Origin of the sequence: Parachlamydia sp., assembly GCF_050255895.1 — a bacterium.
Taxonomy (GTDB): domain Bacteria; phylum Chlamydiota; class Chlamydiia; order Chlamydiales; family Parachlamydiaceae; genus Parachlamydia; species Parachlamydia acanthamoebae.
On record NZ_JBFWIR010000006.1, the window covers coordinates 1 to 57671 of the forward strand.

The 57671-nt window shown below is 38.4% G+C and carries 56 protein-coding genes (1 of these 56 running past the window's edge); 15 read left to right on the forward strand and 41 right to left on the reverse strand.

Annotation, left to right across the window (positions count from 1 at the left end; all coding sequences use genetic code 11):
* Window positions 1–798, forward strand: a 798-nt coding sequence (locus tag AB7E63_RS01865; protein ID WP_428418539.1) for a hypothetical protein, incomplete at its 5' end; no start/stop codon positions are given.
* 30 nt (window positions 799–828) lie between these two features.
* Here the strand turns inward: AB7E63_RS01865 and AB7E63_RS01870 are convergent.
* Complete coding sequence (locus tag AB7E63_RS01870; RefSeq protein WP_428418540.1) at window positions 829–2181, reverse strand: hypothetical protein; 1353 nt, start codon at window positions 2179–2181, stop codon at window positions 829–831.
* A 170-nt stretch (window positions 2182–2351) separates the two neighbouring features.
* On the opposite strand from AB7E63_RS01870, the gene AB7E63_RS01875 reads away from it, so the two are divergent.
* A complete protein-coding gene (locus AB7E63_RS01875; protein ID WP_428418542.1) occupies window positions 2352–3941 on the forward strand; it encodes a RasGEF domain-containing protein in 1590 nt (529 codons plus the stop codon).
* 7 nt (window positions 3942–3948) lie between these two features.
* On the opposite strand, the gene AB7E63_RS01880 is transcribed toward AB7E63_RS01875, so the two are convergent.
* From AB7E63_RS01880 to AB7E63_RS01890, 3 genes are all read right to left on the reverse strand, one after another.
* Window positions 3949–5262 carry a bifunctional heptose 7-phosphate kinase/heptose 1-phosphate adenyltransferase gene (locus AB7E63_RS01880; RefSeq protein WP_428418544.1) on the reverse strand — a complete coding sequence of 438 codons (1314 nt, stop codon included), beginning with the start codon at window positions 5260–5262 and terminating at the stop codon, window positions 3949–3951.
* Complete coding sequence (gene rfaD, locus AB7E63_RS01885) at window positions 5256–6239, reverse strand: ADP-glyceromanno-heptose 6-epimerase (RefSeq protein ID WP_006340827.1); 984 nt, start codon at window positions 6237–6239, stop codon at window positions 5256–5258. Before rfaD ends, AB7E63_RS01880 begins: the two co-directional genes overlap by 7 nt.
* Before the next feature lie 182 nt (window positions 6240–6421).
* Window positions 6422–7462, reverse strand: a complete 1041-nt coding sequence (locus tag AB7E63_RS01890; protein ID WP_232503270.1) for a hypothetical protein — start codon at window positions 7460–7462, stop codon at window positions 6422–6424.
* A gap of 1016 nt (window positions 7463–8478) precedes the next feature.
* Here AB7E63_RS01890 and AB7E63_RS01895 point away from each other — a divergent pair.
* Window positions 8479–9543: a hypothetical protein gene (locus AB7E63_RS01895; protein ID WP_006340830.1), complete on the forward strand. Its 1065-nt coding sequence runs from the start codon at window positions 8479–8481 to the stop codon at window positions 9541–9543.
* A gap of 68 nt (window positions 9544–9611) precedes the next feature.
* Here the strand turns inward: AB7E63_RS01895 and AB7E63_RS01900 are convergent, their stop codons facing one another.
* The 26 genes from AB7E63_RS01900 to AB7E63_RS02025 form a co-directional block, all read right to left on the reverse strand.
* A complete protein-coding gene (locus AB7E63_RS01900; protein WP_013924902.1) occupies window positions 9612–10178 on the reverse strand; it encodes a flavin reductase family protein in 567 nt (188 codons plus the stop codon).
* A gap of 153 nt (window positions 10179–10331) precedes the next feature.
* Complete coding sequence (gene bioA / locus AB7E63_RS01905; protein WP_006340832.1) at window positions 10332–11621, reverse strand: adenosylmethionine--8-amino-7-oxononanoate transaminase; 1290 nt, start codon at window positions 11619–11621, stop codon at window positions 10332–10334.
* Window positions 11622–11630: 9 nt separating this feature from the next.
* On the reverse strand, window positions 11631–12254 hold the full coding sequence (gene bioD / locus AB7E63_RS01910) for a dethiobiotin synthase (RefSeq protein WP_006340833.1): 624 nt from the start codon (window positions 12252–12254) through the stop codon (window positions 11631–11633).
* A 771-nt stretch (window positions 12255–13025) separates the two neighbouring features.
* Window positions 13026–13778 (reverse strand): methyltransferase domain-containing protein, encoded by a 753-nt coding sequence (locus AB7E63_RS01915; protein ID WP_006340835.1) that lies wholly within the window; start codon window positions 13776–13778, stop codon window positions 13026–13028.
* Window positions 13757–14920 (reverse strand): aminotransferase class I/II-fold pyridoxal phosphate-dependent enzyme, encoded by a 1164-nt coding sequence (locus AB7E63_RS01920; RefSeq protein WP_006340836.1) that lies wholly within the window; start codon window positions 14918–14920, stop codon window positions 13757–13759. The genes AB7E63_RS01915 and AB7E63_RS01920 overlap by 22 nt, the downstream gene beginning before the upstream one ends.
* Before the next feature lie 8 nt (window positions 14921–14928).
* Window positions 14929–15357 (reverse strand): bis(5'-nucleosyl)-tetraphosphatase, encoded by a 429-nt coding sequence (locus AB7E63_RS01925; protein ID WP_006340837.1) that lies wholly within the window; start codon window positions 15355–15357, stop codon window positions 14929–14931.
* Window positions 15350–16609, reverse strand: coding sequence for a beta-ketoacyl-ACP synthase II (gene fabF / locus AB7E63_RS01930; protein ID WP_006340838.1), 1260 nt, complete (start codon window positions 16607–16609; stop codon window positions 15350–15352). The genes AB7E63_RS01925 and fabF overlap by 8 nt, the downstream gene beginning before the upstream one ends.
* A 24-nt stretch (window positions 16610–16633) precedes the next feature.
* On the reverse strand, window positions 16634–17005 hold the full coding sequence (rsfS, locus tag AB7E63_RS01935; RefSeq protein WP_006340839.1) for a ribosome silencing factor: 372 nt from the start codon (window positions 17003–17005) through the stop codon (window positions 16634–16636).
* 137 nt (window positions 17006–17142) lie between these two features.
* Window positions 17143–17760 carry a nicotinate-nucleotide adenylyltransferase gene (gene nadD, locus AB7E63_RS01940; protein ID WP_428418549.1) on the reverse strand — a complete coding sequence of 206 codons (618 nt, stop codon included), beginning with the start codon at window positions 17758–17760 and terminating at the stop codon, window positions 17143–17145.
* Window positions 17761–17763: 3 nt separating this feature from the next.
* Window positions 17764–18615 (reverse strand): hypothetical protein, encoded by an 852-nt coding sequence (locus tag AB7E63_RS01945; protein ID WP_428418551.1) that lies wholly within the window; start codon window positions 18613–18615, stop codon window positions 17764–17766.
* 9 nt (window positions 18616–18624) lie between these two features.
* Window positions 18625–19950 (reverse strand): glutamine synthetase III, encoded by a 1326-nt coding sequence (locus AB7E63_RS01950; RefSeq protein ID WP_428418553.1) that lies wholly within the window; start codon window positions 19948–19950, stop codon window positions 18625–18627.
* Between the two features lie 18 nt (window positions 19951–19968).
* The gene (locus AB7E63_RS01955; RefSeq protein WP_226987370.1) at window positions 19969–20673 is read right to left on the reverse strand and encodes an HAD family hydrolase; all 705 of its coding nucleotides are present in this window, start codon (window positions 20671–20673) and stop codon (window positions 19969–19971) included.
* Between the two features lie 52 nt (window positions 20674–20725).
* On the reverse strand, window positions 20726–22444 hold the full coding sequence (locus AB7E63_RS01960; RefSeq protein WP_232503262.1) for a hypothetical protein: 1719 nt from the start codon (window positions 22442–22444) through the stop codon (window positions 20726–20728).
* 258 nt (window positions 22445–22702) lie between these two features.
* Window positions 22703–23236, reverse strand: coding sequence for an NADPH-dependent FMN reductase (locus tag AB7E63_RS01965; RefSeq protein WP_013924900.1), 534 nt, complete (start codon window positions 23234–23236; stop codon window positions 22703–22705).
* Window positions 23233–24330, reverse strand: a complete 1098-nt coding sequence (gene miaA, locus AB7E63_RS01970; RefSeq protein WP_006340845.1) for a tRNA (adenosine(37)-N6)-dimethylallyltransferase MiaA — start codon at window positions 24328–24330, stop codon at window positions 23233–23235. The genes AB7E63_RS01965 and miaA overlap by 4 nt, the downstream gene beginning before the upstream one ends.
* Before the next feature lie 59 nt (window positions 24331–24389).
* Window positions 24390–24746 (reverse strand): STAS domain-containing protein, encoded by a 357-nt coding sequence (locus AB7E63_RS01975; protein WP_013924899.1) that lies wholly within the window; start codon window positions 24744–24746, stop codon window positions 24390–24392.
* 27 nt (window positions 24747–24773) lie between these two features.
* A complete protein-coding gene (locus AB7E63_RS01980; protein WP_013924898.1) occupies window positions 24774–25157 on the reverse strand; it encodes a single-stranded DNA-binding protein in 384 nt (127 codons plus the stop codon).
* Window positions 25158–25283: 126 nt separating this feature from the next.
* On the reverse strand, window positions 25284–25514 hold the full coding sequence (locus tag AB7E63_RS01985; protein WP_006340850.1) for a KH domain-containing protein: 231 nt from the start codon (window positions 25512–25514) through the stop codon (window positions 25284–25286).
* 309 nt (window positions 25515–25823) lie between these two features.
* On the reverse strand, window positions 25824–26180 hold the full coding sequence (gene cutA, locus AB7E63_RS01990; RefSeq protein ID WP_006340851.1) for a divalent-cation tolerance protein CutA: 357 nt from the start codon (window positions 26178–26180) through the stop codon (window positions 25824–25826).
* A gap of 14 nt (window positions 26181–26194) precedes the next feature.
* Entirely contained in the window at window positions 26195–27100 is a 906-nt protein-coding gene (locus AB7E63_RS01995; protein WP_013924897.1) for a hypothetical protein, read from the reverse strand.
* The gene (locus AB7E63_RS02000; protein WP_039376703.1) at window positions 27097–27855 is read right to left on the reverse strand and encodes a glycosyltransferase family 2 protein; all 759 of its coding nucleotides are present in this window, start codon (window positions 27853–27855) and stop codon (window positions 27097–27099) included. The genes AB7E63_RS01995 and AB7E63_RS02000 overlap by 4 nt, the downstream gene beginning before the upstream one ends.
* Window positions 27856–27875: 20 nt before the next feature.
* Window positions 27876–30242 carry a UDP-N-acetylmuramate--L-alanine ligase gene (murC, locus tag AB7E63_RS02005; RefSeq protein ID WP_013924895.1) on the reverse strand — a complete coding sequence of 789 codons (2367 nt, stop codon included), beginning with the start codon at window positions 30240–30242 and terminating at the stop codon, window positions 27876–27878.
* On the reverse strand, window positions 30239–31342 hold the full coding sequence (locus AB7E63_RS02010) for a UDP-N-acetylglucosamine--N-acetylmuramyl-(pentapeptide) pyrophosphoryl-undecaprenol N-acetylglucosamine transferase (RefSeq protein WP_006340855.1): 1104 nt from the start codon (window positions 31340–31342) through the stop codon (window positions 30239–30241). The genes murC and AB7E63_RS02010 overlap by 4 nt, the downstream gene beginning before the upstream one ends.
* Before the next feature lie 277 nt (window positions 31343–31619).
* On the reverse strand, window positions 31620–32504 hold the full coding sequence (locus tag AB7E63_RS02015) for a hypothetical protein (protein ID WP_006340856.1): 885 nt from the start codon (window positions 32502–32504) through the stop codon (window positions 31620–31622).
* Between the two features lie 78 nt (window positions 32505–32582).
* Window positions 32583–32996, reverse strand: coding sequence for a hypothetical protein (locus tag AB7E63_RS02020; protein WP_036746093.1), 414 nt, complete (start codon window positions 32994–32996; stop codon window positions 32583–32585).
* 154 nt (window positions 32997–33150) lie between these two features.
* The gene (locus AB7E63_RS02025) at window positions 33151–33636 is read right to left on the reverse strand and encodes a methylated-DNA--[protein]-cysteine S-methyltransferase (RefSeq protein ID WP_006340858.1); all 486 of its coding nucleotides are present in this window, start codon (window positions 33634–33636) and stop codon (window positions 33151–33153) included.
* 479 nt (window positions 33637–34115) lie between these two features.
* On the opposite strand from AB7E63_RS02025, the gene AB7E63_RS02030 reads away from it, so the two are divergent.
* The 3 genes from AB7E63_RS02030 (at window position 34116) to AB7E63_RS02040 (ending at window position 35281) form a co-directional block, all read left to right on the forward strand.
* Window positions 34116–34316, forward strand: coding sequence for a hypothetical protein (locus AB7E63_RS02030; protein WP_050784556.1), 201 nt, complete (start codon window positions 34116–34118; stop codon window positions 34314–34316).
* The gene (locus AB7E63_RS02035) at window positions 34310–34759 is read left to right on the forward strand and encodes a transposase (RefSeq protein WP_006340859.1); all 450 of its coding nucleotides are present in this window, start codon (window positions 34310–34312) and stop codon (window positions 34757–34759) included. Before AB7E63_RS02030 ends, AB7E63_RS02035 begins: the two co-directional genes overlap by 7 nt.
* A 198-nt stretch (window positions 34760–34957) precedes the next feature.
* Complete coding sequence (locus tag AB7E63_RS02040) at window positions 34958–35281, forward strand: NUDIX hydrolase (RefSeq protein WP_144016272.1); 324 nt, start codon at window positions 34958–34960, stop codon at window positions 35279–35281.
* On the opposite strand, the gene AB7E63_RS02045 is transcribed toward AB7E63_RS02040, so the two are convergent.
* The gene (locus tag AB7E63_RS02045; protein ID WP_036746094.1) at window positions 35278–36513 is read right to left on the reverse strand and encodes a hypothetical protein; all 1236 of its coding nucleotides are present in this window, start codon (window positions 36511–36513) and stop codon (window positions 35278–35280) included. The genes AB7E63_RS02040 and AB7E63_RS02045 overlap by 4 nt on opposite strands.
* Window positions 36514–36703: 190 nt before the next feature.
* On the reverse strand, window positions 36704–37669 hold the full coding sequence (locus AB7E63_RS02050) for a hypothetical protein (RefSeq protein ID WP_006340862.1): 966 nt from the start codon (window positions 37667–37669) through the stop codon (window positions 36704–36706).
* A gap of 194 nt (window positions 37670–37863) precedes the next feature.
* Here AB7E63_RS02050 and gatC point away from each other — a divergent pair, with 194 nt between their 5' ends.
* The 4 genes from gatC (at window position 37864) to AB7E63_RS02070 (ending at window position 42203) form a co-directional block, all read left to right on the forward strand.
* Entirely contained in the window at window positions 37864–38163 is a 300-nt protein-coding gene (gene gatC / locus AB7E63_RS02055) for an Asp-tRNA(Asn)/Glu-tRNA(Gln) amidotransferase subunit GatC (protein WP_006340863.1), read from the forward strand.
* Window positions 38164–38174: 11 nt separating this feature from the next.
* Window positions 38175–39629, forward strand: coding sequence for an Asp-tRNA(Asn)/Glu-tRNA(Gln) amidotransferase subunit GatA (gene gatA / locus AB7E63_RS02060; RefSeq protein WP_013924887.1), 1455 nt, complete (start codon window positions 38175–38177; stop codon window positions 39627–39629).
* An 11-nt stretch (window positions 39630–39640) separates the two neighbouring features.
* Entirely contained in the window at window positions 39641–41098 is a 1458-nt protein-coding gene (gene gatB / locus AB7E63_RS02065; RefSeq protein ID WP_428418562.1) for an Asp-tRNA(Asn)/Glu-tRNA(Gln) amidotransferase subunit GatB, read from the forward strand.
* Window positions 41099–41210: 112 nt separating this feature from the next.
* Entirely contained in the window at window positions 41211–42203 is a 993-nt protein-coding gene (locus AB7E63_RS02070) for a hypothetical protein (RefSeq protein ID WP_006340866.1), read from the forward strand.
* On the opposite strand, the gene AB7E63_RS02075 is transcribed toward AB7E63_RS02070, so the two are convergent.
* The 7 genes from AB7E63_RS02075 to AB7E63_RS02105 all read right to left on the reverse strand — a co-directional run bounded on the left by AB7E63_RS02075 (window position 42178) and on the right by AB7E63_RS02105 (window position 51603).
* A complete protein-coding gene (locus AB7E63_RS02075; RefSeq protein WP_428418564.1) occupies window positions 42178–44127 on the reverse strand; it encodes an ABC transporter ATP-binding protein in 1950 nt (649 codons plus the stop codon). The two genes, AB7E63_RS02070 and AB7E63_RS02075, sit on opposite strands and share 26 nt — an antisense overlap.
* Window positions 44128–44165: 38 nt before the next feature.
* Window positions 44166–45113 (reverse strand): acetyl-CoA carboxylase carboxyltransferase subunit alpha, encoded by a 948-nt coding sequence (locus AB7E63_RS02080; protein ID WP_006340868.1) that lies wholly within the window; start codon window positions 45111–45113, stop codon window positions 44166–44168.
* Between the two features lie 23 nt (window positions 45114–45136).
* Window positions 45137–46126, reverse strand: a complete 990-nt coding sequence (locus tag AB7E63_RS02085; RefSeq protein ID WP_284452643.1) for a L,D-transpeptidase — start codon at window positions 46124–46126, stop codon at window positions 45137–45139.
* 326 nt (window positions 46127–46452) lie between these two features.
* Window positions 46453–47967, reverse strand: a complete 1515-nt coding sequence (locus AB7E63_RS02090; protein ID WP_284452642.1) for a hypothetical protein — start codon at window positions 47965–47967, stop codon at window positions 46453–46455.
* A 191-nt stretch (window positions 47968–48158) separates the two neighbouring features.
* A complete protein-coding gene (locus AB7E63_RS02095; RefSeq protein ID WP_006340871.1) occupies window positions 48159–48467 on the reverse strand; it encodes an HU family DNA-binding protein in 309 nt (102 codons plus the stop codon).
* 307 nt (window positions 48468–48774) lie between these two features.
* On the reverse strand, window positions 48775–50067 hold the full coding sequence (gene tyrS / locus AB7E63_RS02100) for a tyrosine--tRNA ligase (RefSeq protein ID WP_428418567.1): 1293 nt from the start codon (window positions 50065–50067) through the stop codon (window positions 48775–48777).
* 783 nt (window positions 50068–50850) lie between these two features.
* Window positions 50851–51603 carry a Nif3-like dinuclear metal center hexameric protein gene (locus AB7E63_RS02105; RefSeq protein ID WP_036746115.1) on the reverse strand — a complete coding sequence of 251 codons (753 nt, stop codon included), beginning with the start codon at window positions 51601–51603 and terminating at the stop codon, window positions 50851–50853.
* Window positions 51604–51679: 76 nt separating this feature from the next.
* Between AB7E63_RS02105 and rpiA the strand changes: the two genes are divergently transcribed.
* Both rpiA and AB7E63_RS02115 read left to right on the forward strand, forming a co-directional pair.
* The gene (gene rpiA / locus AB7E63_RS02110) at window positions 51680–52363 is read left to right on the forward strand and encodes a ribose-5-phosphate isomerase RpiA (RefSeq protein WP_006340875.1); all 684 of its coding nucleotides are present in this window, start codon (window positions 51680–51682) and stop codon (window positions 52361–52363) included.
* A gap of 56 nt (window positions 52364–52419) precedes the next feature.
* The gene (locus AB7E63_RS02115; RefSeq protein WP_006340876.1) at window positions 52420–52833 is read left to right on the forward strand and encodes a bifunctional nuclease family protein; all 414 of its coding nucleotides are present in this window, start codon (window positions 52420–52422) and stop codon (window positions 52831–52833) included.
* 53 nt (window positions 52834–52886) lie between these two features.
* Here AB7E63_RS02115 and AB7E63_RS02120 read toward each other — a convergent pair whose 3' ends face one another.
* Window positions 52887–53186 (reverse strand): HPr family phosphocarrier protein, encoded by a 300-nt coding sequence (locus AB7E63_RS02120; protein WP_013924882.1) that lies wholly within the window; start codon window positions 53184–53186, stop codon window positions 52887–52889.
* A gap of 244 nt (window positions 53187–53430) precedes the next feature.
* On the opposite strand from AB7E63_RS02120, the gene pepF reads away from it, so the two are divergent.
* From pepF to groL, 3 genes are all read left to right on the forward strand, one after another.
* Window positions 53431–55242, forward strand: coding sequence for an oligoendopeptidase F (gene pepF, locus AB7E63_RS02125; protein ID WP_013924881.1), 1812 nt, complete (start codon window positions 53431–53433; stop codon window positions 55240–55242).
* A gap of 123 nt (window positions 55243–55365) precedes the next feature.
* Window positions 55366–55695: a co-chaperone GroES gene (locus AB7E63_RS02130; RefSeq protein ID WP_006340881.1), complete on the forward strand. Its 330-nt coding sequence runs from the start codon at window positions 55366–55368 to the stop codon at window positions 55693–55695.
* A gap of 36 nt (window positions 55696–55731) precedes the next feature.
* Entirely contained in the window at window positions 55732–57354 is a 1623-nt protein-coding gene (groL, locus tag AB7E63_RS02135) for a chaperonin GroEL (RefSeq protein ID WP_013924880.1), read from the forward strand.
* Between the two features lie 38 nt (window positions 57355–57392).
* On the opposite strand, the gene AB7E63_RS02140 is transcribed toward groL, so the two are convergent.
* A protein-coding gene (locus tag AB7E63_RS02140; RefSeq protein ID WP_006340883.1) for a caspase family protein crosses the window boundary here: on the reverse strand, window positions 57393–57671 show its final stretch. 495 nt of this gene lie beyond the right edge of the window; the window shows 279 of its 774 coding nt (coding positions 496–774); the start codon falls outside the window, past its right edge; its stop codon occupies window positions 57393–57395.

The following is a 57671-nucleotide window of genomic DNA, read 5'->3' on the forward strand; positions in this document are numbered from 1 at the left end:
GAAGATCACAAACGACAACGCACAACATTGAATAATGAAAAATTCAGCAAAACAATACACGACCACCTCAATGAATTAAATGTGTTCGACAACACCCGTCAGGGTGATATTTATGAGAGGCTCAATCATCGAAATGCCTATATCTATTCTTCACTAAATACGCTTATTAAGCACTATGCCCGCAATTTGCTCACTAAGAGTGTTCTTGCCAAGCTTGAATTTGCAAATTGGCATACGAGATCTATTGGGATTCAATTATATAATCTTAAATCAATTTCTTCTTTAATAGAGGATGTAAAGTTATTCCAAACAAAAATTCATGACTATAGAACAGAAACGCTTCCTAAAGAAAAGGCTGAAAAAAAATTTGCGATCTTAGAAACGGGAAGAAAATTTATGGAAGAAGGTGAATATGCCATCAGTTACAACTATTTATTTGATCGTGTAGAAAAAATTTTCATAGATAATAACAATCTCATTAAAAAATTGAATGAAGAAATTGAGACTCCCTTTACATTAGAATTAGATGCATATGACAAGGACACTCGAGATAAAGTTCAGGAAATCTATTTAGAAGCTCATGTGACGATTAAAAAGCATAAAGAAATGTTGATTTCTGAACTGACTGAAAATTTAACCGATCTTCAGGATGCGATGAATGCTCTTCATGAAGAATTAACCTATAGCAGAATAGTTATCGTCGATCGCAAAGGTGAACCCCCTGCTTCTAAAACGTTAACACAACTTTGGTCCCAGCCAAAATATTTCAAAGCACCCGCCTTTAGCATTTCATCATAACCTAGATGAGAGCTACTTTAAAAGTAGCTCTCACAATTGAATCGTTCTAGGATCTGTCTTTTTGATAATATAACTCACATTCTTTTGATTAAAACCTTTGTAACCTTCTCGCCTTTGAAGATTTTCCAGATGACTTCCAATAGCCCCTTCTTTGGAAAACTTGTCGGCTTCTTCATGTGAAATCTTCCCTTCTTCAACAAGTCTTTGAATACGATGAGGATTAACGTGCCATCTTTCACCGGCAGTAAAAGCTTGCCTCAAATAGGGAAAGGAACTGAATGGATCCATCATCTTGATCCCTTGCGAATTTAAATCATGTGCTAACTGATCAAACATAAACTGAGCTTCTAGATGATGCATACCCGATTGTAAAATGGAATCTCCATGCAGAGCACACCATAACCCCACCGTTCCCAGATGCTTTTTAGGGAGCAAAGGATGGTGAGAAAAATCGAATTCTAACTCTTCAGCCGAAAGATCGACATCTAAAAAAAGAACAAGGCCGCAGCGAGAATTTTCCATTACTTGGGCTCCCCAGCCAGCTTCTTGACCAGCATAAAAGCGTTCTCGACAGTGAAATCCTAAGATTTCAAAAAGACGCACAAGGGAATGAAATCTTTCTCTTGAAGATCGGAATGTGTGGTGGTCGTGATTAGCCCACCCAAATCCAAGACGATCTTGCCGATTTTTTTGAATTTGCCCTGCCGTATTTTTCAGCTGCCAATACTTTCTTTCAACCTCTAAAACAATCCAAGCGGCTAAATCGCGCCCCACCAATTCGACAATTTCTTCAGCAAGCAAAAGAGCTCTCTGCATTGCTTGATTTTCATCGTCCAAAACACGCGGCCTACTTTGCCATTTTTCGACGGCATCTATGTAATTGATTTGATCAGTTTCTGGAGGATAAGTAGGTTCCATGGTCAATGTTCCCCGCCTTTCAACCACCCACAGTTTACAATGATTTTGTGTAGAAATTAGGCATCGACGAAATCCACTATAAGGACTTCCTTCAATCCAACCCGAAATTGTATGAACCATTAAAAAGTCTGCAATATTTTCAACTTTTAAGGCGATTCCAATTCCCTCTTGTTCCTGATCTTTTAAAATCACGCGAGGGAGTTGGGCTCCGGGATGGGAAAATACACGATAAGTCGGGGCGGCAAACTCTGCTGTAAATCCTGCTTCATTGAGCTGATTTTCAATTAAAGGAGAATAGCCAATCACAACATGATCAACCCAGTCAAAAAGACGTGTGCTTGTCTGCTGAAGCAAATGGAGGTTTAGTTGCTCGATAAAAGGGTTTAAATGAGTAGCATGCTCAACAATTTCAAGAACGAAGGCTTCGGCTTTGGGATGGCATTGCCAATGAAATGGCTCAGACATAATTTACCTCTTTGCTTGATTTTGGCATTTAATTTGAACATTAATTAAATAAGCTCAAAATTTCAATAGCAATTTAATTTTCCCTCTATTTGACAATATAAATTTATAGTAATAAAATAGAAAGTAGGATGTTTAACTCGGTATAATTATAAGAATCTGAGGTATCGTCTATGGAAAATATGCAAATTCCAAATCGCAGTTTGGTTCAGCCCTTTGTTCCCCCTGGTGCAGTCTCTTCTGGTAGCGATAAAGCTTCTCTTGAAAAAAAACCTGCGATGGAAGCTAAAAGTTCAGGTCGTAAATTTGTCGAATCGCAACCGGGCGATAGCTTGGCTCAAGTGACAGATAAAATTAAGGGTTTATCACAATCTTTAAAACAAATGCCAGCAGTCAAGACACCACCCCCTCTTCCAACAGCTCCAAAGCCTCCTCTTGTGGATAGGCGCCAGTCCCTTCCTTCTAGAAGCGCTCCTAGTACAGATCAATTAATCATGACTTCGCGTGAGTCGCTTGCTACAAGAAAGCCACCGCCTGCTCCCCCTAGTCAACCTTCAAGTAAAGTAACTGAACGGCAGTCTTTTCCACAAAGAAAACCTGTAGAAGCAAGTCAAACTGGTCAAGTCACTGAAAGACAGTCTTTTCCGCAGAGAAGAGCTGCATCTCCAGCTCCGTCATCCGTTCGACACTCAGCACCCGATATTTTAACTCAGCGTGCTAAACCCCTGCCTCCCACGCCAAAAATTACGCAAATTCTTGAAAGAAGCCCCATCGGAAAGGCTATTGCAAGTCATCGTATGGCTAAAGGTGAGCAACTTCAAGGCCTACATAATATGAAATTAGATAACATTGCCCCAAAAGAAGAAACTAAAAAAGCCGTGCCACCTCAATTCACCCCTAAATCGGAGATTGACGCTGTTTCATCCAAATCTGTAAGTAAATTATCTGATTTGGCAAAAAAACAGCCTGTTAATAAAGAGCTAACTAAAGAAATTGCTTCAACTTTGCGAAGGGAAGCAGATGCTTATTTTAAAAATCTAGACTTACATGGATTAGCAACAAAAAAAATTGATAAAAAAGGGGAAGTTCCTTCTTACGATGCTTTGGCTAATTTTTCACAAAATATTTCTTTTTCTGTAGGCAAAGAAATACTCGGAGAAAAAAATGTTGGCAAAAGAGCTGCTCTTCTTTCTTTTTACGCCCAAGTTGGGAAAGATGCATGTGAAATGGGCGATTTTTGCACAGGAATGGCTATCTACTCAACCTTAAGCAGCACCTCGATTGACAGGCTAAAACAGACAGCTAATGTATTGTCACAAGATGGAAAAGATGCAAATGAGTATTTGAAAAATGTTTTTGATCCAGGTGAAAATTTTAAAAACTTACGGACTGCTGAAAATAAATTTAAAGAAAAAGGACTCACCCCACTCCCTGCTCCAGGTGTTTTATCTCGAGCGATTATTATTGGTGGATCAGAAAATAAAGCAGAAAATCTTGGTGAAGTTTTTGAAAAGATTCTCAAGCCCTTGGTTGCAATAAAAGAAACTGAATCGACGCCACCAATACCTAGAAATGCGACAATTCTAAAAATGTTTTCTTTTGAAGATACGAAAGAATTTAATAGTTTCATCAAAGAAAATATTAAAAAACTGGAGGCACAGGCAAAAGAATTCGGAATGCAACAAGCCACAGTTAAAACTAGGGATGAACACATTAAAGATTATTTACAGTCACTTTCTTTAAAAAGAGAACCAAGAAAGTAATCCCTATTTAAAAGATAACTATAGGCTCGATCTTTTGCAACCCATTTGAAGCAGCTAAATAGACTTCATTGGGTTGCATGATAGAAGTCAGTTTTTCCATGCTGTCTTGCTGGGTGATAAAATCAATCGTATGCAGGGAAGCCAGCATTTGAATAAAAGCAGGAAGAGGTTCTCGGTCTAATACGTTCACCAAAACATTCCAGTTTTCTCTTTGTCTCAATTGCTGAATGGCATCAAAAAGTGCCGCACTAAACCCATCTTTACTCGATAAGCCAATGATTGCTAGAAATTTTCCTCGTAAAACTTCTTGAAGTGCGAAGAAATGATTTTCATTAAAAACTTTATTATCCACATCTAATTCTAATAATCGATGGGCTAGGTCAGATATAGTCACCCGAGCACAACCAAAACGTTCAATGGCAATACCCGCAGCTACATTGGAAAGTTGTGCTGCTTCCCCTAAGGATAAACCTGAAGCAACAGAACATGCGAGTATGGCCAAGACTGTATCCCCAGCTCCTGTCACATCTTTGACCTCCCGAACAGCCACAGGAAAATCGTCTCGTTTCCCATTGGGATAAAACAAAGAAATTCCACATTCAGAACGTGTAATCATTAAAACTTCGGCTTGTGTCAATTTAAGAACCCGTTTAGCCACTTCATCCAAAGAGGTTTCAAAGGGTAGATTCACGGCTTCATAAGCTTCTTTGAGGTTTGGTTTGATGACCGTGGAACCTTGATATTTAGTAAAATCAATTCCTTTAGGGTCTGTAATAACAGGAATGCCTCTTTTTTTCGTTTCAGCCATTAACCCACTCAGCAATGTAGGAGATAAAAAGCCTTTGCCATAATCTGAAATAGCCACAACTTTCACGTCTTCCAAAAGCGAAGAGAGTTTTTCTATCACTTGTTGTTCTAGCATCTCTGGAATAGGCAAGATACGTTCATGATCCACCCGTACAATTTGTTGATTTTCGGCAATCACGCGATTTTTAACAGGTGTTGGGTAACCGGCTTGAATCATTAGCCCCGCAGTAGAAATCCCTTCATCTTGGAGTGTCTCTGCAAGCAATTTACCTGATAAATCTTCTCCAATACGCCCAACAGCAATGACATGAGCACCAAGAGAAAGTAAATTTAACACAACGTTTCCAGCACCTCCAGGACGATGTTCTTCCCGTTCGACTTGGATCACAGCGACTGGTGCTTCGGGTGAAATCCGACGCGCTTTTCCTATTGTATACGTATCAAGGAGGAAATCTCCAATGACCATTACTTTTTGATTAGAAAGTTGGCTAATTGAGCCCGTCAGTCTTACCATCTTTTCTCCGGAAGCAAATAATTTTGAACATAATCTTTTACAGATTCTTCGAGAGGAGTACATTTTGCTAGATCGCCTAAAACACCCCATGTTCTAGACATGTCTGCACATGTATAGTTTTGATACTTGCCTAATAAATCAGGTGGCATGTCAATATACTCAATGTTTTCTGGAAGATTTAACGCTTTAAAAATAGCCTTGGCAAGATCATTCCACGTTTCAGCTATCCCTGTTCCTATATTAAAAATTCCCGTTACATCATTATCTAAAAAGGAACAGGTCATGCGAGCCACATCTTTCACATAGATAAAATCTCGTTGTTGCCCCCCGTTTGAAAAATGAGGATCATTTGATTTGAATAAACGGATTTTCCCTTCTTTCAAGGCCATAGGAACCACGTGCATTATGGCAGAAGCCATACGTCCTTTGTGCCACTCATTTGGTCCGAAAACATTAAAATATTTTAAGCCTACGATTTTATCTAAGATTTCTTGTTGAGAAGCCCATAGATCAAAAAGATGCTTAGAGTATCCATACATGTTGAGTGGGGCTAATTTTTGAAGCTCATTGTGGCTATCTTGAAATCCATCGGATCCGTCACCATACGTCGCAGCAGAGGAAGCATAGATAAACCGGTGATTATTTTTGATCGCATATTCGGCGAGATGGACAGTAAAGCGATAGTTATTCTCCAAGAGGTAGTTAGCATCTTTTTCCACCGTGCTGCTGCAAGCCCCTAAGTGAATAAAAGCGTCGATAAGATGCTCTTTTCCTTTAAGCCATTCAAAAAGATGATGTTTGGATATGATATCAATGAATTGCTTGCCGACTAGATTTTTCCATTTATCACTTGTTCCGAGATCATCCACAACGACAATATTGCGAAGTCCCTTGTCGTTTAAATGGTGTATCACCCCAGAGCCAATAAAACCAGCCCCACCAGTGACAACAATTAGTTGATCGTCATATATTTTCATTTTTCCTCAGAACTAAGCTAAAAATTGGCAAGCATTCTATTTATACGAAGTGAATGCGAATTGTATCAAAAAGCTAAATTGATCCAAATCGTTTGTTTTATGCAAGATCAATCTCCTCTACATACTTTTTGTCCAAGCCATTTAGTTAACGAAAACGGCATGATCGCCAACTTTTAGTAATCCTAAAATTTTTTTTCCATAAGACTCAAAATTTTTCTCAAAGCTCGCAATTGTGTGACTTCATTTTTTTTGAGTGATTTCATTTTTTCATCGGAAATCGAAAAAGCCAATTCTTTAATTTTTTGTAATTGATTTTTTTCTCCAATCAGTTCTTTTGCAAACATCTCAAAAAAGCTTTGATCTTCGTCGTCTGGAAACACCTTCATAAAATTCAAGGCCTTTTCAAAAAGGCCCTCATTTACAAAAATTTGACAAATTCTACGAAGTGTTGGTTTTTTAAAACCGTTGCGTGGAACTTCAAAAGCAAAATCCAGAGCCTCTTCAATTAAATTCTTATCTAAGCAAAAATTAATCGCATCATTTAAAACAATGTTTTTAAAAGCTACGTTCGAAATTGAAAGAGCACAATTTTTGGCATTTGTAAAATCCTTATTTTGCATAAAGATTTTGCAAATATCTTTTTTAGTTCTATTTTGGTCATACGGATTTGAAATTTCACATATCATTTGCATTGCATGGTCGAATTGCTGTTTTTTTGCAAATTCAACTGCTATTCTACGAAGTGTATCTGTAGGGTTTGAAATTTTTTTCAGTAGTTTCCTTACCTGATCGAATTGCTGTTTTTTTGCCAGCTTAACTGCTATATCACGAAGTATAAGTGGATCGTAAATTTTATCCATTAGTTCCACAGCCTCATCAATTCGGCCTTTTTTTATCAAGCTTTTTGATAGCATTTTAAAAACATTGCCATAACTTGCTTTAGGTATTGTATTCGCCATAGCTAAGGCAAAATCAAGCTCTTCATGACGAGTTAATTTTAAACAAATTCTTTGAAGGTTGTATGGATCATCCTTAAAAATTTCATCTAAATAATGACTTATTTCAGTGTATAAACCATTCTTAATAAAATCTTCAGTTATTGCTAGATTTTTTTCTAAAGATTCTTCTTGCTCAAAAATATCGTCAAATAAAAAAGGCATCCTCAGATTTTTAGAAGATTCTTGCAGGCTTTTTAATTCTTCTTCTGTAAAATTTTTAATCAAATACCAAATTTTTAATCTTTCTTTAAAAATGGAAATTTTTAATTGAGAAAGCGTTGTAACCTCAGAAAAATCAAAATTTTTTTTAACTTCCTGAATATAATCCTTTCTCGATTTCCCTAGCGCATCTTCTAAATTTTCTTGCGATTGAATATGCTCAACTAAAAAATCATGTAATTTGTTAATTAGTAGGGATTCATCTCTAATACGATTGTTTATTGCGATTTCTCGCAGCCGAGAATTGACCAGAGTGGCATTTCTCCAATCCTTTCCTAAATAGTCGAAAATAGGCAAAAGTACTTCGGGAGGGAAATCCGAAACATGCTTAAATGTTTGAGTGGTTTTTATTGCATTGATGCGATCAATGATTTTATTAAATGCTTTTTTATTTTTTTTCAGGCTCTTTTTTTTAAGTTTTTTGACAATTTCTACAAGTTGTAATTGATCAAGATCTGTAAAAAAAAATGCATTTTTATGAGCAAATTTTTCAATGCTTTTAGCAACCTTCAAGGAATTTGTTTGAGCTAAATGAACTTTCGGAAGAAGAGAAATAAACCATTTTAGCCAACCAACAACAATACTATCTGGTTTTGATGAAATTCCCCATTTTGTATTTAGGCAAGCTTGAGGTAGATCGCTTTTTTTCTCCAATTTGCTTAAGTGAGCTCGATAACTTGCTTCAGTTTTACATAGGGGTACGGCCACTTGCATGCTCCTTGACAAATATTCTGGCAAGACGATAGTAATTCAATGAATATAAATCAATAAAATGAATGTAAATAAATGAATGTTTAAAAAAAAAATATTGCTTATTTTTTTTTAGATCATATAGATGAAAAGCCACAACCCATTGAAATACCTACCTATCAAAGTGCTCATAAATAACCTGCAACATTCTTGTATTTACGCTAATAGATATTTTAATTAAAAAAATCATATCGCTTTATATTCAATTAAATGTATTATCATAGTTTAGTATTGAAAAGTTATTAAATTAGTAAATCCAAGAGAAGAATTTTATGTTCGTCCAAAAGCCTTCAGAAACTACTAATATTTATCAAACTTTTGAAGAACCAGCATTAGGGGTTTTTACAAACATTCCCCCTGAATTAATCATGCACACCTTATCTTTCCTTAATAGAGAAGATCTTCCGCCTATATTTCTTATAAATCGAACATGGAAGTTACTTGCTACATCAGCTTGCGAACAGAGAGAAAAGCGCAAAATTTTAGAACTAATCGATTGCATAAAATGTCAAGTACATGAGCACTACCCAGAGATTTCGCAAAAATTAACAAATTTATGCTTACAAATTGCTGAGAACTACAAAAATCGAGATTTATCCTTTAATTTGATTGCATTCATAAAAACGCAAAAATTTGAACTTCTGTCGATGTTGCAGTCCTTAAAAAAAGAAGATGCGAAACATATTGATATTAAAGATTTTAGATCGCATGAATTTAAAGATTTTTTAGCTCTCTTAGATCTAGAGATATCTTCTTTTGAATGTTTATCTATGACTAATGAGGAAGAAAAAGCTAAAATCCAACATGAGCTTATTCAAGAATATCTTAAGTTAAATCATGCAGAAAAAGCTCTAAATCTGGCTAAAATAATGTCCGAGACTATAGGGATAGTTTGTTTTAGAAAACGTTGTGCAATTTCCGAGATTATAACTAAATCTTCAGATTTAAATGTATTAGATGAAATTATAAAATCTAATTTTTTTCCTTTTGATGCGCATGAGAAAAATAATCTTAGATTAGAAGTTTCCAATAAGCTGATAGCTTTAAAAGAGTTAGATAAAGCTTTGGACTTAGTGGATTCTTTTTCAGAACTTGGAAAAGAAAAAGGGACTGCACTCGTAAATGTCATAAAAGCATCTCCTTCATTAGAGCAATTAGATAGAGTGCATCGGGCTGCCAAAAAAATTATTAACGATGAAGATAAATTCTGTGTATTACGTCCTCTTGTAACTGCATTCCGATCTTTAAAATGCTTCCAAATAGTCGATCAAATTAACCAAAGTATACCACCTGTTAAATTCAATATGGAAGAACTAAATGAATTACTAGGATTGTGATTTTTACCAAGGGAAACACTTTAAAAGTTTTTATTCAAATTCAAGCTAAATCCTCCAAGAAAATTTTATTAAAGCATTTCTGGTTTGAATTTTTTACGCAGATTAAGAGATTTTCCAGAAACCATAAACTGCCCATCTCCCCTATAATGAATGGTTGTTGGATATTTAGGTCTACGCGGCGCATAGGCCCTCACAACTTCAAAAATGAAAAGAGAATATTTCTTCACTTGGCTGGAATCTATCAGTTTACATTCGAAATTTGCATAGCATTCTTGGATAAGTGGAGCACTAACTTTTACTCCTTTTGCTGCCGTTAAACCAAATTCTTTGAACTTATCAATTTCAGCTCCTGTCGTATTTCCTATTCCCACAATCGTATCAGCCATATCAACCGTTGGAATGTTAAATACACATTCTTTACTTTTATAAATCATTTCAAAACTATGATTCTCTGTCCATATATAACAACCTATAAGAGATGGCGAAAATCCCATCACCATATGCCATCCCATCGTCATAATATTCTGCTCAGATTTCCAGGCGGAGCTAACTAAGACAATCGGGCCAGGCTCCAAAAAGCGCCTAATATCATCCACCGGAAAATCGTATTTCTTGTATTTCTTATAAATTTTCATATCCCTCCCTCATTCTAAATAGAAAATATTTGATTTATTTCATACTTTAGAGAAATCAGGCATATTTTTTACATCAAAATATATAACTTGAAACGCTTAAAATCCTCTCAAATAGGAAAATTCCATAGGAGAATTAAAAAACAGCGATCGATTTTATCTGATTTTTTTTAATTCCTCACTTATGGTCTGATAAATCTGATTGAGATGTATATGGGTTGTGCAATAAGGTGGCATTAAATAAACTGTATTTCCTAATGGTCGAATTAAAAGACCTTCACGTAAAAAAGATTCACGCAATTTTAAACCGATATCATTTAGATAGCCATCCGCCTGTTTCGTAACAACATCAAAGGCTGCGATTGTTCCACAAGTTCGAATGTTTTTAACGGTAGCATGCTGCTTTTGTAATTGCTTCAAGTGGCCTCTATGATGGCTTTCCATTTGTTGAAAAATGGCTGTTGATTCATGCAGAAGTTTTAGTGATGCACAAGCAGCTGCACATCCTAAAGGATTGGCTGTATAAGAATGTCCATGAAAGAAGGTTTTCATTCGGTCATCGCTCAGAAAGCCTGCAAAAATTTCCTCTGTACAAACGGTGAGAGAAAGAGGCAAAAATCCCCCCGTTAGTCCCTTTGCTAGGCAGATGAGATCGGGAGATGTTTTAGCTTTTTGGCAAGCAAACCACTCCCCTGTTCTTCCAAAACCCGTCATGACTTCATCGTAAATCAACAACGTCTGATAATCTTTTACTAGTTTTTGTAATTTTTCCAAAAACTGTGGCCGGCACATCCGCATACCACCAGCTCCTTGAACAAGGGGTTCAATAATCACAGCTGCGTATTGACCTGGATTTAAAAGAAAACAGTCTTCAACAGCTTTTAAAGCTTTAGCTTCCTTATCTTCGATATCTTCATCATCGATATGTGTGGTTGGATAGGGTACAAAATGAACCTTGAATAACAAATCCTGGAACGGTGATGTAAAGAGTGAACGCTCACCGACTGACATAGCACCTAAAGTGTCACCATGATAGCTTCCCTCAAAACATAAGAAAAGCCGTCTATCATTCTCCCCTTGATTGCGCCAATATTGATAGGCCAGCTTTAAAGCAACTTCTACTGCCGTCGAACCATTGTCAGAAAAAAACACTTTTGAAAAATGATTGGGCAAAACATCTAATACCATTTCAGCTACCTGCTCAGCAGGTTCATGCGTAAATCCGGCGAATATCACATGTTCCAATTGTAAAGCTTGGGCATAAATGGCTTCAGCTATGCGAGGATGTGCATGTCCGTGGATATTCACCCACCAACTAGAAATGCAGTCAAAAATCTTTTGACCTTCATCTGTTATTAAATATGGACCTTCCCCTTTAACAACTTTCAAAGGAGATAAAGTATTTTTCATTTGGGTGAAGGGATGCCAAATCGGAGAATTTTTCATAGAGAACCTTTAGCAAAAAGCTTGGTATGCGTGAAGTAAATGTTGAGGAGAGACAGATGCAAGCGGTTCGATTTCCGCTAAAATAGTGACCTTTCCATAGTGAGAAATGGCATGCGCGTTGACATCATTTTTGGGACCATTCATGACCACGCCTAAAATTGAAATACCGGCATTTCGTAAACATTCAATGGTCATTAGGGTGTGGTTAATCGTTCCAAGAGTGGTTGAAGCAACAATTAATATGGGTATATTCAAAAGACGCAATAGATCTAAAAGAGTTTGATCCGAATTGAGTGGAACGAGTATTCCCCCCGCGCCCTCTAAAATCAGGTGCGGCAGAGATGTCTGTGGAATTTTAATTAAATCTAAGTCAATTTCCACTCCTTCAAGTTTTGCAGCAGCATGTGGGGAAAGTGGTTTAGAAAAGCAATAGGCCTCTGAAAAAAAATGATGATCAGGTAATTGAGTTGCCTTTTTGACAAAAAAGGTATCCGTTCCATATTCTGAACCTGTTTGGATAGGCTTCCAATAAGCCGCTTTTAATCCATAGGTTAAAATGGCGGATACGACTGTTTTTCCAACATCCGTTCCTGTTCCAGTCACAAAAAATTGGGAAGGAAATGCATTGTGCATGAGAATTCTCCATGGTTATTTCTTCGAAATTACCCTTTGTTTAATCAAATAGGAGTTGATTTCTTGAATAATTTCGTGAATATCTTGGGGAAGTTTAAGGTCTAGCGCTATTTTTCCCAAATTTTTTAAATGAGCAACCCATAAATTTTTAAGCGATTTAAATCCTGTTTCATCAAATTGGATGGATCCTTCTATTTTTTTAATAGAGATGCCGAAGGTCAAAATTCATCTTTTACACTATTGGAAGGGGATCTCTCATTTTCCTTATGTTTACATCTTGTGCGTTTTGATAATAGACGTGTGATTGCTTTGGGTGAAGATGGTATTCGAAGGGATTATAAGGTAAAGTCATTTCATTTGAATCTGGTGGAAAAAAAATACACGATCAAAAAGCTGATTTAACGATCGGACAATATACAAAAAGTAGCATTAATGAATTTGCTTTAAGATTTTTTCGAAAACCAAGAAATCCATAATTCCGAATTTCGCCAAATTCAAAAAGATGAAAATGAGAGAAAAGCTAACATAAAGGCAGAAAAAAAATTGGGGGATAGAACTAGCGAAGAAAACGTAATGAAAAATCTTTACTTAATGCAAAAAATATATCCATTTAATAAGCCAGAATTGCAGAAGAGATGCCATGCGCTTTTGCTTCCTTAGCCGTAAAGGAAAATTTAGATAGAAGAGAATGAAGGACATCAAGGCGGGTTGGCTGTTTCATATCCTAGCCTTAATTTAATAAAAACACCCAAAATCAATTGGGTTTTTCTATTAAACTTTTATTACTCCAAAAACCACTCGATAAGAAACCGTAATTTCAGAAGGACTCTCGTGATTCCAGGCCTTAATCAATTGTTTTAAGGTTAGAGGTGCAAGTTGTTTGCCCACAGAGGTTGAGGCCCCAATATTTTGCAAATGGCGAAAAAAATGAAGGGCTGAAGGATAAAATAGAGAATAGGTTTGTATTTCGAATACTCCCTCAGGGTAAATACTTTCCAAGTCTTCAACTTTTGGTAAAGGATTCGCTGTATAAGGAAGATGATAAGCCTGACAGATGTTTTTCCACTCAGCAAAGCTCCCCTCAACGAGGGTCGAAAAAAAGAGAATGCCTTCTCGTTTTAGGGAATCTTGCAGTTTAGAGAAGCTTTCTTTGAATCGACTAAACCATTGAAAAGCCAAATTAGAAGCGATAAATGCGTAGGCCTTCTGGGGATAGTTTTCTCCATCTTGCACTGAAAAGCTTAAATTGGAATGGCAATAATTAGATTTGCACTGTTCCACCATTTGAACGGATAAATCTGTAATATCCATCGGTTTGCTTGGAAATAGTGTTAATAGCTGTTTCGTTAAAAAACCGGTTCCACATCCAATTTCGGCACCAGCTCCAGGCACAATTATGGCCTGATAATTCTTTATTATCTGAGCAAGTCGCTCCGCGCACATTTTCTGTAGAATAGCCTCTTGTTCATATTGAATGGCTGCCTTTGAAAAATTTTGAGCGATCAATTTTTTAATGTTTTCCATACGCAAAGAGCCTCTAAGAGTTTTTCAATGTGGAAAGTCGTGTGAGCCGATGATAGAGATAACCGAAGACGCGCAGTGCCCTCTGGAACTGTAGGAGGTCTTATGGGAAGTGCTAATATCCCCTGAGTTTCTAAAAATGTAGAAAGAGAGCACGCTTTTTCATCTTCCCCAATCAAGACAGGAATCACATGATTTTTAGCTATTCCAACATCATATCCTAGTTTTCTTATTTCATTACGCAAGAAAAGACTTAAATTTTGGATCACTTCTCTTTCTTTATTTAAATTAGGAATCATGTCTAAAGCCCCCGCAATAGCGCCTACCATAGCGGGCGGTAGAGCTGTGCTAAACATCACACCCGAACATTGATTAACAAGATGCTGTTTAAGAATGTGTGAGCCCGCAATAAAACCGCCAAAACATCCTGCAGCTTTTCCAAAGGCTCCCATGACTATATCGACATCCTCTCTATTAGCAGCAAGCCCCATTCCATTTGGGCCTAATACTCCAAAAGCATGGGAGTCATCCACGTATAGCAATGCCTTAAATTCTTTAGCGAGCTGGCTTAGGCCATCTAAATCAGCTTGATCGCCATCCATTCCAAAAAAAGATTCAGAGACAATTAGGACACGCTGAAAACTTGTGGTATATTGTGTTAACAAACGCTTTAAATGTTGTAAATCGTTGTGATTGTAGCGCAAGCACTTTGCATGGGATAGTTTGGCACCTTGAAGGAGACTATTGTGATTATATCTATCAGACAGGATAAGAGTTTGTCTGTCCGCTAAAGCAGGCAAAACCGTCAGATTAGCCTGAAAACCACTGCAAAAAAGAAGTGCATCTTCTTTTCCAATTGATTTTGCAAGTTTTTGTTCGGTTTCCTGATGGTAGGGCCAAGAGCCACACACGATTCTCGAAGCCATGGCGCCAGCGCCATATGTTTTCAAAAATAATTGAGATTTTTGAATCACATGAGGATGGGTGGAAAGGCCTAAATAATTATTCGAACTAAAATTGATAAGAGTTTTTGTGTCATAAGAAAGAATCGCTCCATCAGCTTTTTCAAACTTTTTTATAGATCGATTCCGATGGCTTTCTTCTCGTTTTTTTTGTTGTGCCAAAAAAAAGTCTGCCCATGCCATTTTTATTCTTATCGTTGAGACAGTAGCTGAATGATTTGCCTACAGAGAGCTTTACCTTCCGGAAAGGTAACATGCTGAATGGCTTCTGACAGCAAAACCCACTTTCCGTTCTGAATTTCTGTTGGTTGTAAAGCAACTTGTCCAGTTACTTCCGCGACAAAATAATAAACACTTTTTCGTATTCGCCATCCGGATCGCTGAAATTCGTAATGTTCTTCAAGTGGCTGAGGAAAGAGAATTTGAGAAATAGATAACCCTGTTTCTTCAAAAAGTTCTCGTTTAGCTGCTTGAATATCCGTTTCCCCTTTATCAGGATGACCTTTGGGAAAGCTCCAGTAGCCCGCGAGCATTTGAATTAAAAAAACGTGCCATTCCCCATCCTTTTTTTGGAGGGGAATCACACCATAGCTTAAATCGAGTTGAGTAGAATCAGTCATGAGTATTCGGGTTGTAGGGTGCAAAAACGAGAGTCGCATTGTGCCCTCCAAATCCAAACGAATTCGAGAGAGCGGCTTTAATTGTGAGTTCTTCAGCTGTTCGAGGAACATGAAAATCCAAGCCAGGTTCTGGATTTTCAAGATTTAACGTGGGATGTACTTTGCCTTCAGCAATTGCTTTTACAGTCACAATCGCTTCTACTCCTCCAGCAGCACCCAAGCAATGTCCAATAATAGACTTTGTTGCATTCATTACAACTTTTGAAGGGTTTGGAAGAATCAGCTTTAAGGCATTGACTTCGGCCATATCGCCAACAGGAGTTGAGGTTGCATGCGCATTCACGTAGTTGATATCTTCGGCAGAAATTCCCGCATCCTTTAAGGCTTTTTTAATACATAAAGCAACCCCTTTTCCGTCAGGTCGGGGCTCTGTAATGTGGTGAGCATCGCATGAGGATGATCCGCCTAAATACTCTGCATAAATTGTTGCGCCTCGTGCTAAAGCATGCTCAAGACTTTCTAAAACAAGAACGCCAGCGCCCTCTCCCAAAACAAAGCCGTCGCGATCTTTGTCCCAAGGGCGAGAAGCTTTTGTCGGTTCATCATTGCGTTCTGATAGTGCTTTACAAGCACTAAATCCTGCGAGTCCAATAGGAAGAACAGTTGCCTCGGCTCCCCCGCAAAGCATAATATCAGCTTCACCGCTGCGAATATGAGAAGCCGCCGCGATAATCGAATGATTACCGGTCGCACACGCTGTTGAAATGGAATAGTTTGGTCCCATGAAGCCAAGTTCTTTAGCTAAAAGGCCTCCGCCCATATTCGTAATGATGTAAGGAACGAAGAAAGGAGAAACTTTTTTGTAACCTTTTTCGATTAGATTTTGGACTCCATCGACGAAGGTTTTCATTCCACCCATGCCAGAGCCAATGATAATTCCGCAGCGCTCTTTGTCTAATTCTTCTTGCTTTTGAGCGTTTAATCCTGCCAATTCAAGGGCTTTTTTACCTGCGACAATAGTGTAAGCAATGAATTTATCAATACGTCTTGCTTGTTTTTTATCGATGTATTCACCGGGATCAAAATCTTTAATTTCACCAGCAAAACGGGTTGGATATTCTTCACAAGGAAATCCAGTAATGGGGGTGATGCCGCTTTTACCTTGCAATAAATTTTGATAAAAGAGATCGACTTCATGCCCTAAACATGAAACAAGACCCATTCCAGTTACAACAATTCGTTTTTTACTCATCGTGTCTCACCCTTTTTTAATACTTTACCCTGGTATTTTGCGACTAGAATCGATTACGAGATCCACAATTCGCGCTTTGCCGAATAAAGATTCTAGTGCATATTTTTCACGAAGTTCGGGAACAAATAAATGAATAAGGATATCGCCGAAATCGATAATAACCCATTCCCCATCTTTTCCTTCGACATGCAAAGGAGTTAACCCTAAAGGTTTGACAGCATCAAGGATGGTTGAAGCAATTGACGTCACGTGACGATCAACGGTACCCTCTGCAATGACAAAATAATCTGTCAAAGTCGATACGTCTCTCACATCTAACGCTAAAATATTACTTCCCTTTTTATCGAAAATTGCTTGTGCAATGACATTAAGAATTTTTTCATTCGAATCATTCATCTTGATATTTTAAGCCCCTAAACTCGGATTTTGTTAACTGAGTTTTTAAAAAAGTCTCTTTTTTAATTTCTCAACTGTAAAAATAAAAACAGCAGAAAACATTGTTTGATAAAAATGAGACAAACATAAAATTCAGATTAATAAGTATCCTTAGAGTATAGCTGATATTTCTCTATATAATCCAGTACTTTTTCAGGGACCCAATGGCCACAATAAAGACCCTTGGCAATTCTTGCGCGAATTTCTGTACTGGAAATCTCCATAACAGGGGTAATCGTCATTCCTTTTGAAATGGCCTGACTAATCGGATCATCCCCTCCTTCCCAACAACAGCCCTCTTGCCGGCAACCAACCAACGGTGGGGCAAACTGTACAATTTGTTCCGGTTCTTTCCATTTGAAAAAGGCGGCTAGATGATCATCCCCCATAAGTAAATGGAGCTGGCGAGGGTGAAACCTTAGCATTTCCTGTGCATGCAAAAAACGCAAAGTATCAACTGTATAAGAAGGTCCTTCTTTTTTGGTTTCAATATCTAAAAGCTTAAATTTTGAAATAGGCTCAATTGCCATAGCCACCATCGCTAGGCGGTGCTGACTATCAACTACTTGCTTATCTAATTTGTGCGGATTGATTCGAGCCGGACAAAACCACACTTCTGCTAGATCATGCTTCTCCATTAGTTGAATAGCAAGATTGAGATGCCCAAAATGGATAGGATCAAATGTCCCTCCATAAATACCGATCTTTTCAACCATTGGCTAAACCATGAACAACAATTCGCGATATTTCGGAAGTGGCCATTGGCCATCATCGACCAAAGGTTCAATTTGATCCACAATTTCCCTTAATTTTTGGCAAACAGGAATCACTTTATCGCAATAGGCGCGTGCCTTGTCTTTGAAAAAGAGTTTTTCAGCAGCATGACACTCTTCATCGAGCAAATGGGTATTTTGAAGCGCCTCTTCAACCAATCGATTTAATTTAGAAAGCCACTCTTTTTGCTGAGTGTTATCCAATCCTGAATTAATTTGTTGCAAAAGAGAAATCGTCTTAGCAATTTCTTTTTGCTGACGGATGGCAACGGGTAAAATCTGTGTTTGAAACATGTCTTTCATTAAATTCGCTTCTATCCGCACTGTATGGGCATAATTCTCTAAAAGTACTTCATATCGACTTGTTAGTTCGCTTCCAGAAAGAATCCCTTTAAATGCTTCGGTAGAACTGGGGAATTTAAAAGCTTCAAAGGCATCGATTGATTTTCTTAAGTTAGGCAGATTGCGTTTGGCGGCTTCCTTTTCCCAATTTTCACTATAGTTATCTCCTGAAAAGCGAATCGCTTGTGAAGCCAGAAGATATTTACGAATGATCGGTATCGAAGCATCTAAAAGTGTTTTATTGGAATAGGAGCGATCTTCTCCAATATTTTGCTCAATTTCATTTAAGATTTGATGCAGACTATTGGACATAATTGTATTCAAAACAGTTACAGCCATAGAAGGATTTGCAGACGCGCCCAATGCACGAAACTCAAAATTTTTCCCTGTAAAGGCAATGGGGGTGGTGCGTTTGCGATCTGTATAATCTTTGGTTTGATCTGGGTTGACTTGCAATCCATGGTCTTACTTGTGCTTTGGGGAAGAAGAGATCGTTCCTCGAGCCGTGATCGCTTCGATAATCGACTCTAACTGATCTCCCAAATAAATGGAGATAATCGCTGGAGGAGCCTCGTGAGCACCTAAACGAAAATCATTGCCGGCAGATCCAATAGCCGCACGCAACAGGCTCGAATGCTCATGAACAGCCGATAGAGTTGCCGTTAATAGAATTAGAAAATGCAGATTGTTTTCTGGTGAATCGGTAGGATCGAAAAGATTGATGCCTGTATCCGTGCTAATCGACCAATTGCAATGCTTTCCTGAACCATTCAATCCTTGGAAAGGCTTTTCGTGCAATAAACACGACAGGTCATGTTTTAGCGCTATCTGTCGCATCAATTCCATCAACAAGATATTGTGATCAACAGCCACGGAGGCTTTTTCAAATACAGGCGCCACTTCATGCTGAGCTGGAGCAACCTCGTTATGCCGTGTTTTAACAGGAATTCCCAACTTGAATGCAGCCACTTCAAATTCTCGCATATATGCCAAAATACGATCTTTGACACATCCAAAATAATGATCTTGCAGCTCCTGACCTTTTGGAGAGGGTGCTCCGAAGACTGTTCTACCAGCTAACACAAGGTCTGGCCGTAAATTGCGTAAACCCCGATCCACAACGAAATATTCTTGTTCAAGCCCTAAGGTTGAATAAGCTCGGGTTGCTTCAATCCCTGTGAGCTTTAAAAGGCGTAAAACTTCCTCATTGAGTTTTCGATCTGAGCGTAAAAGAGGAATTTTACTGTCTAAAACATCCCCTGTCCAAGAAAAGAAAATAGAAGGAATGCATAAAGTTACACCATCCCCTCCCTCCCAAATGAAGACCGGAGAGCTCGGATCCCAGCCTGTATAACCACGCGCCTCAAATGTTGTACGTAATCCCCCTGAAGGAAATGAAGAAGCATCTGGTTCGCCTTGCAAAAGTTGTTTGCCACTAAACTTTTCAATGACTTGGTCTTCAGTTTCCCAATCGATAAAGGCGTCATGCTTTTCAGCTGCAGCCCCTGTTAGGGGTTGAAACCAATGACAGTAATGAGTAGCTCCAAGCTTGGTAGCCCACTCTTTCATCGCTGAAGCAATGGGATCAGCATATTCGGGAATGATTTTTTCTCGACCCGCTATGGCTTCTTGAACATTTCGAAAGATTTCTCTTGGTAACATTTTTTGCATAACATGTTGATTGAAGACATGTGTTGCAAAAATTTCAGAGGTACTGACGGAGGTTAATTCTTTTCCGAGAGATCGATTACGCTTGCCGGTTAGTTGTAGAGCATTAAAACGAGGATTCATACTAGTCTCCATGTTTTTTTAATCTAGGATCGTCCAGTTATTTTGTAGGCACAATGTGCGTAGCTTTTTGCTTGGATTCACAGCAACCGCATTTCCAACGGCTTCAAGCAAAGGAAGATCCGCAATATGATCGGTATAAGCTGTGCATTGCTGAATCGGCAACCCTTTCTCGTTTGAGAAAGATTTGACATACTTAGCTTTATCGCTTCCCAGTAAAACAGAAGCAATTCCTACCAGCTTGTCATTATCGACAATATAGGAAGTCCCGTTCCAATAATCTACTTGAAATCGTTTAGCGACGTGTTTAACTAAGAAACAAGGAGATGTCGACAAAATCATGGTATAATGATTGGATTTTTTTGCTTCGAATAGCTTGGTGACAACTACGGGATTCATCATTTTTTCAAAATGACAATCTAAAAACTCTTCGATCCAGCTTTCCAGCTGTGAAAAGGAGATGAACTGAAAATAAATTTTTAGGCAGAGAATGTGTAATCTACGAAAAGAACAAAAGCCTATTTTGTGGAATGCATAACACGCGACGAGTAGGAGCATTTTATAGCAGGCAAGTTTTCCTGTTTGGTATAAGTAGACGCCGAATTTAAAACTGCTGTTTTGAGTGAGAAGGGTATGATCGAGATCAAAAACACTAAGATGAGTGGGTGTTTTTATCATAAAATGGGCTATCCATCCAATTAAGTATGTTGAAGTTGATAACGCCAATACTGCGCCCCCTCAAATTTTTGCCTGAGGGGGCATAGTGCCAGAAAAAGGACTAAATCTTTTTCTTTAATTCTGCAATCTTTGCTTCGATTTCTGCAATTCCCGCATTGATTTTTTCAAGACGTTCTTTTTCCGCATTTAGGCGGGAATTCACGTTCAAGGATTGTTCAATGTCGAATCCGGAAGCATTGCTTGCCTTACGTAACACTTCGAGCTGAGCTTTAATTTCTTGACGACGCTCTTGCTTTTGCTTCAAAACTTCTTTGAGCTGCTGCATCGCTTGCTTATCGTTATCGGATAAAGCAAGGAGAGCATTTTCACGGAGCTCAGCGATATAATCGCGAAGAGGTTTGAGTAAACGTTCAAGTTCTTGCTTTTCCAATTTTGATGGAGCCGCATCTGTAATTTTTTGCAAAAGAACATCTCGTTCAGCTTCGATTTCCTGTATACTTTTTGTCGCATAATTTTTCATCAAAGATTCGATCTCACCCTTCAATAAATTCAAGGCATCACGTTTTTGACGATCTTTTTCTTTTACGCGGTTTAAGCGCTCATCTTCTTCAGCTTTTTGCTTATCATGGATTTTCTTGCGAACAATCTGAAGCTCATCTCTTAATGTTTTAATTTCATGCCTTCCTAGCTCCACACCACGCATATAGTGAGTGATTTCATCTATGCCTGTTTGTGCATCTGTGAGAGACATGCCCTCTTGAAAAGCTTGATCCAATTCTTGAATCTTAGCCAAGACACTTTCTGTGTTTTGCTTAAATGCTTCTCTTTGTACCGAGCGTTCTTTCTTACGTTCTTTTTCAAGCTTTTTAATTTCATCCCAGCAAGCACTCAATCGTGTTCGGCTTGTTGTAAAGGCATAAGTGTTAAGTGTTAAAACTTTTGCAAATCCTTGTAAAAGCTTAATGTCTTCACGAAGATTGAAGAGCGAATTTTCGTGAATTTCGTCTTTAAAGTGTCCCTCAATGAACGCATTTACATCTTCAAGAAAATGATCGCTCACTTCTTTAATTAAATTTTTGCGTCTTGGAAAAACACTATCTCCCGCTTGTGATAAACGTTGGAAGAATTTATTTTTTTGCCGAACACGCATTTCTGTTTTAATCAATTCTTTTCGTAAAGCATTAATTCTCGCAGCTTGCGCATTTAGTAAATTCAGTTCTCGTTGAATTTGCTGATAGAATGTTTGCTTTTCTTGAAAAATAGAATTTTCGATTGAAAATTGAGGAAGAGGTAATTGTTGTAGGGCTTGCTCAAACTCAATAATCTCTTTTTCAATTCCTTGAATCGCTATTTCAATTTGCTCAGCTGCAAAAGCACTTTGTTCATCCAAAATGTCTTTTAAGCGACGAGCTTCTTTTGATAGCTCAGTGTATTTATTCCAAAGAAGTGGACGTAAGGGAGACGTCGAATTTTCTTTAAACAAATCTAGGCAGACTTTTCGAATATCCCAAAAAGTACGAAAATCTGGGTTCCCAGATTGCGCTAAAGCGTTTTCCATGCGAGAAATAGCATGCTGCAATTTTCCTTCTCCATCTGGGAAATTGGCAAGCTCGGCTTGAAAGGCCTCTAATGCTGGAGAAGGTTTTCTTACGCTTTCATCGTGAGAAGATTCAAGATCATGTTCTTTCGGATCACTTGATGTATGGTGTTCGTTTTTATTTAAATGTTCGGTCTCTTGATGACCATCAGTATCCTGTGATTGTTCATGACTTTTTTCTGGATCTTCTTCGCGTAAATTTGTACTTTCAAAATGGTTCATGGAGATATCTTTATTGTTGGACATTAATTATTACCACAATTTTGCGGAAACTCTCCGCTTCAAGATTGACAATTCTTTTTTAGGAATTGTCAACAATTGCCCCCTGACCCAAAAACCCTGCAAAACTACGCAGTAGGCCGGTTTCAGGCTAAATCATAGAAGATCCTCATTTTTAGGTAAAGAAAATGTCTGAACCAACTCGAGAAGAAATGAAAACTTATTCAAATAAAAAATTATTTTTTGCATAAATAAATAATTTTAGCGCAACTTATGAATGGCTTTCACTAAATTTTGGACAAGCATTTCAAGTTTTGCTTCTATTCCCTTATCCAGTAAATTTCCTTGAGAATCAAAGACTTGAAAAGAATTGGAAATCGCGAGTTGATCGGGGATTACCCAAGTATGTAAATGACGACAAACCATTCGCATTGTTTGCAGTGCGTTCGTACTCATCTCTCCTCCGAGCACACTAATTAAAGCAACCACTTTCCCCTCAATATCTTCGTTATGCAGTAAATCGAGAGCATTTTTAAGGGATCCGCTCATACTACCGTGGTATTCAGGTGTGGCTAAAATGATTCCATCGGCTGTTTTAAGCATATCGCGTAGAGTTTCGACATCGGGGTAGTTTGCGTATTCTTTCTCGCCGCTGCAAAAAGGAAGATTCAAATCGCGTAATTCGACAATGTGTGGAGTCGCTTCCCAATTTTTGACTTTTTCAAGAGCCAGTTTTAGGGCCATGCTCGTTCGAGAGTGGACACGTAGGCTTCCGCAGATTCCAATAATTTTCATAAGCCAATCTCATAGTCTCTTCGAACCATTTCAACTGCTACCTCCAAATCATGAAGATCTAAGTCCAACCATTGAAACAAGGGCTCTTGCCTAAACCAAGTAAATTGTCTTTTAGCATAGCGTCTAGATGATTTTTTAAAGTCATCCATAAATTTCTGGAAATCTTCTTTTGTTTTGGGCGTTTTAAAATATTCCAAAGCTTGGCGATATCCAATTGCTTGAGCAGCTGACGGATTTTGAAGAAGCCCTTCTTTTTCCAATTTCTCTACTTCTTCCAAAAGACCAGCTTCCACCATTTTTTCGCAGCGATGATCGATGCGACGATAGAGATGCTCTTTAGGACGGTAAAGAAACCAACAGCGAAAATCGTAATTTCTAGGTTTGCGCCTTCCTTTCCAAGAGAGACGGCTGACTTTTTTACCCGTTAAAGTGAGAATTTCCAAAGCCCGGATAATTTTTTGTTTGTCGTGTTTTGTAATACTGTGTGCATATTGAGAATCCAGCTGTTTAAGCTTTTCGTATAGAAATTCAGAACCTTTCTGCTCAAGTTCAGCTTCGAGAGCTTTGCGTAATTCGGGTAAAGAGGGAGGTCCGCTTGGCGGACCGTATAGAAGAGAATGTAAATAAAAGCCGGAGCCACCCGTTATAATGGGAACATTACCACGACTATGAATTTCTTCACAACATTGCCTTGCTTCATAGTAAAAGTCGACGACATTGTAAGCCTCGGAAACATCGCGAATATCTAAAAGATGATGGGGAATAGCTTCTCTTTCTTTTTGAGTTGCTTTCGCTGTTCCGATATCCATACCGCGGTAAATTTGCATCGAATCAGCGGAAATAATTTCGCCTCCAATTTCTTGAGCCAGCTTTAAGGAAAAAGCCGTTTTACCACATCCAGTGGGACCGGAAATGACAATCACTCTTTTACGAGGTCTTTGAAGATTTACAGGGATTTGTTTTTGAGCTTCAACCGCAAAATTAAGGACAATACGCTCAACTTCTTCTCTTTCTATAACGCCACTCACAACCAGGCCTTTTGTTCCATCTACTAGGAAATGATGCTTGATAAATACGTCTTTTGTGGAATTCACAAAATCAGCAAGAAAAATAGCATATCAGCATCGGTTGTTTTTGCCAAAGAATAGAATGATTAGTGAAAGGCAGATAGAGCGAGTTCTTTAGATGTCGTGATTTCAAGCACATGGTCAAACCCTGACATTTTCAAAACATCCATTACATTTGGTGTTACACAACATAGCACAAGCTTTCCAGAAAAAGCCTTCAATTTCTTTGAGGTTGATAAAAGCATGCGCATTCCAGCACTGCTTAAATAGCTAACCTCTGAAAAATCCATTAAAAGTTTGTAATGCCCGTCATTAATTTTTTCAAAAATTTTTTTTTCGGCTTTTGGTGATGAAATTGCATCGAGTCTTCCTTTGATGTGAAAGATGAGAATTCCGTGTTCTTGCTCTTCACTAATTTCAATCGCGCCTTCCATTAACGCCATAAAACATCCTCATTTGAAACAATCAAATTAAGAAGAAAGTCCAGCCATTTCAGATAATTTACCTTCAGAATCATGGTGGCTTTTTTTATCTAAAAATTGAACCCTTTCGGCGGCAACACGAAGTTTACAACGTTTGTCACCATCTTTGGCATGCCAGACATCGAGCTGTAAACGGCCCTCAATCAAGACAGAAGATGAGCATGATAGGGAATTGACACAATGTTCAGCCTGTTTACCCCATACGACAACATCGACAAAACAAACTTCGTGTTGCTTTTCGCCGTTAAAGCTTACAAATTCACGATTTAATGCTAATAAAAGATCTGTAACAGAAACTCCATTAGGAGTTTTTCGCAACTCGGGTTTGCGAGTGAGACGACCTGCAATTAACACTTTATTTAGTGCGACCATATCAGACTCTTCCTAATTCAAAGTATGAATAATCTGTTTTTTGCCTATTATCTTCACGATATCAAAATTAAAATTTTAGACAAGAATAAAGATCTGGGCACAACTAAATATTTTCTTAGAGGAAAATTATTCGATTAATTCTAAACGAACCTTTAATCCTAAGCGGGCGCAAACCATGGAAGCGATTGTTCTTAATGCTTTAATTGTCATTCCCTTGCGGCCAACAACTTTTCCGACGTCTCCTTGACTAACGCGGATTTCAACAATAACGCCAGGCTCACCTTCATAGCAATTTACGGAGACTGATTGGGGGTCTTCAACTAAATTTTTAACTAAATATTCTATAAATTCTTTCATGTCTTTACTCGGTCTGAGGTTTCAGAAAATGTTAATGTCAGTTTGAAGTAAGCGTGAGAAACTTTACCTTTTCAGGATTCGATAAGACGTTATACTTTTTTTTAAAGGTCCACATCTCAGCTAACCATAACAAGATTAACGAGTTCAGACACTTGAAGTCTAGTTAAAAGATATCGAAAAAAAATCCAAAAAAATAAGCTATTCGCAACATCGGGCTAATCTCATTAAAAAGGCATCCTTTTTAATGAGATTTGTTAGTCTGTGAAGCATTTCATAACATGCTTTAGATATTTGTCTCAATCATTTCCATCAGTTTTGGACCGGCTCTTTTACATAAGTAGATGAAAAATCAGGGGTACTTGTTTCCACCCATTCTAAATATTCACGATTTCCACCCTGAATCATTTGGTATGTGATTTCGGGAACTTGGTAGCTGCAATTTTGCAAGATAACTTCTTTGATTTTTTCAAATTTCTCAAGACGAGTTTTAAAAACCACTTTACTTTCTTGCGTTGTTTCCAATTGGTTATTCCACATGTAAATAGACTCTATCCATGGGGTAATTTGTGCGCAGGCAACAAATCGTTCCTGGACTAGATATCGAGAGATTTTACGCGCTTCTTCAATACTTCCACTTGTCCAATGAACTTCGATAAATGTAGTCATTTATACCTCCCAAATTATGATGTAACTGGTTGGATGTAAGCTAAATGGGGTATCCGAAGATCGACCATAACCTCATTTCCTCGCATCTGATTCATTTCTTCCGTGACCGAAAGTTGTTTCGCTTGTTTATTTAAAAATTCACGCAATGCTAAATAATTGGCTAATCCTTGATGAAAATGCTCGGTATTTAGACGAACCAGTCGTGGAAAAACACATAAAGTCCACTTTCCATTGACTTTTCTTTCTAAAAGCTCCTCAAAAACTAAAATAATTTGTCTTTGCCCATGGCTTTGCGCATAAGCTTTTGACACATCAATTTTTCTAATGTACATACTTTCAGAGCAACATTTTTTAGTCACGAGATTAAAAAGTGACAAAGCTAATTCTAAATGATCCCCTTTAAGGCAACTCCCCCAAATATTTTGAAGATCTTTTGCGCAACCTAGAAATATTTCGGGAAGTTTTTTTGGAGTAAAAAAAGGTTTGAAAGGAAACAAAAAGCCATTTTCATCCATTGCTGTATTGGTAAAATCTCCTAGAAATGCAATCGGCTGCCTAAGGGAATAATCAATTAAAATTGCACTCGGTTTGATTTTTTTGATTTCCGCTTTTTTAATCAAAGAACATGCTAGAAGTTTATGCTTTGCCTCTTCTATATTGAAACGGTAAAGATTGGTTGGGTGATCAATCGACAGATCTAATATTTCTGCTAAAAATACCGTTTTTAGGGCATCAGCATGTGCAGTGGTCTGAACGATGGCTGAAATATTGTATTGTTCATCCCGTGTGCGCAAATCACGAAGGTGTAGATAGTATAAAATTCCCATGCCAACCGAACCAGAAATCAGAACAGTTGACAGGAGAATCCAAACAATGGCTTGGCTAATGGGAATTTTATTGGGCGAGTACGACTGATTCATCTTTGGCTAAAATCTAATGTTGCATAGCGAGGGCGCTGTTTCAACAGCTGATTAACCCGCTCCACTTCTTCGATAGGAGTTGTGGCATAATCGTTCAAAGGATTTGATAGGTTATAAGTATAAAGTGTTTCATCAATGAACTTGATTTTGTTTCCCGCCATTTCTAGCATCGGATATAAAGTTGCTTTATCTTTCATGATGCGAAAATAGCCGCCATCTGCATCTCTAAGATCGATATCTTTCAGATGTCTCCATAGAAAATACTTAAAAGTTCCTGGATGCCAAAAGACAAAGGGAATATCTCGATAAAGCTTTTGCTCGATGATCATTTCAGGGATAGGTTGAGCATATTTCATTGGCGTTTTACCTGGAGGATAAATTTCACATTGTCCCCAAGTTAAATACACATCGTTATCGGTATAAATCTGATGAATTTTTTCAAAAGCACGGTCGTGGGCTAACCAATCATCTCCATCTATCACAATAATGACATCATCATCTTCGCATTGCAATCCTTTAATCGCCTCCACAAGCCCGAAAAGAGCCCCCTCATTTTTCTCGTGGAAAATGAACTTCCACTGGTTTCTCTCACAAAAGTCCCGGATGATATCTCTTTGCTTGGGCAATGTAGAGCCATCATCAATCACGCAAACGTCAAAGTTCTTATATGTTTGGGATTCAATAGAACGGAGCGTTTTTTCAATAAAATCTACGCTATTAAAAGAAGGAACAACCACTTTAAAACGTTTCATCATATGCGATACCTTGCCGTGTGTTAATAAGCTTTCTTTTCTTTTTGCCTTGAGCGCTGCAGGCCAAGGATGAGTAAGCGGTCAATCAACTCTTCATTAGAAAATCCATTAGCCTCACACATTTGCGGATAGAGGCTGAAGGGGGTAAATCCTGGAATGGGATTGATTTCGTTAAACCAAAAAGATCCCGATTGATCAAGAAAAAAATCGATACGCGCCATCCCCTTGCAAGTTGCAGCTTGGTAAGCTTTTAACGCAATTGCCTTTCCTTCTTCCATCCATTTTTCAGGTAAATCCGCTTGGGGAGTCGATGGCGTCGCATTATCGCGTGAATACTTACCTCTGTAGTCGTGAATTTTTCCCGCTGAAAAAACCTCTCCGGGCGGAAGTACAGTAATCTGATCATTTCCTAAAACGGCAAATTCAATTTCTCTTCCCGCAATCTCATTTTCGACAAGGATAACAGGATCAAACGCAAAAGCGTTGCGAATTGCTGCATCTAATTCTGTTTCATTTGTCACCCTTTGAACACCAATGCTTGATCCAAGATGAACGGGTTTTACAAAAATCGGAAAAATCAGCTTTTCTCGTATTTCGTGAAGAAGGTCTTTTGCCCTGTTTTTCCAATCCGTTTCGCTAAAAGCAATAAAGGAGGATGTTTGGATACCTGCATGTTGCATCAAACGTTTAGCAATGGCTTTATCCATGCAAATTGCAGAGCTTTGATGATCACAACCAACGTAAGGTTTTCCTAGAATTTCTAAGAAACCTTGGATCGTTCCATCTTCCCCAAAAGTACCATGCAAAATCGGAAAAAAGAGGTCACATTTTTGTAACTGCTGGAGAACTTGAGAAGAAATTAAAAATTCTTCACTATCCCCTTCATTTTTTAATACCCACTTCCCTTCTTTAGTAATCAGAAATTCATGAGTCTCATATAAATCTCGGTCAAGCGAGCGACAAATATATTGAGAAGACGTCAATGAAACCTCATGTTCGGTTGACTTACCTCCATACAAAATTCCAATGTGTAATTTGGGAGGTTGCAAATCAATTTTTTGAAGTAATTCAGGGATTGCAGCATGAATATCTCCCGCACCCAAAGTCACCACAACATCATGTGGGAAAAGTGTCTGATAAACTTTTTCCACAATTTCTTTCCGCGGACTATAATAGAAATCGGGACTACGATCTTGGCTTAGCTCATCAAAAACTTTTTGTGTTGTGACGCCAGGAATTTCTTGTTCTCCAGCTGAATAAATATCAGTTACATACACCATGTCCGCTGATTCGAAAATCCCTCGATAGGTTCCAAGACAGTCTTTAGTACGGGAATAGCGGTGTGGTTGAAAAAGAACAATTAATCTTTTTTCCCCTATCGCATCACGAATGGCTCGTAAGGTTACTGCGATTTCGTTTGGATGATGCGCATAATCATCAATGAATAAAATTTCTTGTTTTTGTCCCCGCATCGTACATCTTCTTCCAACCCCAGGAAACGTCGAAAGAGCCTTTCGAATCGCATGTTCTTCTATTCCCATTTGCAAAGCTAAGCCAAAAACAGCCGCACTATTTAGCACATTATAAGAGCCGATTTGGGCAATCTCAATCTGGCGATACTGCAGTCCTCGGAAAGTGATGTCGAAAGAAGTTTTCCATCCTTTCTGGGTAAATTGGAGAATATGCAGCTGACAATCTGAATTAAATCCGTAAGAAACCCCTTCGATGTTTAGCTTTTGCAAGCGAGAATCATCTCCACACCAGAAAAGATGATCGGCAGACTCCACCTTTTTTGCAAACTGATGGAAAGCCCCTACAAGCGCTTCTTCCGTCTGATAATAATTCATATGGTCCAAATCAATATTCGTGATAATACCTCCATAAGGAGTATAGCGCAAAAAGGACCCATCGCTTTCGTCGGCTTCCGCTACAAAATAGTCCCCCTTCCCGTGCTGAGCATTTGCATTTAGTTGAGCAATTACTCCCCCTACAGCAAATGAAGGATCTTGTCCGGCATGATGCAACACCCATGATAGAAGACTCGACGTTGTTGTTTTCCCATGCGTGCCTGTGACTGCCAATGTTTTACGGTTTTGCATCAGTAAAGCTAAAAGGTCTGAGCGATGCAACATTGGACATTTGAGTTGCTGGGCAGCTATGAACTCGGGATTGGATTCTTTGATATCGCTCGTGTAGACAATCGTCGTACCCGGTTTTATATAAGACGCTGAGTGTCCGATAAATAAAGTAGCTCCCGCTTCTTTTAAAGCCCGTGTCGTTGAGCTTTCAGCTAAGTCACTTCCAGTTACAGGAATATTTTGGCTTATGAGAATTTTAGCCAAGCCACTCATTCCAATTCCGCCAATGCCAATAAAATGGTAAGTTGTCATACGTATTTCCCCTTAAGGTGATCAACTATCACGCAGTGCAATTCTTTGAATTTCGTATTTTGATTATGAATCTTGATGCTCTCTTTCAAATTATTAAGTCTTAGATCGTCAGTCAGAGCATTCAAAAGCGTACCCAGCTTAACAAAGTTTAAATCTGCTTGCCGGATTTTTACCCCCCCCTTGACCTCTTCCACAATAAAATCCGCATTTTTATCTTGATGTTGATCGGCTGCTTGTGGATACGGGACCAGAATAAGGGGAACCTCGAAAGCCATCGCCTCTGCAATTGTGCCTGCACCCGCACGAGTTAAAGCAAAGTCTGCAGCACTCCAAGCCATATCCATATGCATTTCAAATGGTGTTACATAAGCTTGAATTTGTTTTTGAGCATAATGCAAGCGCACACTTTCGACAGAATCCACATGTCCTGTGATGTGCCAAAACTGGATTTCATTTTTATTGACAATCTCTAAAGCTTTTAAAATAGCTTGATTAAGAGCATCCGCCCCTTGCGAACCACCAAAAATCAAGCACGTTTTTTTGGATGGATGCAAAGCAACTGACGCTCTAGCAGCTTCTTGTGGAAAGCGTTGTTTACTAAATCCTTTGCGTACAGGCAAAGCAATATCCAGGACTTTTCCTTGTAAATACCGACAAGCAGAAGAAAAATGAACCCCTGTAAAAAGAGCCTGTGGAGAAAACAGTTTAATGACTTTTCCGGGGATAGCATTTGCCTCATGCAAGACATAAGGGATTCCAGCTAAACGAGCCGCACACAAAACAGGAAAGGTATAATAGCTACCAAAACCAACAATTAAATCGGGTTTGTAATGTTTTAAAAACTGATAACTCTCTTTAACCCCCCGACAGATATTTCCCATCTCACGGAGAAAACGTAACACCCCTCCTTTTCTGCTCCACATTCCGCAAGGAACTTCGGTAAAAGGAAATGCATTTTTCAAAAAATAAGGATTTGTGGCGAGCTTTCCACCTACAAAATGAATATGAGGACTGACTTCTTGCAATTTTTCAGCTAAAGCAATGGCGGGATAAACATGCCCTCCAGTTCCCCCTGTCGTAATCAAAATGCGTTTTTCCACGCGGCACTCCTGTAATGAAGTCATTAACATAGCGCATTAACAATTCTAAATCCATATTCATCGTGAGCGAAATCTAAATTTTCAAAGGCTTTTGCAAATAATGAGAAGGTATACTTAGAAATGAAAATGAATCAATTTGTGGATCGAATAATTTAGGTAAGTTAAAACTGAATGTTTTTTTTGAAAAATTCTTTCTTTAAGAAAAAGAACGAGGCTTTCTTCCAGCCCTAAAAACAGGAAGGAAGCCCGTCAAAAGGAAAATAGGTATTCTTTTGGACTAGCTCTGGGAACCTAGCTGTTGATTAGCTTTAACCGCTTCTTCCATCATTTTCATTAGGACATCCTTCATTGCAAAAGTAAAAGAAAGCAAAATGTAATTCCTTTTGACGTATAATGTTGAAAGAATAGTATCGAAAACAGTTTTAGAATCTTCGATTCTTAAGTTTTGGAATAAATCATTAGAATTTTCTCCAAATTTTGTTATTCCATTGTCTATTTTTGCTTGAAAAATTTCGATGTCTTCTTTTGAAAAGGAAGTGCCGCTTAGTTGAAGAGAATCAATATATTCGCTCATATTAGTACATAACGTTGCAAAAGAACTAAGAAATTCTTTTTCTTTATAACTTTCCATCATTGGTGCAAAAACATCATCCAATTGAAGTTGAAATTTTGAACGAACATGTTCCCACTGCTCTCGCGGGTTTTCACGAGACATTTTTATTTCATTAAAAAAATCTATTCTGCTTTTATTCAAAGCACGTATATCGGTGACTGCACCCCTAATTTGGCTCATTTGTTCTGAATTAGAAAAGAGAGAAGCCAGATTCCATGTATCTGCTTCTCTAAATAGTTTGGTATTGAAAATCGTTCTTTCTAGCGAAACGAGAGCCTCGTCAAGTTCGCTTTGAGCACAAGATTTTTTCTTTTGGAATAATTGTTCAACCAAACAATGGGTAATGTCTAGCTTTATCATTTGAACAACAAGATCTTCATCAGCATGTATTTTTAAAACATTAGCAAATAATCGATCACAACATTCCTCAAAATTTTTTGCATTCCGTCCTATAGTTTTGTGAATAAGTCCAATGATAGAATTTCCTGTTGTAATGTGACAATCCCTTTGAAATTCATAAGATAACCGAGTCTTAATTGCATCATTCATCAGACTAAATGCATCCTTATAATTAAGAAGCTGAAGAGATTCCTCAATATCTTCTAAAGAGCAGTTGCTCGCGATTTTTTATCGAATAATTGTATGAAGGCGCACATATATATCGGCTCTTTTTCCGATTTCAGGCCTTTTTTTGAAAATCTTAATCGCCTCATCATGCGCATGAGCAGCCCTAAACTGAAGAATAATATCCCATGTTTGTTGAGATTGAGCTTTCACTTCTTTCTTTTGCCAAATCCAGGGAAGCGATGCCGCTTTAATAATAAGACATGAGGCCGATAGAAAACCGACAGGAAAAATGATGATTGAAAAAACGGCTGCAGATACTCTAGTTGCTGTGGACACATTTTGCTGCGTTTGCGATATAACAGAAATCTTTCGTCCACCAAACACTATGCTACATGGTCTGGCTAGGGTGTCTAAAACCTTCAAAATAGATGATTTTTTCTCATAATCATAATTATTAAAAACTGAATAAGACATTTTTCTTCCTTCTAAAAAACACATTTAAAATATTGATAAACACTATCAGGAAATTAAATTAAAATACACTTCATTTTGCAAAATTATCAAGTCATTAACGCATTAGTTATTGAAGTTTACTAGGCTCACTTCTAACCGCTTGAAAGGGATCGATTTAATTTAGCATTTCTAAATCTAATAAATTTTTTTTACGGTCAAGTCCCCCTGCAAATCCGGTTAGACGTCCATTAGTTGCGATGACCCGATGGCAAGGAACAATGATCGAAATGGGATTTCTTCCAATTGCAGCCCCTACAGCTCTGATAGCTTGAGGATGATGGATTTTTAGGGCTACATCCTTATAGGTCCATGTCGAGCCATACGGAATTAGGTTTAGCCGCTTCCAAACTTCCTTCTGAAACAAAGTCCCAAGCATTTCGATTGGCAAATCAAAAGCCTTTCTTTGGCAATTGAAATATTCGTTAAGCTGCTTTTCTGTTTCTAAAATTAAAGGATCATTCTTATCCTCTAACATCTGATCCAATCTGACACGATTAAGTTTTTCATTATCCCATAAAATGGCTAGCAAAGCCCGGTGATTAACCACAATTTTAAGAAAACCTACAGGAGTTTTTATTATTTTATATTTAAGTAATTCCATTTGTTATCCTTTATAAAGAGAAATCAGATATATCAAATGCCTTGAAGATTAATTTGCAAATCTTCCTCATGTATGTCAATATCTTAGGCTATAACTCTTATAAACAAAAATTCGAATTAGCACTCGCCATTTTCGGACATCATTATTAAATAAGGACTATCACGCTCTTATTATATGATAGGCCATACCACGAAGCCATGCTGCCGCACCAACTGGTATATTGAAACTGTTCGATTATAAATTTAAAATGACAACTAGATTTTTATTACTGTAAATTGCCGATTTTTGTTAACCTCGCTGTTTTTAAGAAATTAATGAAAGGAATCTAAGACAATGGTTAAAAACATTAACAAATATTTAACCCAAGTTGCGTATAACTACGAGAGTTGAAAAATTAAAATTTTGATTTGGTGCTAATAAAAAAGCTTCTCGCCCATAAAATGTTTGTTTACTAAGATGAACAGATTAGGAGAGAAGCTATGAATGATCAGATCGTTGCCATCTATTGCCTCTGTGATGACTATCTAAAATCCGCCGGATTCGCTAGGAACCGGTGGCACAATGAGAAAATGAATGATGCAGAAGTAATGACTGTTGTCATTGTCGCAAGTCGCTTTTTTTATGGCAATATTGAAAGAGCTCGGCTAATGCTTAATTTGGCTATATCAATAGAATGTTAAGTAAAAGTCGCTTAAATAGACGAATACACATCATTCCCGATGATATTTGGGAAAAAATACTTGAATTTTCTCATCAATACAGCTCTTACCGCTATATGGAGAAAGATTTTATTGTAGATAGCTTTCCTGTTTCAGTGTGTCGCAACATTAGAATTAGTCGATCTCGCATTTTCAGAAACGAAAATTTTCGGGGTTATAATGCGAGCAAGAAAGAATATTTTTATGGTGTCAAGGCAACTGTCATCACGAATTTGTCTGGACACCCTTTAAAGATGATTATTGCTCCGGGGAGCGAACATGATCTACCAGTCCTTAAAGTTCTAGATCCTAGATGCCTACCAAAAGGAAGCACTCTATATGGAGATGTTGCTTATATTGATTATGAGTATGAAGATCAGATGCTCAGAGAAGGCATAAAAATGGCGGTTGATCGCAAAAAGTAATTCAACAAGGCCTTATGAGATCGAAGATTATGTAAACTTAAGAAGGCATCGAAAGACTATCGAAGGTATTCTTAGTACAATAATGAACTTGATGCCGAAAAAAATACATGCTATAGTAGCCCGTGGTTTCGAGTTAAAAATCATCCATTTCGTAATTGGAGCTGCAACAATTTTTTGCTTTAACTAGTTATACGCAACTTGGGTTATTTACTTGTACTCATAATAGCGCTAATCCCGTTAACAGGGCATGCTGAAGAACAGTCTATCAAACAAGCGCATAAGCCACCAATTCTTACGACTACGGCAATCATAGAAATACATGAAAGTGAACAATTTAAGGGGATTGTATTGATTGAACGAGGAAAAGCACCATTCGGCAAAGCAATTCCTGGAGGAAAAGTTGAATATGGCGAGACGGTTGAAAATGTTAATGATCTGTATTTAAATTTAATCATTTGCAAAATATTAAGCGCTTCTGTAAGCAAAATTGGCTTTCTTCGAAAAAGTCGATTCCTAAATTAAAAACTGATTAAAGTAGTAATTCCAACCAAAAGGAGAAGGGCTGTTGCCGGAGGTATCACAATAGCTCCAATAATTGAAGCTATTAAGACTGTTGAAGTCGTTCTTAAAACATTGAGGGCTCGGGCTTTAAGTTTACTTGAAAAATTTCTGTGGCTAAAAAGATCGTGTAGATCTTTTTTTGAAATCAATCCATTAAGCTTTGCATCCTTTACGGCCTGTAAAACTGTTGTCTTTCCTTCTTCTAAATCTTTTTTTGTTAATTCTTTAGAAAATTTTCCATACTTGTTATACCCCATATTTAAGATTTCTACTGCTGGTGGGGAAGTGTCTTTTATTTCTTCTAACAGAAGTTTTATCTTATTTTCATAAGTTGCTTTGCTTGGGTGTTTTCCAAGCAAAGCAACGGCATACATTAACTTAAAATTATTTAGCACGGTTTTATGAAGGTTCTCTTCAAATAAAGAGGGGGTTTTTTCTAATAATTGAATATTTTCTTCTAATGCATTAATTCGTTTTTTACGGGGAGCATCAGGCAATGAGGGAAGCCAGAGAAAGTCTATAAGTTTTTTTAAAAAATTGCTAGACATCTCAGCCTTAAGATAAGCTTTTTGATTTTGTAAAAATGCTTTGGAATGATTAGGATTGATGGCTAATTGTTTGTAAAATTCATTGAGATTAGCGTCTTTTGGTAAAAGCTTCCCGATGTGCATTTTTTGCAATTTATCGATCTCTTTGTGAATCTTAGAACCAGCCTCATCTTCAAAATCATTAATTTTTTTTATAAAAGAATCTATAAATTTGTTTGCAAAAATATCCATTTCTAATTGTTTTGAATACAGATTAATTTTTTCCCTTTGTGCATAAACTTTTTTAAGTTTTTCAGCCTTTCCAAGGGGATTATTATCTTCTTCAGGAAGGATAAGTTCTTCTTCAGGAAGAGCAGGTTTTTCAGGACGTAATTTTTCTAAATCTTCTTTTAACGAATCAATTGATTGATGAGGTTTATTAAAAATAGCATCAAAAATAGAATATAATTCTGAATTATCCTCCTTTAAATTATCTATTAGAAAATTTAAATTTCCGTCGAAATCTGCCGTCGGTTTATTGATTATAAACTGGAGACGATTGAGATTCCGGTGACTTATAGGTATTTTAGCTTTTGCAAGCTTAGAATTTTCACACGCATCGCTTAATGCTGAAGTGACCATATCGAATAAATGGTTACTAATCATTGATCCCTCTCCACACAATTAATATAATAATTATTATACACTTTTATTATATGGCAGTTCAATAATTATAACTTTTATTCCATCCGAACTAAGAAGAAGTGATGAAGGTTTGGTAAAGAAAGCCAGTAATCTGCTGATCCCTTATATAGGATAGACCTCTTCTATAAGAAAATGTTAGCCTAGGAGTTCATTATGTTGGAACGATCAGCGTGCATGTATGCGGAATAACAGCTAATGAAATGCAGTATGGCTTGGGAGCTCTCGAATCAATATACCACCATTGCCCTTCATCGTCTTTACGCAATGCGACTAAATGTCCTCGCGTTAAGCTATAAGTCGCGTTAACGCCTGGTGGAGAAGGCATATGATAATCTGTAAAGCCTATATTGGCGATAATGACCCATTTTGCATCGTTTCCTATGTAATTTTCCATCGCTTGTTGCTTCGAATTCTCGATGCCAGGTAATTCGTTAATAACAGAGTCTTTTACTGATTGCGTAAATTCCTTTTCTAAAATGTACTTTAAAATACCGATATCGACATCAACATTTTCTGGTTCATCAATTAAAGCTTGAGCGTCATCTTCTCCATACTGGTGAACTGCGACGAAACCATCTTTCACTAATTCTAGAAATCTATCTTGCAACAAAGCATCTGCTTGCATGGCATTGTTAATGCAATAACGGCCACAATGACCCAATCCTAAGCCCTGTTCATTAATTCTTTTTATTTTGCCTGAGTCTTTGATTATTCTTATTCCATTCAATTGGGCTTGTGTCATTCGATGCGGAGTTGCCGTACTGCTGTAGTTATCCATTAAAAAGCCGTGTTCGTCCGGAGTCATCTTTTGAATGTCTTTTGGATGAAGGTTTTTTAAACTCTCTGCTGAAATGCGTTTAAATGATCGCCTTGCTACTTTATTTACATCACCGGCACTTGAAGATTGCAGTGGAGATGTTCGCCCCTGTAATTTTTTTAAACCACAATAAATACCGCACCCTGCATGCAAAAGCCCAAAAGTAAAGATTCCTAGGAGGACACTCTTTTTTAAATTTTTTTTTCGCTCTTCGGGGGTAGGAGAATCCTTTGGAAAAAAAATATAATGATTGTAAAAGTTCCATTCGGATGAATGATTTGAATGAAGAGAGTGAGTCATAATAATTTCACTATTATTTTTTACTATTTTATTACATTCTATCACATTTTTCTAATAAAATCAACAACCAAAAACATTAATAATATCTTTAAATTGCCTATCCATTTACTCTCGTTGTTTCCTTGCCTTTTTTTGATAAAACGAGTACTCTAACAACCTTATTCTAGTTTCGTGAATCATAGACGGAGATCTTCATGACTTTAAATAAAGAAACGTTAAAAAATTTAGCGCAACTTAGCCGCATTCGTTGCTCTGAAGAAGAGGAAGAAGCCCTCCTCAAAGACCTTCAAAGTATTTTAGATTACATTGATGAGCTTAAGGAAATTGACACAACGGATGTCAAAGCTTGCAATCATGTCTTGGAAGACATTTCAAATGTGACTCGCCCAGATGTTGTGGGAACAACCCTCCCACGAAAAACATTCTTAGACAACTCCCCTTCACAAGTCAGCGGAATGATCAGAGTTCCTCTTGTGATTAAATCTAAATCATGAGGACGATTGACATGCATCATTTATCTGCAATTGAAATTCGCGACCGTTTTTTACGTGGCGAGGTTTCGGCTATAGCGATTGCCCAACATTTTCTTTCCCGCATTGAGCAGTATGATTCTCAAGTCGGTGCGTTTCTTTCTGTATTAAAAGATCGCGTTCTACGTAAAGCTGCCGAGCTAGATCGAAAGAAAGCCGCAGGAGAAAAACTAGGCAAGCTAGCTGGTATTCCCATTGGAATCAAGGACAACATCCACATCGAAGGTGAAATCACCACATGTGCTTCTAAATTTCTGACAAATTTTAAAGCGCCTTTTTCTTCTACAGCTGTGGCTCTTTTAGAGCAAGAAGATGCTCTATTGATTGGGAAAACGAATTTAGATGAATTTGCGATGGGCTCTTCAACCGAAAACTCTGCCCTGCAAAAGACATTTAATCCCTGGAACCTAAAGTGTATCCCCGGTGGATCATCCGGAGGATCGGCTGCTGCTGTTGCAGCGCGTCTTTGCCCAATTGCTCTGGGAAGTGACACGGGTGGATCAATTAGGCAACCTGCTTCACTTTGTGGAGTCGTGGGTTTTAAACCCACTTATGGAAGAGTCTCCCGTTACGGATTAGTAGCTTACGGATCTTCACTTGATCAGATTGGTCCCATTACAACGAATACTGCCGATGCGGCACTTATCATGGAAGTCTTAGGTCAACATTGCACAAAAGATTCAACAAGTCTTTCCTCTGCAACAGAGGATTATTTACATCACTTTGATGGAAATGTTAAAGGGATGAAAATTGGAGTTCCTCGTCAATTTTTAGAAGGTTTATCAGCTGAACCAAAAGAAATTTTTGAGACCTCCCTAGCTGTTTTCAAAGATTTAGGTGCGGAAATAGTGGATGTGGATTTAGACATCCTCAAATACTCATTAGCCGTTTATTACATCCTTGCAACAGCCGAAGCTTCGACAAATTTGGCCCGCTTTGATGGGATCCGTTATGGACATCGCTCCGCAAAGGCCCAAACTTTGGATGAAGTTTACGAGCTTTCTAAAGAAGAAGGTTTTGGAAGCGAAGTTAAAAGACGTATTATTTTAGGAACATACGTTTTATCAGCAGGTTTCCAAGACGCTTATTACAGAAAAGCCCAAAAAGTGCGAACGTTGATGCTTCAAAAATTCAAAGAAGCTTTTCAATTATGCGATTTAGTTGCAACACCTGTGTGCCCTTGTGCAGCATTTGAAGCTGGAGCGATTAAGACACCTCTGGAAATGTATTTGGAGGATATTTACACCATTTCGAGCAATCTAGCTGGTGTCCCTGCTATTAGTATTCCAAGTGGCTTCACACAAGATCACAAACCTTTAGGTCTTCAGCTGATTGGCCCTCAAAAGCATGATGTTGCTGTTTTACATGCCGCAAATGCCTTTGAACGTGTAACAAATTATCATTCTTTTATCCCTGAGTTCGTGAAATAGGAGCTTTTACCATGACACAAGAGTGGGAAACCATTATTGGATTAGAAATCCATGCCGAGTTGAACACAAAATCAAAACTATTCAGTGTAGCTCCAAACCGCTTTGGGGATGAACCGAATACCAACATTACGGAAGTCTGTACGGGCATGCCAGGAGCTCTGCCTGTTTTAAATCAAGAAGCTGTCCGTAAAGCCGTGCAATTAGGCTGCGCTGTACAAGCGCAAGTAGCACATTTTAGTACTTTTGACCGAAAGTCCTACTTTTATCCTGATAGCCCGCGTAATTTTCAGATTACTCAGTATGAAAATCCCATTGTTATTGGTGGGACAGTCATTGCCGAAGTAGATGGAGTCGAAAAAGCTTTCGCTATTCATCATGTCCACCTGGAAGACGATGCAGGGATGCTCAAGCACTTTTCCACTTTTGCTGGAGTTGATTATAACCGTGCTGGCGTTCCTCTTGTTGAAATCGTTTCTGAGCCTTGCATGCACACTCCTCAAGAAGCCGTCGCTTATTGTTTGGCGATCAAAGCTATTTTACAATACATCGATGCATCTGATTGCAACATGGAAGAAGGTTCTCTGCGGGTGGATGCTAACATTTCTGTTCGTCCCAAAGGGGAAAAAGGATTTCGAAATAAAATTGAAATTAAAAACATGAATTCCTTTAGCAATATGGAAATGGCTTTAACGGCAGAAATCAAACGGCAAATTCGTGAATATACGAGCCGTCCAGATGAGCCACACACATCGATTATTAAGCAGGCCACTTATCGTTGGGATCCGGACCGCAAAGAAACGGTTCTGATGCGGACGAAAGAATCTGCGGATGACTATCGTTATTTTCCAGAACCCGATTTAGTTCCAATTGTTTTAACTGATGCATATATTGAAGAGATTAGAAGATCCCTTCCGGAGCTTCCTCTACAAAGAGAAAGACGCTATGTCAGTGATCTAGGTCTTTCTGCCCACTCTGCTTTTGTCTTAACAAGCGATAAAAAGCTGGCCGATTATTTTGAAGAGGCACTAAAAATAAGCTCTAATGCACGTAGTTTATGCAACTGGCTCATTGTCGAGTTTGCCGGTCGCTATAAAGAAAGCGGTAAATCAGTTATTGAAAGTGGTATTACAGCAGCGCATGTGGGCGAACTGATTAACATGATTGATCAGAAAGAAATTACAGGAAGAATCGCAAAATCGGTAGCGGATGAGATGGTGTTACACCCTGAAAAATCCCCTAAGCAAATTGTGAAGGAAAATCCCGATTTCTCACCTGTACACGATCAAGCTGAAATTGAAAAGCTTGTGACACAAGTTTTAGCAGATAATCCACAATCAATCGCCGATTTTAAGGCAGGCAAAGATAAAGCTTTTGCTTTCCTCGTCGGACAAGTGATGAAGCTGACCAAAGGAAAAGCCTCTCCTGAAGTTGTTAATGAACTTTTAAAACAAAAAATTCACTCTTCATAAGCAAAAGATTCTTGATTTGCTTGTAAAATGTCATGTAAGATGAGCAATCTTATTCCCGGCCGCTGTAGAATATATACAGCGGCTTTTGTGACATTCACGACAAGGAACTTTTGTGCTTCGTATACAACGTTCTCTCTATTTTCAGATCGTCGATCTTTATCCAGAAAAATTAAAGCCTTCTATCCTCTATGTCAAAAGTCGCATAAATGAAGTAATCCATCGCTTTATGACAGGACAAGTAAAACATGGATGTTCTCCGGATTTCGAACTCCAAAAACAGGGTTTTAAATACATTGCCGGAGAAAAAGATACTAAAATATTTTCCATAAACGAAAATTCTTCTTGGATCATCAAAACGCAACGCCCTAATTTCTACAAACAATTTATTGGTGTGGAAAATAAACAAGGAAAAGTCGTTTTTGATTTAGAAGGTTGTTTTATGAAGCAAGCCGTATTAGCTTGGGAGATGAGAAAAATCATCCACATTCATAAGTTTGACAAATTGAATGTCACAAAAAAATACCTTTGCTCTTATCCTAATAACCTTTTTAAACCTAAAGATGGGCAATCTAAAAACTATTTTTTCTTTGAAGAATATGTTCAAATAGGAAGCCCGAAAGAAAAGATTGCAACTTTAAATAGCAAATCCCCCGAAGAAATTCAGATGATTTCCAAACAACTGTGTGGACTTGTTAAAAAAACAGGCTACACAGGCTTGGATTTAGATAATTTGGCTGTGGATGATCGCGTGACTCTATTTGATACCAAACCGATGAAGTTGTCGCGCTTTAGCCGCATTTGTATTTCGAAACGACTCAAATGTGCCAGGATTGGTTTGCAAAGTTTTTCAGACAGCCTAATGGGGTATGCTTCTCAAAACCCAGGTGAGTATCAGGCATTTAAAATCTTTCAAGAAGATTGTGCCAAAACAATCAAAGAAATTAAAAAAGAAGAGAAGAAACGCACTGTGATCGTTATTTTAAAAGTCCTTTCTTGCGTTTCACTTCTTCCGATCCCAATTTATTTGACACTTTACTTTGCTAAAAGAACGTATTCGAATAAACAAACCCGCAAAACACTTATGGCTGCACTTCAAGCGGATTAGATGCTTGTGCTGTGGATTGGCGATGCATCATCTGCCATAACACGCGGAATCCCTCACACGATTGTAAAAGTTCCTCTTTTGTCCCTTCCGCAATTTTTTGCCCTTTTTCTAAATAAATGATGCGATCCGCATCTTCAATTGTAGACAATCTATGGGCAATAATAATTTGCGTCATCTGACCACGCAAACGGTGGATCGCTTGCTTGATATGGAATTCACTCATCATATCCAAAGAAGAAGTCGCCTCATCCATCACCAAGATTGGAGCACTTTTAACAAGAGCACGGGCTATTGCTAGACGCTGCTGCTGTCCACCTGAGAGATTTTTTCCGGCCTCACAAAGTTCCGTTTTGTACCCTTCAGGAAGCTGACAAATAAAATCATGTGCATGTGCTTTTTTTGCCGCCTCTTCAATTTGATCAGTCGAAAACCCCCGTCCAAAAGCAATATTTGAAGAAATAGTATCAAGGAAAAGAAAAGATCTTTGGGGAACAAAGGCAATCATTTCACGTAATGAGCGTTGGGTATAAGCGTTTAATGGTTGTCCATCAATACGAATTTCCCCTTTCTGTGGATCGTATAAACGTGGAAGCAATTGTACAATTGTCGATTTTCCTGCACCAGTTGGTCCTACAATTGCGACAAATTCCCCTTTGCGAATTGTGAAAGAGAGGTCTTTTAAAATCCAGCTCTCTCCATAACGAAAGGAGACATTATCAAATTCAATCTTGTCCTTAAATTCAGAAAAATCTTTTGAGTGCTCTTGATCTTCAATATGAGGCTTAATATTCATCACCTCTAACATCCTTTCGGCAGCAGCAAGACCTCTCTGAATATGGCTATTTTCTTCGGCAAACTTTTTGATTGGCTCATAAAATAGATATAATAGCCCACAGTATACGATAATTTCTGAAACACTCATTTTTAAGAAATAGAGACCGTATAGCAAAGTAATCGCCAAAAAAAACATCGCTATCGTATGCATCACGGGTCGTGAAGAAAGATCATATTTAGCGCTGCGTTGTTCAAGCGTTGCCATGCGATCATTTAAATCACGGTATTTGCTGAGTGAAAAGTTTTCCATCGCAAACATTTTAACAGTTTGCACTCCTGCTAAAAAATCAATTAAAACAGAGGCAAAGCGTTCTTGGTTTTGCTGAATTTGCTTTGAGATCCGCTTCACTTGCTTGGCAATATACCCAATCGGAATAACAACTAAAGGCAAGCCTAAAAAAACAATAAGGGAAAGCTTCCATGATGCATAAAAGCAAAGAAATAAACTCGTTACAATTGTAAAGGGCGTGTGCACATAATTGACCAAACAAGCATTGAGCGCTTCCGCAATTTGGGCAGCATCTCCAACAACTCTCGAGGATAAGCTTCCACTATTGTATTGTTGATAAAAGCTCATCGGAAGCGACTGAATATGTTCAAAGTATTGTTGGCGCAAATCTCTACTCACCCGAATAGCTAAGATACGAGTAGAAAAACGATAAGCAAAAAGGGTAGATGCTTTAAATAAGGCCACAACAACCAAAAAATAGGCAAGATTTGTGAGATTTTTGGAAATCGGGAAAATTTGATTCAGTCGTCCTAATACACTGGAAATCAAATCTTTTTTCTTGTGCTGCTGAATAAAATCCTCCGCCACCTGACGAGTTATCCCTTCATCTGAAGGGCTCAGCTCATGCCAACGATCCCTCACTTGTTCAAAAGAGACTTCATCATTCACCGATAAATGACCATTCTGCACAGGAGCAAATAATTCAAAAAATTCTATCCCCGCAGGACCTTTGGTGATCACACCTAATGCAAACATTTCCAATTGTGAAGCGATTGTCACTAAACACATGGAAACCATCGTGAATATAATTAAAAATAAGTGCTTGCGGTTTGTAAGAGCCGCTTTAAATAAATATCTCATGCTAATAAAGGCTTTGTTTTGTGCTAAGAAATTGGAAACTAAACAGCGAATTGTCCCATCTTTCTAAATTTGAGGTATCGTTGTTCAAGAAGTAAAGGCGGCGGAATCATCTGTAGAATTTGCCATTGATCAATGATAAATTTTTTAATATTTGTGTAAACAACCTCGGGATTATGATGTGCTCCCCCTAAAGGTTCGGGAATAATCGCATCAATCACCTGAAGAGGAAGCAAGTTTTCTGCGTTAAGTTTCAAGGCCGAAGCAGCTTCGACATTCTTTGATGCATCTTTCCATAGAATAGAGGCACAGCCTTCTGGCGAAATCACAGAATAATAAGCATGCTCTAGCATTCCCACTGTGTCACCAACACCCATCCCTAAGGCCCCCCCGGAGCATCCCTCTCCAATCACAACGACAATAATCGGCGTGGCAATACGCATCATTTCGCGTAAATTTTGGGCAATTGCCCAGCCTTGGCCACGTTCTTCAGCCTCTAGACCGGGATAAGCACCTTGCGTATCCAGAAGAGATACAACAGGTAAGTTAAATTTTTCAGCCATACGCATTAATCGCAGAGCTTTCCTAAATCCTTCTGGATTTAGCATTCCAAATTTACGTTCCAAACGACTTTCAGTATCATTACCTTTTTCCTGTCCAATTAGAACAAATTTTACACCTTGAATTTTTGCAAGGCCTCCGATAATGGCTCGATCTTCGCCAAAAGTGCGATCTCCACACAATTCCTGAAAACTTTCGCACATATTAGTTACATAATCAATTGTGTGTGGACGAGAAGGATGGCGGCAAATCATGATTCTTTGCCAAGGTGTCAATTCAGAGTAGACCTTCTCTTTTAATTTTTCTAACTTCTGCTCAAGTTTGCGAATTTCTGCTGTAAATAAAGGATTATCTTGATTCTGTTTTTTCAGATGTTCAATTGTTTTAATATATTCATTTATTTGTTTTTCATGAGGTAGAACGTCCAAAAATACACTCCTAAATGAGATGTTTAATGTAATTCTTTACCAGGCAATTTAGCCTCGTAAAAATCCTTGACTAACTCAATTACCGTTGGTTTAGTCACAACAATAGCAAAAATTTCTTCTATATCTTCTGTGGCAAGACGAATGCAGCCATCGCTTTCGTATTTGCCTAAACTGCTGCGAACTTCGACAAGTTCTCCCCTTTCATTTAGAGCCCAAGGAAGGCCATGAATTCCAAATCCTTTGGCTGGTGCACTGCAATCTTCAATTTCTTGTTCAAAAGGAATCCATCGGGTACCAAAGACTCGAATTAATTCTGTTTTCTGTCCTTGATAATAACCCATTTTATTAGGCTCGTAAATGGCTATCTTATCCCCCAGCTTATACTTTCCCATCGGGGTTAAAGAGCCAGAGGGCTTAGAAGCATCGGGACGGCCTAATCCCACCGCGTATGTTTTTAAAAGAACACACTCATCGGATTCAAGATCGTGGTAATAAAACCAGAGTTTTGCTCTCGATAAATCGACTAAAAGGTAAAATTCTAGCGGACGATCTTCTTTAAACACAGCAAATCGATCGCCTTCTGCAATATCTTGTTTTAAATAATCAGGCTTTCCATTCAAGCTCCGGGCGATAAAGTGACGTGAGGTGTGATAGTGCCCTGCATAATCAGATAGCCATGCTGGACGCCCTTTTTGCCAGGAAACTCGGCTTTTATAAGTAATAGTTTCTACAATAGGCAGCTGTGGTGCTGTGATATTAAATAGTTCAGCAATTCGATTAGCATGTGGAAGCTCAGAATCTGAGCGCATTTTTAAGGGCATTTCAGCTGGAAAAGAAAGCTTTGATAAATTTTCATCGAGAACTCTAACTTCTTGTTCTAAAACAATATCGCCAGCTGGGACAACCAATTCGCTATCGCCCGTTTTTTTCTTAGAGTTCTTTATTACAGAGGCAAAAAAAATAGAACCAAATAATAGCACTGAAATAATGATAAATAGCTTAGGAAAATTCATTTGCTGCTCCCTGTGATCTTTTTACACAAACTGAACAGAATCATAAGAGTTCGGAGAAATTTTGCCAATTGAGTTTTAAGATTATCTCAAAGATTCTAATAATAAAAATCTTTTTGATCGATTCAGTCGGTTTCCTCGGGATCCATAAAGAAGGTTTTCTTACTCCTTCCAGCCTTTACTACGTATGCTCATTACACGTTTTCATAACAAGCTTTACTGTTAAATATTTTATATTTTATAAAAAACATAATTAACTATAAAACAACTTAAATTAAACAATCAAATAAATAATAACGGGAAAATCAAGCAAAGAAAAGCGTCATTGGCTAGTTAAGATGGATATCCCAATGAAATATTTGCTGAGAGGAATCAACGCGATAAGCGATTAAAAAATCAGCTCCCCAAAAATTATCTTCGCCAGCAAGCGGAATGACTTCCACATCCCCTTTTACAGATGGTGTCTCAATGAGAAGAATAGAGTCTCCCTTCTTCAATTGAATCAATTCACTAGTTCCCCGATAATGCGCAAAGGTTTTCGGATAAAGAGTTGCCCCTTCTTCTACCGAACAACTTTCAGCGGATACAAAGAAAACGAATGCCAATTCATGCACTTGGTCAAGTGAGACAAAATTAGCGGAAATAGATAATGTATTTTCTTGCATGGCAAAGCTTTGTTCAACTTCAGCCCAAACCTTGCTAGAAAGTCCGTTTCGGAAATTAGGCAAAGACTGCATGTCCATTTGCTGCGGGGTCAAACGCAAGGTACTTTTAATTCTAAAGCCATTTTCAGAAAGATTCATTTTCCAAGCAGGTAAATTAGACTGAAAGCGAGATCCTTCTACTCCGAATCCTTGGCAATCCCCCAGAGGAAAAAATTGTGGACCATAATTGACAATTTCAACTTGAGCTTGCTTGATATAGCCCAGCCCTGTTTGCCCTCCATTGCCTGCACATAAGACAGTATTTTTTGCTGAGCGACATCCAATTAACCCAACTTCCTGATCAAAAACCCAAGGATCTAGCGAAAATGCTTCTGAAGGACTCACGTTTCCAATTTGACTTAGATACATATGAACAAGCAGGAGATCATCCGGCAATCCTTCAGGAACATACTCTTGCAAATAATCCAGTTGCCGAGCGGCGACTAATCCGAAATTTGAATCATCGGTTAAAACGGCAATCGCCTGAAATAAAAGATAATTCGAAATTAAATGATGTTTAAGCGAGGCATTTTCTTCGAGAACAAAAAGACCGCGTATAGGAGAATAATCAGGGTTGAGTGTATTTAAGTGCCATTTAGCAATATATTGAGCTGCTTCTATTAAAGAAGGCTCTTGTTTTAAATGACCCAAAATAGCCCAAAAGAATCCCAAGTCTGCGTGAAAACGACCATGTGTGGTTTTCCCCCAGCTCCATAATCCTTTCCATTCCAAAAAAGCGGCTCCACTTTTAAGCTGCGAGGGCTTTGGAAGAATAACTGGCTCCCCTATTAAAGCACCCAGAACCGATTTGAGAGCAGTTGCCAATTGAAATTCTTCCCAAACTTTGATTTGACGAAAATTTTCAATCTTTTCTTGCAACCAGATGGAATAAGGCGGAGGGCAGTCTTTATTTAGAATGCCGATCAAAGCGAGTGTGAAGAGTTGGTGCCCTTCAGATATTATTTTGAAGGGGTTTTCATAATCTTCAATAGATGTAAGCAAATCATCAAAATGATGAATATTCCCAAAATCAAAAAATTGGGAATTGAGAGTCGCATAGATAAGCGAGGTTCTTAGTGAAGAATGGTACAAGTCTTTGCACTGTTCTGCTTGTAAATTTTTTAAATCTAAATTTGTCATTACAGGGGCTTTATCAATATTACACGCATACCATTCTTAACACGATTTTCTTATTACGGATCTTTGGACAGATTGCAAAGAGATCTGTCGTTATTCAACACCCGTATTACTCCATAGAATTTCAAAAGAGAGCAAATGAGGCTCAAGCAACTGCATTTGCCTTCACGGCTCAACTTTTTGATATGACAACCTTATTTTTCGATAAGTTTGCGCATTTTTTTACCTGGAGTGAACTTTACTGCAGAACGTGCTGGGATAATGATAGGCACTGCAGCATTTTTAGGATTACGACCAATTTTTTGTTTACGTTCAACTACTTCAAACACCCCAAAATCACGAAATTCGAGTCTTTCTCCTTCCGCTAAAGCTTCTGTCATTCTGTCCAGAAAAGCCTGGATGACATTTCTTACATCATTTGGATGAATTTGCTTTTCCTGGGCGATTGAGTTGATGAGCTTCTTTTTTGTCATCGTGCTTTTTTTTGCAAGAGTTGTTGTCATAACTGTAGGACTCCTTAAAGTTATAAAGCTGCTATAGGCTGTGGCTTAATGCTTGGATTATCACTGATATTCTCGTATCCCTTTCATTTACAATCAAGCGATTTTTCAAATTCAGTTTACTCTTCGTCAGGTGTATAAGCAATGTTTTAGCGAAGTTTCTTACGAGTGCTACGCTCCCACTCGATGAACTCAGGCCATTCGGCTTGAATGTCCAAGGTCATGAATTTCTCTATCATACGAAACAAGAATTTCGTTTCAATAATATTTTTTTATAATCTGTTTTTTTTAAACAGAACGTTCTCCAAGATCAGTCAATCTTCTCGGAAGATTGAGAAACTCGAACAAGTATTTTATTTTTTTTACCGAAGGCAATCAACATAAGATTGCCATCAATTAAAGCTTTTGGCGTTAAAATATAATTTTCTTCTTCAATCCTAAGATTATTAAGATAAACGCCTCCATTTTTAATCAACTTTCTTAAATCGCCTTTGCTGCGTTCAGGAGTAATTTCGCTGACAACATCAACTAAACGACGATTCAGAATATTTTCCATAGAAACAGTATAATTTGGCATATCATCTGCTAAATTATTTAAGACTTCTGCATCTAAGGCGGTTGCTGCACCAGGTGCAGCTCCTTCTGTGACTTTGAGCGCAATGCGAAGCCCTTCTTCACCATGCACAATGCGTGTAACTTCTTCAGCAAGTTTACGCTGAGCGGTGTTGGCAACATAATCGCTTTGAGTCATCATCTTTTCATAGATTCGAATTTCGTCCATTTCCATAAAGGTCAGGATCTTCATTAACTTGATCACATCCGCATCTGCTACACGAAATAGATACTGGTAAAATTCGTACGGAGAAAGCATTTCAGAAGATAGCCAGATAGCTCCTTGTTCTGATTTTCCAAATTTTTTCCCATCACTACGTGTTAGAAGAGGAAAGGTCAATCCATGAACCGCTTTGCCTCTCACTTTACGTACAAGATCCGTTCCCGCTGTGATGTTTCCCCATTGGTCACTCCCACCCATTTCGAGTGTTACCCCGTGATGATCATAAAGATGCAAGAAATCGTACCCTTGTAATAGCTGATAGCTAAATTCGGTAAAACTGAGACCCTCTTCGGATTCCAAACGGATTTTAACACTATCTTTAGCAAGCATCGTTCCTACACGGAAGTACTTTCCAACATCGCGTAAAAAATCAACAAGCGAAAATCCCTTAAACCAATCATAATTATTAAGAATGATCAGTTCGACGTCTTTTGAGGAATGTTTCAAAACCGCTTCGATATTTTTTCTAATTCCATACAAATTTTTTTGAATGCTATCATCGTCTAGAATATTGCGTTCTTTGCTTCGGCCGGAAGGATCTCCAATCATGCCTGTAGCTCCCCCTACGATAGCAATAGGCGTATGTCCGCAGCGCTGAAACCATGCCAAGCCCATAATTGCAACCATATTGCCCAAATGCAAACTTTCCGCTGTAGGATCAAATCCACAATAGACCTTTAAAGGTGTTGAGGTAATTTCTTTAAGGTTGTTGCTTATCATGGCTTCGATGAAGCCCCGCTCTTGAAGAATATCTATGACATTTTGCATGACAAATTCCTAATATGGATTTTAAAACGATGAACTGCTTTAGGTAGATCTGAATGGAGGTATTCTGTATTGTTAAGTGATTTTCTGTCAATAATCTACAGCTAATTTTTCCGTTTCCCTACATAAAATTTTAATTATTATCTATTAAAGACCATTTATAGGCCTTTTAGGTTGAACGGCGTAGTCTACATAAAAACATGCTCGACGAACTAGAGTATAAAATACTCCTTTATTTCAGAACAGAAAATCATTTCTTTAACCAACAGAAAAAATTGGGATCGGAAAAACCACTCACATATATGCTACGAAAGCTTTTTAAATCCTCAATCAGTGGCTCACTTTTTTTTTAGCAGACAAAGCATTTAGCCAATATTTTGATCAAATCTTTCATCTTATCAGCCTCTTGTGAGGTCTTTTCCCGTTTTTTGGAAATATCCTCAATGACCTGTGAGGATTCCTTTCATGGATTATTCCCCATAACAAGCAGGGGAATCACTTCATGCGATGTAAGCTCACCGAGAAAGAATAAGAATTTTTCCATTATGCCAGTTTTACAAACTGGATCATCTCACGTTTTTTAGACATTCAAGTCTGAACACGAGAAAATAGAGGCGTAAAAGAACGAAAGAGACACGCCCTTATAAAACCTGGATACCTTTTTGAAAAAATAGTGCGATCTATGGCGTTCGGCAATGTTTTTGCTTGAGAACTCAAATCTATTGCAAACAACCGTAAGAGAGCTCTTAAATTCGAGAAGAAATAAAAATAGTCATATAATCATCCTTAAAAAGGATTTAAGACATCAATAAAGAGCGTATCTATTGAAAATTTTTGTTTTAAATGCACACCCAAGGCGCGCGGTCCAATTCTCTCTGTTGCAGAGTGTCCCAGACCAAAAAAATTAACCTTTTCTTCATAGGCTTGATGCCAGGTTGGTTCATCAAAGCTTCCCGTAATAAAGCAATCCAACTTTTCAGAAGCAGCGTCCACAATAGAGCGATATGCGCCTCCGGAAATCAATCCTACGGATTCTACAATCTCCTTTCCCCCAAGAGCAACATGGGCTGCATGCCCATAGTAGTGCTCTAATTTCTCTTGAAAAACACCTCTTTTCTGCGGAGCAATTTTCCCCTGCACGCCAATCGGAATTTTATTGAAAAAACCAAACGGTTTTAAATCCATCCACTCTAAATCTTGCGCCGCTTTCCAGTTATTTCCAAATTCCATATGGGCATCAAGAGGTAAATGATAAGCAAAAAGAGAAAGGCCATGTTTTAAAAGAAGGGCAATCTTTTTGTGTTTAGTCCCAACAATTGGAAATTCATCTCGATTCCAAAAGAGTCCATGGTGAACAATTAAGGCCTGACAACTTGCATCTATGGCTTGCTGTATCGTTTCTAAACTTGCAGAAACCGCTACACCAATGCGATTAATCTTTTCATCACCTTCTACCTGTAGTCCATTAGGGCAATTATCCATCAAACCAGGGATATGTAACAGAGTCTCTAGGTATTTAGATAATTCTTGTAATGTAATCATAATCATTCCAAAATCGGGTTATATCAGCCATTTAAAGTATTTTGATGATCTATTTAATAAGGGTTTCTCCAAAATGTCAAATGCTATTTCTCTCGCAAAAGAAGCGGCTGGTCGAACAGCTGCGCAGTTTATAGAATCAGGAATGTTAGTCGGATTAGGAACTGGCACGACCACTCATTGCTTTATTGAAGCCCTAGGAAAACGATGTCAAGAAGGACTACGAATTCAAGCGCTTGCTTCATCTGAACGCTCTGCGACTCTAGCACGAGAACAAAAAATTCCTCTACTTCAGACAGATCAGGTCACTTATTTAGATATAACTGTCGATGGTGCAGATCAAATCGACCCACAAAAAAGAATGATTAAAGGAGGAGGCGGGGCATTACTACGTGAAAAAATTTTGGCTTCCATCAGCAAAGAAATGGTTGTCATTGTTGACTCTTCTAAAGTCGTTGAGCAATTTGGTTCCTTTCCGCTTCCCGTAGAGATGGTAACATTTGCCTATCAAGCAACCATCAAAAAATTAAACGCACTTGGATATACAGGAAAGTTGCGCGAAAAAGGCGGGATCCCTTATGTCTCGGATAACGGGAATTACATTTTTGATATTTCACTGCCGAAGCCTTGCTTAACTCCAGAAAAAGAAAACCAACAAATTCGAGCCATTCCAGGAGTTGTTGAAACAGGTTTTTTCTTTGGATTAGCTGGCCGTGTTTTGATTGGATTTCCGGACGGACGTGTTGAAATTCGTTCGTGACAAAAAAAAGCCCCTGACTAAAATGCGAATTTAATCTGAGTAGCTGAAGGAAGCCCATGCATTCTGAACTTGTCCCTCTATCTTTTGATAAAATTATGCAAACTCGCTCGTATACGGTCGTGATTTTGGGAAGTGATCAGAAAAAATTTGCCATTTACACAGATCCAACCACCGGACGCAATTTACAGATGTATTTAACTGGATTGGAAAAGGCGCGTCCTCTTACCCATGATTTGATCGACTCCATTTTACAAGGACTGGACGTTAAAATTTTGCAGGTTGTCATCACGGATTTGCAGGATACAGTGTATTTTGCACGTTTATTCCTTGAGCAAACAATTGGAAACCTTCGCCATATTTTAGAGATCGACGCCCGCCCAAGTGATTGCATCACATTAGCTCTCATGAACAACGTTCCCGTCTATTGCACACGAGAAGTTCTGGAAAAAACAATTGCGATTGAAGAATAAAAAGAAGGGGTCATATCAATCATACTAAAATAATGACGAAGCCCCTAATTTATCTAATAATTGATATTAAATTTGTTACGTGCGAGATCTAAAAGTGTCTCAACAGCTTGCTGAGCATCATCGCCAGTCGCTGTAACGGAAATACGCGATCCACGCGTTGCAGCTAGCATCAAAATTCCTAGAAGAGACTTAGCGTTCACCTCCGTTTTTTGATAGGTTAGCCGAACATCGGATTTAAAGGCAGCAGCACACTTCACAATTTCAGTTGAAGGGCGTGTATGAAGCCCTCGTTCATTTCGAACGACAAAAATTCCTTTAGCCTTGCATCTTTCCATAGGGCTTTGTATCGACATTTTTCCTCCTAATGTTTTGCAGAACAGGAAAATTTCACTTGCGGTATATGGATAAATCGACACACTATTTACTTGCAAATGATTTTTTTTCAAAATTCAATATTCAAGCTTTTTGTAGTCAAAATTCCATTAAATTCAGTATAAAAGTCCTCTTAAGCTAACCTTTTGAAAAAGTTGTTACCTTCAAGTTTTTGAATCCATCTCTTTCATCCACCAACAAGTATAGCACATGGAGAATTATATTATGACTGTTAAACCAAGAAATTTAGTCGACCCTAAAGACTGTTGGAATGTGGAGGCTCTTTATCCATCCTTTCAAAGTTGGCAGAACATTTTTATCGAAACTATCGGTGAAAACCCCCGCCCATCATGGCCTGACATAGAAGCTTTTAAAGGGCGCTTAACAGAAAGTCCAGAAACATTAAAATCGGCCCTCGATATTCTTTTTGCGCATGATGAAAAGCTCTCTAAATTGTATACGTATGCGCATTTGAGAAATGATGAAGATATTACTAACGATCAACATAAGATTGGGTACACGAAAATCACAGGAATTTTACACGATTTTAATCAAGCCACTGCATGGATTGAGCCTGAGCTCCTATCCCAAAACATAGAAAAACTCGACATGTTTTTACATGCTCCCGCTTTGGCGCCCTACAAATTTTTTCTGGAGAAAATTTTAAGAAAAAAAGCACACACACTTTCATCAGAATCAGAAGCTCTATGCGCCATGGCCGGCAAAGCAATGGAAACACCTTATAAAGCTTTCAATGCTCTCAATGATGCAGATTTCGATTTTGGTCTCGTGACAGACAGCAAAGGCGAGCAAAGACCTTTAACGCATGGAACCTATGGCATTTATTTAAGGGAACACGATCAAGTTCTTCGAAAAAATGCGTTTAATCAATTGCACGGCAAATACCTCAAATATGAAAATTCTCTGACCGAGTTATTACAAGGGGCTGTGCAGAATCATTTATTTAATGCGCAGGCTCATCACTATCCGACTTGCTTAGATGCTGCTCTATTCCCCAAAAATATTGATACAAAAGTTTATACAGCTCTTATTCAAGCGGTGAATGAAGAGCTTCCCTCTCTTCATCGCTATATGCATTTACGGCGCCGTGTTTTAGGGCTCGACACTTTGCATTTATATGATATGTACGTTCCTCTCATTCAAGAAGTGGAAATGAAAATTCCTTATTCAGAAGCTGAAGAATTGATCATCGATTCTGTGGCTCCTCTTGGATCCGAATACCAAAACCTTCTACGCAAGGGGTTGAAGGAGGAGCGTTGGGTTGATCGCTATGAAAACAAAAACAAAAGATCGGGAGCCTATTCAAGTGGATGCTATGGCAGCATGCCCTACATTCTCATGAACTACAAAGACCTCTTGCGCGATGTCTTTACATTGGCACATGAGGCTGGCCATAGCATGCATAGTCTTCTTTCTCGTACCACACAGCCCTATCACTACAGCGATTATCCTATCTTCTTGGCAGAAGTTGCTTCAACATTTAATGAAGACCTTCTCATTCGGCTGCTTTTTGAGCGTGCTAAGACAAAAGAGGAAAAAATCTATTTAATCAATCAGAAAATCGAGGATATTCGCTCAACCTTATTCCGCCAAACCATGTTTGCCGAATTTGAGCTTTTGATTCATGAGATGGCAGAAAATAATACCCCCCTCACGCCCGCAACTTTGAAGCAAGAATATCGCAAATTAAATGAAAAATATTTTGGAAACGAAACAGCGATCCACACAGAAGCAGAAATTGAGTGGGCTCGCATCCCCCATTTCTACTACAATTTCTATGTTTTCCAGTATGCCACAGGAATTAGTGCAGCTCTAGCTTTGGCAGATAAAGTCGTCACAGAAGGAGAGCCTGCCCGCGAAGCCTATCTGCAATTCTTAAAAGGCGGGTCGAGTGGGTATCCAATTGAAATGTTACAAGCAGCCGGCGTCGATATGCAAACCCCTAAGCCTGTAAAATCTGCTATACATAAATTTGATGAATACGTGAAATTATTAGAGCAACTTTTGTTTTCTTAGCAGTCAAATTAAGAATCTGCTAAAAAGGCTTGCAAAAAAATTGGCAGAGCGATATATCTTTTGATTTCGATAAGCCTGCAGGCCTTGCTTGCGAGATGTAAACCTAAACTAAGGAGAAACCCTATGGCTCAAACAGAAGAATTGAAAGCGACTCAAGCTAAAAACACACTTAAGCCGCTTGGCGACCGTGTTTTAGTTCGTCGCCTAGAAGCAGAAGAAAAGCTCAAAGGTGGAATCATTCTTCCAGACACTGCAAAGAAAAAACAAGAACAAGCAGAAGTCGTCGCTATTGGCACAGGAAAAAAAGATAAAGACGGCAATCTGATTCCTCCTCCAGTAAAAATTGGAGATATTGTTCTAATGGAAAAATACTCAGGTCAAGAAGTGACTCTTGGCGATCAAGAATATGTTATCGTCCGTGGAGATGACTTGATTGCTATCATCCAAAATTAAGAGACAACTACTAAAAGATCTTTAAGGAGCATGATTATGGCTGCAAAGAACATCAAATTTAAAGAAGATGCGCGTCAAAATATTTTAAAAGGAGTCCGTACTTTAGCAAGTGCTGTTAAAGTCACTCTCGGACCCAAAGGACGCAATGTCATCATTGATAAAGCTTATGGCGCTCCTCACATCACAAAAGACGGTGTGACAGTTGCCAAAGAAATCGAATTAGAAGACAAGCACGAAAACATGGGCGCTCAAATGGTCAAAGAAGTCGCCAGCAAAACTGCAGATAAAGCTGGAGATGGAACAACGACAGCGACGGTCCTAGCAGAAGCAATCTTCAGTGAAGGCCTTCGCAATGTCGCAGCTGGAGCCAATCCCATGGATCTTAAGCGTGGAATGGAAAAAGCGGTTAAAACAATTGCTAAAGAATTAGAAGCGCTCAGCAAACCCATTAAAAACCAACATGAGATCGCTCAAGTCGCAACAATTTCCGCAAACAATGATGCAGAAATTGGACAAATCATTGCAGATGCGATGGAAAAAGTTGGAAAAGATGGTACGATCACAGTGGAAGAAGCCAAAGGCTTTGAAACAACATTGGATGTCGTAAAAGGAATGAACTTTGACCGTGGTTATTTGTCCGCTTATTTTATGACAAATCCAGAAACACAAGAGTGTATCCTTGAAAATCCGTACATCTTAATCTACGAGAAGAAAATTTCGGTTGTAAAAGAGTTAATTCCTCTCTTGCAAACAGTTGCAGAAAGTGGCAGACCGCTTTTGATTATCGCAGAAGATGTTGAAGGTGAAGCTTTAGCAACACTCGTTGTTAACCGCTTAAGAGCTGGTCTTAAAGTTTGTGCAGTTAAAGCTCCTGGATTCGGTGACAGACGCAAAGCTATTTTGGAAGATTTGGCTATTTTGACAGGTGCGCAAGTCATTAGCGAAGAACTTGGAATGAAGCTTGAACAAGCAACAATCGAAATGCTTGGAAAAGCGAAAAAAGTGATCGTTAAAAAAGATGACACAACATTAATCGAAGGACAAGGCGATAAAGAGCGTCTCCGCGATCGTGTTGCGCAAATTAAACGTCAAATCGAAGAAACAGAATCTGACTACGATCGTGAAAAATTACAAGAACGTCTTGCAAAACTTGCAGGCGGCGTTGGCGTGATTCGCGTTGGAGCAGCAACTGAAGTCGAAATGAAAGAGAAAAAAGACCGTGTAGACGATGCCCAACATGCAACAGCAGCAGCGATTGAAGAAGGGATTCTTCCTGGTGGTGGCGTCGCATTTATTCGTTGTATCCCAGCTCTTAACAGACTTGCGACAACACTTGAGGGCGATGAAAAAACAGGCGTTCTCATTATTGCACGTGCCCTTTCAGCCCCTCTTCGTCAAATTGCAGAAAATGCAGGACAAGAAGGCTCAATTATCTTGCAAGAAGTGGAAAGCCGTCCAGTCACAGAAGGCTACAATGCTTTGACAGGTGAATATGTTGACATGTTTGAATCTGGAATCTTAGATCCTAAGAAAGTCGCGCGTTGTGCATTGGAAAATGCCGTTTCGATCGCCGCTCTCTTGCTGACAACAGAAGCAACTGTTGTTGAGATTCCTGAGGAAAAAGCAGCGCCAGCAATGCCAGCAGGAATGGATTATTAATCCAAATCCTTAAAGCCTAAAAAATCAAGAGCCCGTTTTTACGGGCTCTTTTCATTTGCTTCAATCTCAATTTGGAAGTAAGGATTTTGATCGACTTGGATCTTAAGAATCGCTTGCTCAATGATAGATTCCCAACAAGCTTCAGGGCCTTTTTTAGCCTCGTCCTCAATGCTTTGAATCCAGGCATCCGTAAAAAGCGCTCCATCCAATGTACACCATGCAAATTCCCCCGTCTTGGCTCCAGCTAATAGGATTTTTCCTCGGCACTCGCGAAACAAGGCTAAATAAGCATCAGCCGTAATTGCTCGCTGTCCCAT

Bases quoted from the DNA above. Each gene is read 5' to 3' on its own strand.
- AB7E63_RS01870 (WP_428418540.1), bottom strand. From the start codon at position 2,181: ATGTCTGAGCCATTTCATTGGCAATGCCATCCCAAAGCCGAAGCCTTC.
- AB7E63_RS01875 (WP_428418542.1), top strand. From the start codon at position 2,352: ATGGAAAATATGCAAATTCCAAATCGCAGTTTGGTTCAGCCCTTTGTT.
- AB7E63_RS01880 (WP_428418544.1), bottom strand. From the start codon at position 5,262: ATGGTAAGACTGACGGGCTCAATTAGCCAACTTTCTAATCAAAAAGTA.
- rfaD (WP_006340827.1), bottom strand. From the start codon at position 6,239: ATGAAAATATATGACGATCAACTAATTGTTGTCACTGGTGGGGCTGGT.
- AB7E63_RS01895 (WP_006340830.1), top strand. From the start codon at position 8,479: ATGTTCGTCCAAAAGCCTTCAGAAACTACTAATATTTATCAAACTTTT.
- AB7E63_RS01900 (WP_013924902.1), bottom strand. From the start codon at position 10,178: ATGAAAATTTATAAGAAATACAAGAAATACGATTTTCCGGTGGATGAT.
- bioA (WP_006340832.1), bottom strand. From the start codon at position 11,621: ATGAAAAATTCTCCGATTTGGCATCCCTTCACCCAAATGAAAAATACT.
- bioD (WP_006340833.1), bottom strand. From the start codon at position 12,254: ATGCACAATGCATTTCCTTCCCAATTTTTTGTGACTGGAACAGGAACG.
- AB7E63_RS01915 (WP_006340835.1), bottom strand. From the start codon at position 13,778: ATGGAAAACATTAAAAAATTGATCGCTCAAAATTTTTCAAAGGCAGCC.
- AB7E63_RS01920 (WP_006340836.1), bottom strand. From the start codon at position 14,920: ATGGCATGGGCAGACTTTTTTTTGGCACAACAAAAAAAACGAGAAGAA.
- AB7E63_RS01925 (WP_006340837.1), bottom strand. From the start codon at position 15,357: ATGACTGATTCTACTCAACTCGATTTAAGCTATGGTGTGATTCCCCTC.
- fabF (WP_006340838.1), bottom strand. From the start codon at position 16,609: ATGAGTAAAAAACGAATTGTTGTAACTGGAATGGGTCTTGTTTCATGT.
- rsfS (WP_006340839.1), bottom strand. From the start codon at position 17,005: ATGAATGATTCGAATGAAAAAATTCTTAATGTCATTGCACAAGCAATT.
- nadD (WP_428418549.1), bottom strand. From the start codon at position 17,760: ATGGTTGAAAAGATCGGTATTTATGGAGGGACATTTGATCCTATCCAT.
- AB7E63_RS01950 (WP_428418553.1), bottom strand. From the start codon at position 19,950: ATGAATCCTCGTTTTAATGCTCTACAACTAACCGGCAAGCGTAATCGA.
- AB7E63_RS01960 (WP_232503262.1), bottom strand. From the start codon at position 22,444: ATGAACCATTTTGAAAGTACAAATTTACGCGAAGAAGATCCAGAAAAA.
- AB7E63_RS01965 (WP_013924900.1), bottom strand. From the start codon at position 23,236: ATGAAAATTATTGGAATCTGCGGAAGCCTACGTGTCCACTCTCGAACG.
- AB7E63_RS01975 (WP_013924899.1), bottom strand. From the start codon at position 24,746: ATGGCGTTAATGGAAGGCGCGATTGAAATTAGTGAAGAGCAAGAACAC.
- AB7E63_RS01980 (WP_013924898.1), bottom strand. From the start codon at position 25,157: ATGGTCGCACTAAATAAAGTGTTAATTGCAGGTCGTCTCACTCGCAAA.
- AB7E63_RS01985 (WP_006340850.1), bottom strand. From the start codon at position 25,514: ATGAAAGAATTTATAGAATATTTAGTTAAAAATTTAGTTGAAGACCCC.
- cutA (WP_006340851.1), bottom strand. From the start codon at position 26,180: ATGACTACATTTATCGAAGTTCATTGGACAAGTGGAAGTATTGAAGAA.
- AB7E63_RS01995 (WP_013924897.1), bottom strand. From the start codon at position 27,100: ATGAATCAGTCGTACTCGCCCAATAAAATTCCCATTAGCCAAGCCATT.
- AB7E63_RS02000 (WP_039376703.1), bottom strand. From the start codon at position 27,855: ATGATGAAACGTTTTAAAGTGGTTGTTCCTTCTTTTAATAGCGTAGAT.
- murC (WP_013924895.1), bottom strand. From the start codon at position 30,242: ATGACAACTTACCATTTTATTGGCATTGGCGGAATTGGAATGAGTGGC.
- AB7E63_RS02015 (WP_006340856.1), bottom strand. From the start codon at position 32,504: ATGAATGATGCAATTAAGACTCGGTTATCTTATGAATTTCAAAGGGAT.
- AB7E63_RS02020 (WP_036746093.1), bottom strand. From the start codon at position 32,996: ATGTCTTATTCAGTTTTTAATAATTATGATTATGAGAAAAAATCATCT.
- AB7E63_RS02025 (WP_006340858.1), bottom strand. From the start codon at position 33,636: ATGGAATTACTTAAATATAAAATAATAAAAACTCCTGTAGGTTTTCTT.
- AB7E63_RS02030 (WP_050784556.1), top strand. From the start codon at position 34,116: ATGAATGATCAGATCGTTGCCATCTATTGCCTCTGTGATGACTATCTA.
- AB7E63_RS02035 (WP_006340859.1), top strand. From the start codon at position 34,310: ATGTTAAGTAAAAGTCGCTTAAATAGACGAATACACATCATTCCCGAT.
- AB7E63_RS02045 (WP_036746094.1), bottom strand. From the start codon at position 36,513: ATGATTAGTAACCATTTATTCGATATGGTCACTTCAGCATTAAGCGAT.
- AB7E63_RS02050 (WP_006340862.1), bottom strand. From the start codon at position 37,669: ATGACTCACTCTCTTCATTCAAATCATTCATCCGAATGGAACTTTTAC.
- gatC (WP_006340863.1), top strand. From the start codon at position 37,864: ATGACTTTAAATAAAGAAACGTTAAAAAATTTAGCGCAACTTAGCCGC.
- gatA (WP_013924887.1), top strand. From the start codon at position 38,175: ATGCATCATTTATCTGCAATTGAAATTCGCGACCGTTTTTTACGTGGC.
- gatB (WP_428418562.1), top strand. From the start codon at position 39,641: ATGACACAAGAGTGGGAAACCATTATTGGATTAGAAATCCATGCCGAG.
- AB7E63_RS02075 (WP_428418564.1), bottom strand. From the start codon at position 44,127: ATGAGATATTTATTTAAAGCGGCTCTTACAAACCGCAAGCACTTATTT.
- AB7E63_RS02085 (WP_284452643.1), bottom strand. From the start codon at position 46,126: ATGAATTTTCCTAAGCTATTTATCATTATTTCAGTGCTATTATTTGGT.
- AB7E63_RS02090 (WP_284452642.1), bottom strand. From the start codon at position 47,967: ATGACAAATTTAGATTTAAAAAATTTACAAGCAGAACAGTGCAAAGAC.
- AB7E63_RS02095 (WP_006340871.1), bottom strand. From the start codon at position 48,467: ATGACAACAACTCTTGCAAAAAAAAGCACGATGACAAAAAAGAAGCTC.
- tyrS (WP_428418567.1), bottom strand. From the start codon at position 50,067: ATGCAAAATGTCATAGATATTCTTCAAGAGCGGGGCTTCATCGAAGCC.
- rpiA (WP_006340875.1), top strand. From the start codon at position 51,680: ATGTCAAATGCTATTTCTCTCGCAAAAGAAGCGGCTGGTCGAACAGCT.
- AB7E63_RS02115 (WP_006340876.1), top strand. From the start codon at position 52,420: ATGCATTCTGAACTTGTCCCTCTATCTTTTGATAAAATTATGCAAACT.
- AB7E63_RS02120 (WP_013924882.1), bottom strand. From the start codon at position 53,186: ATGTCGATACAAAGCCCTATGGAAAGATGCAAGGCTAAAGGAATTTTT.
- pepF (WP_013924881.1), top strand. From the start codon at position 53,431: ATGACTGTTAAACCAAGAAATTTAGTCGACCCTAAAGACTGTTGGAAT.
- AB7E63_RS02130 (WP_006340881.1), top strand. From the start codon at position 55,366: ATGGCTCAAACAGAAGAATTGAAAGCGACTCAAGCTAAAAACACACTT.
- groL (WP_013924880.1), top strand. From the start codon at position 55,732: ATGGCTGCAAAGAACATCAAATTTAAAGAAGATGCGCGTCAAAATATT.